Genomic DNA, 55,648 nt, shown 5'->3' with positions numbered 1-55,648 from the left:
CTGCCGACCAACGAGCGCCTGGAGTTCCTCGGGGACTCCGTCCTCGGCCTCGTGGTCACGGACACGCTGTACCGCACCCACCCCGACCTGCCCGAAGGCCAGCTGGCCAAGTTGCGGGCCGCGGTGGTCAACTCTCGTGCGCTGGCGGAGGTCGGCCGCGGGCTCGACCTGGGCTCCTTCATCCGGCTCGGCCGCGGTGAAGAGGGCACGGGCGGCCGGGACAAGGCGTCCATCCTCGCCGACACCCTCGAAGCGGTGATCGGCGCGGTCTATCTCGACCAGGGTCTGGACGCGGCGGGCGAACTCGTCCACCGGCTCTTCGACCCGCTGATCGAGAAGTCCTCCAACCTCGGTGCCGGCCTGGACTGGAAGACCAGTCTCCAGGAGCTCACCGCGACCGAAGGACTCGGTGTCCCCGAGTACCAGGTCTCGGAGACCGGCCCCGACCACGAGAAGACCTTCACTGCTGCCGCCCGCGTCGGAGGCGTCTCGTACGGCACCGGCACCGGCCGCAGCAAGAAGGAGGCGGAGCAGCAGGCCGCCGAGTCCGCCTGGCGGTCCATCCGGGCTGCGGCGGACGAGCGCGCCAAGGCTGCCGCGGAGGCCGCCGCGAAGGCCGTCGAGGCCGACGCGGATGCCGACGAGGCGTCCGCCTCCGCCTGACCGAACAGAGCAGTACACCGAGCGCCCGTCCCGCCCCGGGGCGGGCGCTCGGCTCATACACCGGCTTGTCACGGGGGATGCGATGCCCGAGTTGCCCGAGGTAGAGGTCGTACGCCGAGGTCTGGAGCGGTGGGTCGCCCACCGTGCCGTCGCCGAGGCCGAGGTGCTGCACCCGCGTGCCGTACGCCGTCACCTCGCCGGTGCCGACGACTTCACGCACCGCCTCAAGGGCCATCGCATCGGCGTGCCCAGCAGGCGCGGCAAGTATCTGTGGCTGCCCCTGGAGGACACCAACCAGTCGGTGCTGGCGCACCTCGGCATGAGCGGCCAACTCCTGGTCCAGCCGCACGAGTCACCCGACGAGAAGCACCTCAGGATCCGGGTGCGGTTCGCGGACGGCCTCGGCACCGAGCTCCGCTTCGTCGACCAACGCACCTTCGGCGGACTGTCGTTGCACGACAACACCGAGGACGGTCTGCCCGACGTCATCGCGCACATCGCCCGCGACCCGCTGGACCCGCTCTTCGACGACGAGGCCTTCCACCAGAACCTCCGTCGCAAGCGCAGCACCATCAAACGGGCCCTGCTGGACCAGTCGTTGATCAGCGGCGTCGGCAACATCTATGCGGACGAGGCGCTTTGGCGCGCCCGCATCCACTACGAGCGCCCGACCGCCGGCTTCACGCGCCCGCGCACGGCCGAACTCCTGGGCCACGTGCGGGATGTGATGAACGCGGCCCTGGCGGTCGGCGGCACCAGCTTCGACAGCCTGTACGTCAACGTCAACGGGGAGTCCGGCTACTTCGACCGCTCGCTCGACGCGTACGGCCGTGAGGGCCTGCCCTGCAAGCGGTGCGGTACGCCGATGCGCCGGCGGCCGTGGATGAACCGGTCGAGCTACTTCTGCCCGAAGTGTCAGAGGGCGCCGCGCGTCTCGTCGTAGCGCCGGCGTGCGTCGAGCACGTCGTCCATCCGGCCCTCCAGGAAGCGGATGAGGCCGAGCAGCCGCGTGGCCAGCTGCTGACCGAGCGGCGTCAGTTCGTAGTCCACGCGGGGCGGGTTGGTCGGCTGGGCCTCGCGGTGCACCAGGCCGTCGCGCTCCAGCGCGTGCAGGGTCTGGGACAGCATCTTCTCGCTCACGCCGTCGACGCGACGGCGCAGCTCGTTGAAGCGCAGCGAGCCCTCGTGCAGCGCGCCGAGCGTGAGCGCGCCCCAGCGGCCGGTGATGTGCTCCAGCGTGCCCCGCGACGGGCAGGCCTTGGCGAACACGTCGAAAGCCAGGTCCTGGCCCCGCTCCGGCGTGCGCTCCTGCGTGATGTCCATGATTCAAGCGTACTCGAACGCAGCGCTAACCGGTAGGTTGCACTAACCAGAAGTTAGTGCTTTCCTTTTCTCATCGTCAGTGACCTGCGCATCCCAGGAGAACGCATCGTGACCAGCCCTGTCGTTTCCATCGCCTACCACTCCGGCTTCGGCCACACCGCCGTCCTCGCCGAGGCCGTCCGCGCCGGTGCGCAGGAGGCCGGGGCCGAGGTGCATCTGATCAACGTCGCCGAGATCACCGAGGAGGAGTGGGCCGTCCTCGACCGCTCCGACGCGATCGTCTTCGGCTCACCGACCTACATGGGCACCGCCTCCGGCCCGTTCCACGTCTTCGCCGAGGCCACCTCCAAGCGCTGGTTCGGGCAGGACTGGAAGGACAAGCTGGCCGCCGGCTTCACCAACTCCGGCTCCAAGAGCGGCGACAAGCTGCACACCCTGCAGTTCTTCCAGATCCTCGCCGCACAGCACGGCATGCACTGGATCAACCTCGGTCTGCACCCGGGCTGGAACAACAGTGAGGGCTCCGAGCACGACCTCAACCGCCTCGGCGTGTTCGCGGGTGCCGCCGCGCAGACCAACGTCGACGAGGGCCCGGACGCCGTCCACAAGGCGGACGTGGCGACCGCCGAGCACCTCGGGCGCCGGCTGGCCGAGACGGCGAAGGTGTTCGCGCACGGCCGCGCCGCCCTCGCCGCGTAGACAGCCGCGCGGACATCGGGACATGCGGAGGGGCTCCCACCCGGTCATCGGATGGGAGCCCCTCGTCGTCTGTGCCGCGTCGTCCGTGCCGCGTCGTGCGTGCCGCTAGTAGCCGAAGTCCTGGGTCCACCAGGGGCCGCCGGCCCCGAAGTGGACGCCGACGCCCAGCGTCTTGAAGTCGCAGTTCAGGATGTTCGCCCGGTGGCCCTCGCTGTTCATCCAGGCCTCCATCACCGCCGCGGCGTCGGCCTGGCCCCGGGCGATGTTCTCGCCGCCCAGGTTGCTGATGCCGGCCGCCTCGGCCCGGTCCCAGGGGGTGTTGCCGCTGGGGTCGGTGTGGTCGAAGAAGCCCTGGTCGGCCATGGCGTCGCTGAAGTCCTCGGCGAGCTTGCCCAGTGCGCTGTTCGCGGAGACCGCGCTGCAGCCCGCCTTCGCCCGCTCCTCGTTGACGAGCTTGAGCACCTCGGCCTCGGCCTGCGCCTCCGCGGAGATGGTGATGCCCGGGGCCGTGCTGCTCTGCGGCGCCTTGGTGGCCGTCTTCGAGGGTTTCGCCTCCGGCTCCTCGGTGGGCTTCTTCGTCGGCTTCTCGGTCGGTTCCTCGGTGGGTGCCGTCGTCGAGGGCGACGCGGAGACGGGCGGCGTCGGCGAGGCCGCGCGGTCGCCGCCGCGGCTGGCCGCCTCGTCGTCCCGGCCGGCGTCGGCGCTGCCGGAGGTGCCGCCCTGCTCGGTGGCCGAGTTGGTCGGGGTGTCCGCGGCCTGCACCTTGTCGCCGCCGCTGCCGCCGCCGATCTTGTAGTTGTCGAGGCCCGGCACCACACCGGTGGCGACCGCGACGGTGCCGATGGCGACCGCCGCGGAGACCCCGAGCAGACCGGTCTTCACCGGCGTCACGACCCGCTTCTTACGACGCCGGCGCGAGCCCCCGCGCCGCGGCCCGTCGGCCGGCGAGAAACCCTCGCTCGGGAGCATGACGGTGCTCATGGTCCCCGTGGCCTGGGCGTACTCGTCGTCGGTCGCGTAGAGGTAGGCGTCGCTGCGGGAGTGCGCCTCGGGGTTCAGATAGGGCGCGATGCCGATCGTGGGGTACTCGCCGCTGTGCGGGCCCCGGGCGTCGGCCTCGAAGTCGTAGGAGAACTGGCGGTCGATGCCGTACGCGTGCTGGTCGATGTCGTACGCGTCCTGCTGGTCGAAGCCGTACGAGTGCTGCGGGTCGTAGCCGCTCGTGTACGAGCCGTCTGTCTGTGTGACCCCCGTGGCGCGGCCCGTGGCGGCGCGGCCGGCGGCGGAGCGTCGGTGGCGTCCCATGTGTCCTGGCCTTCCTCGTCCTTTGCGGCCGACTCGTCCCCGGCGGTCGGACCGAACTCACAAAACCCACACGATCGAGTGAGTTTCGTATGAGATTCATTGGCAGGGGACGGTACCGCATGGCGCCAGGGGAGGGAGCGCCCAGAGAGACTTTGGTTGGTTAGGTTGCACCCATGAGCGAGGATGTGCGACTGGTCGCCTGGGTGCGTGGACGCGTCCAAGGTGTGGGTTTCCGCTGGTTCACGCGGGCCAAGGCCCTGGAGCTCGGCGGGCTGAGTGGTTTTGCTCTCAATTTGGGCGACGGACGGGTCCAGGTGGTCGCCGAGGGCCCGCGCGAGCGCTGCGAAGGGCTCCTCGCCTGGCTTCTGGGTGACGACACGCCCGGCCGCGTGGACGGTGTCACCGAGATCTGGGACACACCCCGTGGGGGTTACGACGGCTTCGCCATCCGTTGAACCGGTTCTGTAAACCACGCCTGGTGGCAGCGGAGGAACATGCCGACGGCAGCTGCCCGAGGCGGAAAGACGCTGGTGGTTGCCAAGAAGGGGTTCTCGTGGGAGGCTCCGCACTTAAGAATGATCGCTACGCCCCGAGGGCCCCGCAGGAGTCGCTGCGCCGCCGTTTCCCGGCCGCGCGCCACCGGGTTGCCCGCCAATACGGGGCGTGATCGTGTTGACCGTCAAACTTTTTGGTGAGACTCTGAAAGCACCCCGCGCACCTTAGCTGTTTGGCATGGTTGAACGGCAGCAGCAACTCAACAGTGTCAAGCATCGCGGGTGCGAATCCCTCACGACCCACACCGCTTCGGTCGGTCACTCAGTGTGGAGGACCATCCATCATGGCAAAGGCGCTTCTCGGTTACGTCGGCGGCTCCGACCCGCGACTCATTGCCGAGATGCGACGGCTCCAGCAGCGCGTACAGGACCTCGAATCCGAGCTCGTACGGATCCAGGCCGAGAACGACGCGCTCGCGGCTGCCGCTTCTCAGGACTCGCTTCTGGAGAGCATCGACGCACACCAGGCGGAGCCTGCGCTCACCTGATCACTGCATCGCACCACGACAAGCAGTGGTTGGGCTGTCCGTGTCAACCGCTAAGTTGTCAGAGTTGCAAGGGACGCTTCGGCGTCCCTTCTTTCTTTCCCCCGCACTCCCCTCACCTTCTTTAACGTCTGATGTGCCCTGCACGTTCATGGGTGAAACCGCGGGCAACCGCACGTTCATGGAGTGAGACAACCGCGGAAGGTAGAGTCCGGCGGCGTGCACCTCAAGGCCCTGACCCTCCGCGGGTTCAAGTCGTTCGCCTCGGCGACCACGCTCCGGTTCGAGCCGGGCATCACGTGCGTCGTGGGACCGAACGGCTCGGGCAAGTCCAATGTCGTCGACGCCCTCAGCTGGGTCATGGGCGAGCAGGGTGCCAAGTCGCTGCGCGGCGGCAAGATGGAGGACGTCATCTTCGCCGGCACCACCGGGCGCCCGCCGCTGGGCCGCGCCGAGGTGTCCCTGACCATCGACAACTCCGACGGGGCGCTGCCCATCGAGTACGCCGAGGTCACCATCACGCGGATCATGTTCCGCAACGGCGGCAGCGAGTACCAGATCAACGGCGACACCTGCCGTCTCCTCGACATCCAGGACCTGCTCTCCGACTCCGGCATCGGCCGCGAGATGCACGTCATCGTCGGCCAGGGCCAGCTCGACTCCGTCCTGCACGCCGACCCGATGGGCCGCCGAGCCTTCATCGAAGAGGCCGCGGGCGTCCTCAAGCACCGCAAGCGCAAGGAGAAGGCGCTGCGCAAGCTGGACGCGATGCAGGCCAACCTCGCGCGCGTGCAGGACCTCACGGACGAACTCCGCAGGCAGCTCAAGCCCCTCGGCCGCCAGGCGGCGGTCGCGCGCAGGGCGGCTGTGATCCAGGCGGATCTCCGGGACGCGCGGCTGCGGCTGCTGGCCGACGATCTCGTACGTCTGCGCGAGGCGCTGAAGGCCGAGGTCGCGGACGAGGCGGCGCTCAAGGAGCGCAAGGAGACCGCCGAGCAGGAGCTGAAGAAGGCGCTCCAGCGCGAGGCGCTCCTGGAGGACGAGGTACGGCAGCTCACCCCCCGCCTCCAGCGCGCCCAGCAGACCTGGTACGAGCTCTCCCAGCTCGCCGAACGGGTGCGCGGCACGATCTCGCTCGCCGACGCGCGCGTGAAGAGCGCGACCTCCGCCCCGCCCGAGGAACGGCGGGGCCGCGACCCCGAGGACATGGAGCGCGAGGCCGCCCGCATCCGCGAGCAGGAGGCCGAGCTGGAGGCTGCCCTGGAGGCGGCCGAGCGGGCCCTCGAGGACACGGTCGCCCACCGCGCCGAGCTGGAACGCGCGTTGACCGACGAGGAACGGCGCCTGAAGGACGTGGCCCGCGCCATCGCCGACCGCCGCGAGGGCCTGGCCCGCCTCAACGGGCAGGTCAACGCGGCCCGTTCCCGTGCCGCCTCGGCCCAGGCCGAGATCGACCGCCTGGCCGCCGCGCGGGACGAGGCCCAGGCACGGGCGGTCGCCGCGCAGGAGGAGTACGAGACGCTCAAGGCCGAGGTCGACGGCCTCGACGCGGGTGACGCGGAACTCGCCGAGCGGCATGACGCGGCGAAGGCCGCGCTGGCCGAGGCGGAGGCCGCGCTGACGGCCGCGCGGGAGGCGGCGACGGCGGCGGAGCGCAAGCGCGCGGCGACGCAGGCCCGGCATGAGGCGCTGGCGCTGGGACTGCGGCGAAAGGACGGGACGGGCATACTGCTGGGCGCGAAGGACCGCCTCACCGGTCTGCTGGGCCCGGCGGCCGAGCTGCTGAGCGTGACGCCGGGCTACGAGGTGGCACTGGCGGCGGCGTTCGGCGCGGCGGCGGACGCACTGGCGGTCACCTCCCCGTCAGCGGCGGCAGACGCCATCCGACTGCTGCGCAAGCAGGACGGTGGACGTGCGTCACTTCTGCTGGCAGGCGCTCCGGAAACGCCCCTGAGGGGCGCGGGGAACTGCGCGACCAGCCACGAAGCACCCGCAGACGCCTCTCCACCTCACGCGGCATCATTCGTCCGCGGCCCCTCCGACCTCATGCCGGCCGTACGACGCCTACTGGCCGGCATCGTCGTCGTCAGCACCCTCGAAGACGCCGAGGACCTCGTCTACGCTCACCCCCACCTCACCGCCGTCACCGCCGAAGGCGACCTCCTCGGCGCCCACTTCGCCCACGGCGGCTCCGCGGGCGCGCCGAGCCTCCTCGAAGTACAGGCGTCCGTCGACGAGGCAGCCGCGGAGCTGGAGGAACTGGCCGTCCAGTGCGAGGCCCTCACCGAGGCGCAGCACGCCGCGGCGGAACGGCGCAGGGAATGCGCCGCCCTCGTCGAGGAGCTCGCGGAGCGCCGCCGCGCCGCCGACCGGGAGAAGTCGTCCGTCGCCCAGCAGCTCGGCCGGCTCGCCGGCCAGGCGAAGGGCGCCGCGGGGGAGGCCGAGCGGTCGACCGCGGCCGCGGCCCGCGCGCAGGACGCACTCGACAAGGCCCACCAGGACGTCGAGGAACTCGCCGAACGGCTCGCCGTCGCGGAGGAGATGCCCGTCGAGGAGGAACCGGACACCGCCGTACGGGACCGGCTCGCCGCCGACGGGGCCAATGCCCGCCAGACCGAGATGGAGGCCCGGCTCCAGGTCCGTACGCACGAGGAGCGCGTGAAGGGCCTCGCCGGCCGTGCCGATTCCCTCGACCGCGCCGCCCGCGCGGAGCGCGACGCACGCGCGCGTGCCGAGCAGCGGCGGGCACGCCTGCGCCACGAGGCGGCCGTCGCCGAGGCCGTGGCGTCCGGCGCCCGGCAGTTGCTGACGCACGTCGAGGTGTCGCTCGCGCGCGCGGACGCCGAGCGGACCGCCGCCGACGCCGCCAAGGCCCTGCGCGAGCAGGAGCTGACCGCCGCCCGCGCCGCCGGCCGCGACCTCAAGGCCGAGCTGGACAAGCTCACGGACTCCGTCCACCGCGGTGAGGTCCTCGGCGCCGAGAAGCGGATGCGGATCGAGCAGCTGGAGACCAAGGCGCTGGAGGAGCTGGGCGTCGAACCCGCCGGCCTGGTCTCCGAGTACGGCCCCCATCAGCTCGTACCGCCTTCTCCGCCCGCCGAGGGGGAGGAGCTGCCGGAGGACCCCGAGCATCCGCGCAACCAGCCCAGGCAGTTCCACCGGGCGGAGCAGGAGCGGCGGCTCAAGGCGGCCGAGCGGGCCTACCAGCAGCTCGGCAAGGTCAATCCGCTGGCGCTGGAGGAGTTCGCGGCGCTGGAGGAGCGGCACCAGTTCCTCAGCGAGCAGCTGGAGGACCTGCGGAAGACCCGCGCCGACCTGCTGCAGGTGGTGAAGGAGGTCGACGAGCGCGTCGAGCAGGTCTTCACCGAGGCCTACCGGGACACGGCCCGGGAGTTCGAGGGTGTCTTCAGCCGGCTCTTCCCGGGCGGTGAGGGGCGGCTGATCCTGACCGATCCCGACAACATGCTCACCACGGGCGTGGACGTCGAGGCGCGTCCGCCGGGCAAGAAGGTCAAGCGGCTGAGCCTGCTGTCCGGTGGCGAACGGTCCCTCACGGCCGTAGCGTTGCTGGTGTCGATCTTCAAGGCCCGGCCGAGTCCGTTCTATGTCATGGACGAGGTCGAGGCCGCGCTGGACGACACCAATCTTCAGCGGCTGATCCGGATCATGCAGGAGCTGCAAGAGGCCTCGCAGCTCATCGTGATCACGCACCAGAAGCGGACTATGGAGGTCGCCGACGCGCTGTACGGCGTCTCCATGCAGGGCGACGGCGTCTCGAAGGTCATCAGCCAGCGGCTGCGCTGATCCCGTCTACCCGCTCTTCACTTCTTCAATCCTTGAACTCATCTTTCACAGTGGTGCCTGTTTTCTCACATCGCTTTCGCTGTTGACTTCACAACTTGAAGGCATAAGGTCTGCATCGTTGTTCTTGCCTTCAGGCAGCGTTGCCGATGGCCTTAGGAGTTGAACGTGACCAGCACTGCGCCACCCACGTCAGGAGCCAGGACGGCTCATCCCGATCATCTCGGGCATGTCATCTTCATCGCGGCGGCCGCCGCGATGGGCGGGTTCCTCTTCGGGTACGACAGCTCCGTGATCAACGGCGCCGTCGAGGCCATCCGGGACCGGTACGACATCGGTTCGGCGGCGCTGGCGCAGGTCATCGCCATCGCCCTGATCGGCTGTGCCATCGGTGCCGCCACCGCGGGCCGGATCGCCGACCGCATCGGCCGTATCCGCTGCATGCAGATCTCCGCCGTGCTGTTCACGGTGAGTGCCGTCGGTTCGGCGCTGCCCTTCGCGCTGTGGGACCTCGCCTTCTGGCGCATCGTCGGCGGTTTCGCCATCGGTATGGCCTCCGTGATCGGCCCCGCCTACATCGCCGAGGTCGCCCCGCCGGCCTACCGCGGCCGTCTCGGTTCCTTCCAGCAGGCGGCGATCGTCATCGGCATCGCCATCTCGCAGCTGGTCAACTGGGGTCTGCTCAACGCGGCCGGCGGCGACCAGCGCGGCAAGCTGATGGGCCTGGAGGCCTGGCAGGTCATGCTCGGCGTCATGGTGATCCCGGCCGTCCTCTACGGCCTGCTCTCCTTCGCCATCCCCGAGTCCCCGCGCTTCCTGATCTCCGTCGGCAAGCACGAGCGTGCCCGCGAGATCCTCAAGGAGGTCGAGGGCGAGAACGTCGACCTCGACGCCCGCGTGGCCGAGATCGAGCACGGCATGCACAGCGAGCACAAGTCCACCTTCAAGGACCTGCTCGGCGGCGGCTTCTTCTTCAAGCCGATCGTCTGGGTCGGCATCGGCCTGTCGGTCTTCCAGCAGTTCGTCGGCATCAACGTCGCGTTCTACTACTCCTCGACGCTGTGGCAGTCGGTCGGCGTCGACCCGACGGACTCGTTCTTCTACTCCTTCACGACGTCGATCATCAACATCGTCGGCACCGTGATCGCGATGATCTTCGTCGACCGCGTCGGCCGTAAGCCGCTGGCCCTCATCGGCTCGGTCGGCATGGCCATCGGCCTCGGGCTGGAGGCCTGGGCGTTCAGCTTCGACCTGGTCGACGGCAAGCTGCCCGCGGCCCAGGGCTGGACCGCCCTCATCGCGGCGCACGTCTTCGTCCTCTTCTTCGCCCTCTCCTGGGGCGTGGTCGTCTGGGTCTTCCTCGGCGAGATGTTCCCCAACCGCATCCGCGCCGCCGCCCTGGGCGTCGCCGCCTCCGCGCAGTGGATCGCCAACTGGGCCATCACCGCGAGCTTCCCGTCGCTGGCCGACTGGAACCTCTCCGCGACCTACGTGATCTACACGGTCTTCGCCGCGCTCTCCATCCCGTTCGTCCTCAAGTACGTCAAGGAGACGAAGGGCAAGGCCCTGGAGGAGATGGGCTGAGCAGCCCCTACGAACTCGGGGAGAAGGGCTCAAACCCCGCTGCCCCTCTCCCCGTAACCCGCACCGCCGCTTCGGCTCGGCCACTGCCCGAGCCGGGGCGGCGGTGTCGCGTCCGGGCGGTCAGCCGCCGAGCCTCGGCAGGACGTCCTCGCAGAACAGTCGCAGACTCCGCCACCCCTCCGCGAGCGGCATCCCCCCGGCCAGCGGATGCAGTACGAGGTTGTCGAGGCCCTGCGCCACGCACTCGTCCGGCGTCAGAATCCGGTACACACCCTCGGCGCGCAGTTCCTCGACGCTCGTGGCCCCCGACTTCACCGCGGACCGGATGTCCCCGGACTGCCAGGAGGCGTACGTCCGGGCCTCGTGCAGGAAGTGCTCCCCGTGCGTGGCCCACACCTCGTCCGGGTCCTCCGCGAGGTGCAGCAGGGGGGTCTCGGCGGCCGGCATCATCGTCCAGCCCTCCGTGCCGTACTCGACGAGCCGCTCCTTGTAGTACGCCTCCAGCTCCGGCAGATGCGCGCTGGGGAAGAAGGGCAGACCGAGGCGGGCGGCCCGGCGGGCGGCGGCCCGCGAGGAGCCGCCGACCAGGAGGAGCGGGTGCGGGTCGGTGTACGGGCGCGGTGTGACGCGTACCGTACGGCCGCGGTACTCGAATTCCTCGCCGGTCCAGGCCTTGAGCAGCGTCTCCAGCAGTTCGTCCTGGAGCCTGCCGCGCCGCTTCCACTCCACGTCGAACAGTGCGTACTCCTCGGGCCGGTAACCGATCCCGGCGACCGTCACCAGGCGGCCCCCGCTCAGCAGGTCAAGGACCGCGATCTCCTCGGCCAGCCGCAGGGGGTCGTGGAGCGGGCCGATGATCGCCGAGACGGTGACCGCGATGCGGCGGGTGGCTCCGAAGACGGCTGCCGCGAAGGCGAAGGGGGAGGGCAGCCAGTTGTTCGCGACGCCGTGGTGCTCCTCCGTCTGCACGGTGGTGATGCCGTGCTCGTCGGCGTACGCGGCCATCTCCAGGGCGGCCTGGTAGCGGGCGCGCAGGGAGGAGGGAGTGGCGGCGGGCTCGACGAGGTTGAAGCGGACGACGGAGACGGGCATGGGGGTCTCCCTTCACCGGGCGGGTGTGGAGGGGGACGTTAGCTGACGGTGTGTCAGACATCCAGAGCGGTGTCGCAGGACTCCATGACTGATACTGGTCGGGTTATGGAAACCGTCATCCTTGCTGTAGTCATCGCCGTGGTCGTGCTCGGTGTGCTCGGCGGGCTCGTCGTCGGCAGCCGACGCAAGAAGCCGCTGCCCCCGCCGCCTCCCGCAGCGCCCGACATCACCGCCCCTCCGGCCGAGCCGCACATCGGCGACGAGGCCGAGACGCCCCGCGACGAACCGCGCCGGACGATAGAGGAGGTGGACCTGCCCGACGGCTCGACCGGAGTCGCCGTCGGGGAACCGCCCGTCGTCGAAGAGCTCCCGCCGACCGAGATCGAGGTCCCGGAGCCCACCGCCGGCCGCCTGGTGCGGCTGCGCGCCCGTCTCTCCCGCTCGCAGAACGCGCTCGGCAAGGGTCTGCTGACCCTGCTGTCCCGCGAGCACCTCGACGACGACACCTGGGAGGAGATCGAGGACACCCTCCTCACCGCCGACGTCGGCGTCGCCCCCACCCAGGAGCTGGTCGAGGGCCTGCGCGAGCGCGTGAAGGTGCTCGGCACCCGGACCCCGGAGGAGCTGCGCGGGCTGCTGCGCGAGGAGCTCCTGAAGCTGGTCGGCACCGACTTCGACCGCACGGTGAAGACCGAGCCCGAGACCAGCAAGCCCGGCATCGTGATGGTCGTCGGTGTCAACGGCACCGGCAAGACCACGACCACCGGCAAGCTCGCCCGGGTGCTCGTGGCCGACGGCCGTTCGGTCGTCCTCGGTGCCGCCGACACCTTCCGTGCCGCCGCCGCCGATCAGCTGCAGACCTGGGGTGAGCGGGTCGGTGCCCACACCGTGCGCGGCCCCGAGGGCGGCGACCCCGCCTCCATCGCGTTCGACGCGGTGAAGGAGGGCAAGGAGATCGGTGCGGATGTCGTGCTGATCGACACCGCCGGACGCCTCCACACCAAGACCGGCCTCATGGACGAGCTCGGCAAGGTCAAGCGGGTCGTGGAGAAGCAGGCGCCGCTCGATGAGGTCCTGCTGGTGCTGGATGCGACCACCGGGCAGAACGGTCTGGTGCAGGCCCGTGTGTTCGCCGAGGTCGTCGACATCACGGGCATCGTTCTCACCAAGCTCGACGGCACGGCCAAGGGCGGCATCGTCGTCGCGGTCCAGCGGGAGCTGGGGGTGCCGGTGAAGCTGGTGGGTCTGGGCGAGGGTGCCGATGACTTGGCGCCGTTCGAGCCGGAAGCGTTCGTGGATGCATTGATCGGAGACTGAGTGGCCGCTGGGCCGTTGGTTGTCTGCGGCGCCGTCGTGGCTGGTCGCGCAGTTCCCCGCGCCCCTAGGGGCGCTACCGAACCGCGAATCAAGAAGTGCCCCGCCCCCAAGGTGCAGTTGGGAGCGGGGCACTTCGCTCTGTACGGCTAGGCGCGGGACCGATGTGCCACGTACGCCAGCGTCCCCAGCAGCAGCCTCGCCGCCGGTGGCTTCGTCGCCGAGTCCAGGGCGGGCGGACGTAGCCAGTGAACCGGCCCCAGGCCGCCCCGGTCGGACGGGGGAGCCGTGATGTGGGTGCCCGGGCCCAGGCCGCGCAGGTCCAGGGAGGTGGGGTCGTCCCAGCCCATGCGGTAGAGGAGTTCCGGGAGTTCGGCGGCGGCGCCGGGGGCGACGAAGAAGTGGGCGCGGCCTTCGGGGGTGGTGGTCACCGGGCCGAGGGGGAGGCCCATGCGCTCCAGGCGGACCAGGGCGCGGCGCCCGGCCGGCTCGGCCACCTCGATCACGTCGAAGGCCCGGCCGACCGGCAGCATCACCGAGGCGCCCGGGAACTCGGCCCAGGCGCTGGTCACCTCGTCCAGTGTCGCGCCCGCCGGCACCTCGGGTGCGAAGTCGAGCGGATGCGCGCCCGGTGCCCGGCAGTCGGAGTGGCCGCAGGAACACGCGCCCGCGGCGGCCCGGGCGCCCGGGACCACGTCCCAGCCCCACAGGCCGGTGAACTCGGCCACGGCGGTGCACTCCGACGAGCGGCCGCGGCGACGCGAAGAGGACCGGATGTCGCGGATCCCCCGACTGCTGCCGATCGTGAAGCCCATGCCCCCTCCAACGGGTCCGGCGCACCGGTGGTTACGAGACGCGCACGGAAAGTGACCTGAGCGGTGTCGCACCCGTCCACTCGGCGCCCGGTTGTGCCCCGGGTGGTGCGCCCGGTGATGCGCGCCCCCGTGTGCACCGCTCCGCCCACTCCCGGCTGTCCTATGTCAAGTGAATCGCGTACGGACGACTGTGAGTTCATTCGAAGGGGTGGCGAATGGTGGCGTTTCCGGGATCGCCATGGCTGGACGGGTGATCGTAGGATTACTTTGAGTGCACGAGTCCTGGGGGCACATGCACTCGTGGGTATGCCGGAGGCAACTCGGTACCCCGTTCGAAGGGTGACAACCGTCGGACAGGAAGCCGTATTTACCGGCATTCTGATAGGGCTTGGCGCACTCAGCGACAAGTGGTCTCAGGGATGGGGGCGTTCCAGTGAGCGGCAACGGCGGAAGCGGAACGGGCGCCGGCAGCGCGGCGAACGGCGACAAGCGCCCCAATGAGCTGCTCACCTCGTGGTTCGTGCGCAGCGGCTGGTCGAAGGGCGAGCTCGCCCGCCAAGTCAACCGCCGGGCCCGCCAGTTGGGCGCCAACCACATCTCCACCGACACCTCGCGCGTGCGCCGCTGGCTGGACGGCGAGAACCCCCGTGAACCGATCCCGCGGATCCTGTCGGAGCTGTTCTCCGAGCGGTTCGGCTGCGTCGTCTCGGTCGAGGACCTGGGCCTGCGCGCCGCCCGCCAGTCACCCTCCGCGACCGGGGTCGACCTGCCCTGGACGGGCCCGCAGACCGTGGCCCTGCTCAGCGAGTTCTCGCGCAGCGACCTCATGCTGGCGCGGCGCGGCTTCCTCGGGACCTCGCTGGCCCTCTCCGCGGGCCCGTCCCTCATCGAGCCCATGCAGCGCTGGCTCGTCCCCGCCCCGTCCACCGCGCACCACGAGCCCGAGCCGTCCGCCGCCGCCCGCCGCGGCGGCCGCCTCTCCAAGCCCGAGCTGGACCTGCTGGAGTCCACCACCGTGATGTTCCGGCAGTGGGACGCCCAGTGCGGCGGCGGCCTGCGCCGCAAGGCCGTCGTCGGCCAGCTGCACGAGGTGACCGACCTCCTCCAGGAACCCCAGCCCGAGACCACCACCCGCAAGCTGTTCAAGGTCGCCGCCGAGCTGGCCGAGCTCGCGGGCTGGATGTCGTACGACGTGGGACTCCAGCCCACCGCGCAGAAGTACTTCGTCCTCGCGCTGCACGCCGCCAAGGAAGCGGGCGACAAACCGCTGGGCTCGTACATCCTCTCCAGCATGAGCCGCCAGATGATCCACCTCGGCCGGCCCGACGACGCCCTGGAGCTGGTCCACCTCGCGCAGTACGGCAGCCGGGACTGCGCGAGCCCGCGGACCCAGTCGATGCTGTATGCGATGGAGGCCCGCGCCTACGCCAACATGGGGCAGCCCGGCAAGTGCAAGCGTGCCGTCCGGATGGCCGAGGACACCTTCGCCGACGCCGACGACTGGGACGAGCCGGACCCCGACTGGATCCGCTTCTTCTCCGAGGCCGAGCTGTACGGCGAGAACTCCCACTCCTACCGTGACCTCGCCTACGTCGCCGGCCGCAGCCCGACGTACGCCTCCCTGGCCGAGCCGCTGATGCAGCGGGCGGTGGAGCTTTTCGCCAAGGATCAGGAGCACCAGCGGTCGTACGCACTCAACCTGATCGGCATGGCCACCGTGCACCTGCTCCAGCGTGAGCCCGAGCGGAGCACCGTGCTGGCCCAGGAGGCCATGGTCATCGCCAAGAAGGTCCGCTCCGAGCGTGTGAACACTCGTATCCGAAAGACGGTCGACACGGCCGTACGCGATTTCGGTGATCTGGCCGAGGTCGTGGATCTCACGGACAAGCTCGCCATCGAGCTGCCCGAGACGGCCGAGGCCGTCTGACATCCGCAGGAAATCCATGAACCCCGGCCGCGGCCGGCCCTCCCGAACTGCCCGACTCGGCTCCCCCATGCCAGGTCATCGGAAGGCCGTCCGCGGCCGGTTTCTTTCCTTCGATGAAGGTTGCGCCACGATAACGATCCACTCGGCGAACATCCGGCAGTTCATCGACGCGTAACACGCCATGCGCCTTCGTCACGGCGGCGAAACAACGAGGGGCTTCCACCGAAACCGCGCTGCGCCAATCTCATGGCGCATAACCGGCCCACCCCTCAATCCGCTCAGGCTTCGCCCGCACGGGGCCGTACCAACGACGAGGAGACGCCGATGGCACCAGCCATCACGCTCGCCGCAGACAAGCTGTCGGTGGCCAACACAGGTTTCATGCTCATCTGTTCCGCCCTGGTGTTGATCATGACCCCGGGCCTCGCCTTCTTCTACGGGGGCATGGTCCGCGTCAAGAGCACCCTGAACATGCTGATGATGAGCTTCATCAGCATGGGGATCGTCACCATCCTGTGGGTGCTGTACGGCTTCTCCATGGCGTTCGGGACGGACCACGGCTCGCTGATCGGCTGGGAGAACGACTTCTTCGGCTGGACGGGCATCGACAAGGGCGACATCTGGTCCGGGTACACGATCCCGGTCTTCGCCTTCGCCGTCTTCCAGATGATGTTCGCCATCATCACGCCGGCCCTGATAAGCGGCGCGATCGCCGACCGTGTGAAGTTCTCCGCCTGGTCGCTGTTCGTCGTCCTGTGGGCCACGGTCGTCTACTTCCCGGTCGCCCACTGGGTCTGGGGCACCGGCGGCTGGGCCTTCGAGCTCGGAGTGATCGACTTCGCCGGTGGTACGGCGGTCCACATCAACGCGGGTGCCGCGGCACTCGGCGTGATCCTGGTCATCGGCAAGCGCGTCGGCTTCAAGAAGGACCCGATGCGCCCGCACAGCCTGCCGCTGGTCATGCTCGGCGCGGGCCTCCTGTGGTTCGGCTGGTTCGGCTTCAACGCCGGTTCGTGGCTCGGCAACGACGACGGCGTCGGCTCCCTGATGTTCGTCAACACGCAGATCGCCACCGCCGCCGCCATGCTGGCCTGGCTCGCCTACGAGAAGATCCGCCACGGCGCGTTCACCACCCTCGGTGCCGCCTCCGGCGCGGTCGCCGGTCTGGTCGCCATCACCCCGTCCGGTGGTGCGGTCACCCCGATCGGCGCGATCGCGGTCGGCGCCATCGCCGGTGTCGCCTGCGCCGCGGCTGTCGGCCTGAAGTACAAGTTCGGCTACGACGACTCGCTGGACGTCGTCGGTGTCCACATGGTCGGCGGTGTCATCGGCTCCCTGCTGATCGGCTTCTTCGCCAGCGGCAAGGGCCAGTCGGACGTCGAGGGCCTCTTCTACGGCGGCGGCCTGGACCAGTTCTGGAAGCAGTGCGCCGGTGTCTTCGCGGTCCTCGCCTACTCCCTGATCGCCTCCGCGATCCTCGCCTTCCTCCTCGACAAGACCATCGGTATGCGGGTCACCGAGGACGAGGAAGTCTCGGGCATCGACCAGGCCGAGCACGCCGAGACCGCATACGACTTCAGCGGCGCCGGCGGCGGTTCCGCCAAGCCCGCAGTCGCCGCCCCGGCCGCCGAGAGCAAGAAGGTGGACGCATGAAGCTCATCACCGCAGTCGTCAAGCCCCACCGGCTCGACGAGATCAAGGAAGCCCTCCAGGCCTTCGGGGTCCACGGCCTGACGGTCACCGAGGCGAGCGGCTACGGTCGTCAGCGGGGCCACACCGAGGTCTACCGCGGTGCCGAGTACACCGTCGACCTGGTCCCGAAGATCCGTATCGAGGTCCTGGCCGAGGACGACGACGCCGAGCAGCTGATCGACGTCATCGTCAAGGCCGCCCGCACCGGCAAGATCGGTGACGGCAAGGTCTGGTCCCTGCCGGTCGAGACGGCCGTACGGGTCCGGACCGGCGAGCGCGGCCCCGACGCGCTCTGACGGAAAAAGAACAGGAGCTGCTGGGTGTCGAGTACGGACGTGCGCAAGGAAACAGAGGACTCCGGACCCAGCGGCTACGCGGCGGCCCGGCTGCGTCTCCTCAGCGAGGGGGCGCAGTCCGGGCCGCCGCGCCGTTCGGCCCTCTCCGAACTGACGGATGACTGGCTGAGCGGACTCTTCACGGCGGGCGCCGAGGGGATGCGCGGAGTCTCCCTCGTCGCCGTCGGCGGCTACGGCCGCGGCGAGCTCTCCCCCCGCAGCGACCTGGACCTGCTCCTGCTGCACGACGGCAGCGACTCCGGCGCGGTCGCCGCCCTGGCCGACCGCATCTGGTACCCCGTCTGGGACCTGGGCCTGGCCCTCGACCACTCCGTGCGGACCCCGGTGGAGGCCCGCAAGACCGCCGGCGAGGACCTGAAGGTCCAGCTCGGCCTCCTCGACGCCCGGCATCTCGCTGGCGACCTGGGCCTGACCGCAGGACTGCGCACCGCGGTCCTCGCCGACTGGCGCAACCAGGCCCCCAAGCGCCTCCCCGAACTCCAGGAACTCTGCGCCGAACGTGCCGAACGCCAGGGTGAGTTGCAGTACCTGCTCGAACCCGACCTCAAGGAGGCCCGCGGCGGCCTCCGCGACGCCACCGCGCTGCGCGCCGTCGCCGCCTCCTGGCTGGCCGACGCCCCGCGCGAGGGCCTCGACGACGCCCGGCGCCGGCTCCTCGACGTCCGCGACGCCCTGCACCTCGCCACCGGGCGCGCCACCGACCGGCTCGCGCTCCAGGAGCAGGACCAGGTGGCCGCCGAGCTCGGCCTCCTCGACGCGGACACACTGCTGCGGCAGGTGTACGAGGCGGCGCGCGTCGTGTCGTACGCCAGTGACGTCACCTGGCGCGAGGTGGGGCGCGTGCTGCGATCGCGTGCCGTGCGGCCGCGGCTGCGCGCCATGCTCGGCGGCGGGAAGCCCGTCGCGGAGCGGTCGCCGCTGGCCGAGGGCGTGGTCGAGATGGACGGCGAGGTGGTGCTCGCCCGCGCCGCGCGCCCCGAGCGCGACCCCGTCCTGCCGCTGCGCGCCGCCGCGGCAGCCGCGCAGGCCGGACTGCCGCTCTCGCTGCACGCCGTACGGCGCATGGCCGCCCACGCGCGCCCCCTGTCCACGCCCTGGCCCGCCGAGGCCCGCGAACAGCTCGTGACCCTGCTCGGTTCCGGCGCCCCGACCATCGACGTCTGGGAGGCACTGGAGGCGGAGGGCCTGATCACGCGGCTGCTGCCCGACTGGGAGCGGGTGCGCTGCCGGCCGCAGCGCAACGCCGTGCACATCTGGACCGTCGACCGGCACCTCATCGAGACGGCCGTACGGGCCTCGGAGTTCACCCGCCGCGTCCACCGCCCCGACCTGCTGCTGGTCGCCGCGCTGCTGCACGACATCGGCAAGGGCTGGCCCGGCGACCACTCGGTGGCCGGCGAGATCATCGCGAAGGACGTCGCCGCGCGCATCGGCTTCGACCGCGAGGACGTCGCCGTACTCGCCACCCTGGTACGGCACCACCTCCTCCTCATCGACACCGCCACCCGGCGTGACCTGGAGGACCCCGAGACGGTCCGGTCGGTCGCGGAGGCGGTCGGCACGCCGTCGACGCTGGAACTGCTGCACGCCCTGACCGAGGCGGACGCGCTGGCCACCGGCCCGGCGGCCTGGTCGTCCTGGCGGGGTTCCCTCGTCACCGACCTGGTGAAGCGGGTCGCGGCCGTGCTCGCCGGGGACGACCCGGCCGAGCCCGAGGCCGCCGCGCCCACCGCGGAGCAGGAGCGGCTGGCGATCGAGGCGGTCGCGACCGGCAGCCCGGTGCTGTCGCTGCGGGCCCAGACGGAACCGCCGACGGGGGAGGAGCCGTCCGGCGATCCCGAGCCGCTCGGCGTGGAACTGCTCATCGCGGTGCCCGACCAGCCGGGTGTCCTCCCGGCGGTGGCGGGCGTCCTGGCCATGCACCGCCTCACCGTCCGGACCGCGGAACTGACGGCGCTGGACCTGCCGGACGGGGTCGAGGGCTCGGTGCTGCTGCTGAACTGGCGGGTCGCGGCGGAGTACGGCTCGCTGCCGCAGGCCGCGCGGCTGCGGGCGGATCTGGTGCGGGCACTGGACGGGTCGCTGGACATCGCGGGCCGCCTCGCCGAGCGGGACGCGGCCTACCCGCGCCGCCGGGGTGTCGTCGCCCCGCCGCCGCGGGTGACGGTCGCCCCGGCCGCGTCCCGGCTGGCCACGGTCATCGAGGTGCGCGCCCAGGACGCCCCGGGGCTGCTGTTCCGGATCGGGCGGGCGCTGGAGGACGCGAGCGTACGGGTGCGCAGCGCGCATGTGTCGACGCTGGGCGCCAACGCCGTCGACGCCTTCTACGTCACCGGTCCCGAGGGCGCCCCGCTGCCGGGCGACGAGGTGGCCTCGGTGACGCGGAAGCTGGAGGAGACGTTGCGGGGCTGACGGGGGATCCCGGCGACCTGCCGCGCCGGGATACCCTGGAAGACGCTCATACTGCCCCCGACTCCGAGGACCGACGCCGCCGTGTTCGATACTCTCTCCGACCGCCTCTCAGCGACCTTCAAGAATCTGCGCGGCAAGGGGCGTCTGAGCGAGGCGGACATCGACGCCACCGCGCGCGAGATCCGTATCGCGCTGCTCGAAGCGGACGTGGCCCTGCCGGTCGTCCGGACGTTCATCAAGAACGTCAAGGAGCGTGCGCTCGGCGCCGAGGTCTCCCGGGCGCTGAACCCGGCCCAGCAGGTCCTGAAGATCGTCAACGAGGAGCTCGTCACGATCCTCGGTGGCGAGACCCGCCGCCTGCGCTTCGCCAAGCAGCCGCCGACCGTCATCATGCTGGCCGGTCTCCAGGGTGCCGGTAAGACCACTCTCGCGGGCAAGCTGGGCCACTGGCTGAAGGAGCAGGGCCACTCGCCGCTGCTGGTCGCCGCCGACCTCCAGCGCCCCAACGCCGTGAACCAGCTGAGCGTCGTCGCCGACCGCGCCGGCGTCGCCGTGTACGCGCCGGAGCCGGGCAACGGCGTCGGTGACCCGGTCAAGGTCGCCAAGGACTCCATCGACTTCGCCAAGTCCAAGGTCCACGACATCGTCATCGTCGACACCGCGGGCCGCCTCGGTATCGACCAGGAGATGATGCAGCAGGCCGCGGACATCCGGGACGCGGTCTCTCCCGACGAGATCCTCTTCGTCGTCGACGCGATGATCGGTCAGGACGCGGTCAACACCGCCGAGGCCTTCCGCGACGGCGTCGGCTTCGACGGCGTGGTGCTCTCCAAGCTCGACGGTGACGCCCGCGGTGGTGCCGCCCTGTCGATCCGGCAGATCACCGGCAAGCCGATCATGTTCGCCTCCAACGGCGAGAAGCTCGACGACTTCGACGCCTTCCACCCTGACCGGATGGCCTCCCGCATCCTCGACATGGGTGACCTGCTCACCCTGATCGAGCAGGCGGAGAAGACGTTCAGCCAGGAAGAGGCCGAGAAGATGGCCTCCAAGCTGGCGTCCAAGAAGGGCCAGGACTTCACCCTGGACGACTTCCTGGCCCAGATGGAGCAGGTCAGGAAGATGGGCAGCATCAGCAAGCTGCTCGGGATGCTGCCCGGCATGGGGCAGATCAAGGACCAGATCAACAACCTCGACGAGCGGGACGTCGACCGCACCGCCGCGATCATCAAGTCGATGACGCCGGGCGAGCGCCAGGACCCGACGATCATCAACGGCTCCCGGCGCGCCCGTATCGCCAAGGGTTCCGGCGTCGAGGTCAGCGCGGTCAAGGGCCTGGTCGAGCGGTTCTTCGAAGCCCGCAAGATGATGTCCCGCATGGCCCAGGGCGGCGGGATGCCGGGCATGCCGGGCATCCCGGGCATGGGCGGCGGCCCCGGCCGCGCCAAGAAGCAGCCCAAGAAGGCCAAGGGCAAGCAGCGCTCCGGCAACCCGATGAAGCGCAAGCAGCAGGAGCAGGAGGAGGCCGCGCGCCGCGCCGCCGCCGCGCAGGGCGGCAACGCCTTCGGCGTCCCGGGCCAGCAGGCCCCGCAGGACTTCGAGCTGCCGGACGAGTTCAAGAAGTTCATGGGCTGACGGTTCTCTCTTCGACGTCCCCGGGGGCGCTCCTCTTCGGAGGGGTGCCCCCGGCGTCGTCAGCGCACATGCTGGCGCGGCTTTCCTGTCGTAACGTCCGGATATGACCAACCCTGCGCCGCCCCGCAAGTCGCCGGACCAGCCCTGGCGTACCGAGGGCACCCCGGAGGAGCCGCAGAAGCCGTCCCCCGGTGGACGCAGGCCGCGTGGCGGCTGGTGGAGTCTCGTCGTCACCGCGCTGGTCGTGTTCCTGGTCGCCAACCTCGTGCTGTCCTTCTTCAACGAGGGTGACGAGCCGACGATCTCGTACACCGAGTTCAGCAAGCAGGTCGACGCCGGCAACGTCAGCAAGATCTACGCCAAGGGCGACGCGATCCAGGGCCAGCTCAAGAAGGAGCAGGACAACCCCGAGGGCGACGGCAAGTACACCAAGTTCAACACCGAGCGGCCGACCTTCGCGGACGACCAGCTCTGGGAGGACCTGACCAAGCACAACGTCACGGTCACCGCCGAACCGGTCGTCCAGCACCGCAGCTTCCTGGCCAACCTGCTGATCTCGCTGGCGCCGATGCTGCTGCTGATCGTGCTGTGGATCTTCATCGCGCGGCGGATGAGCGCGGGCATGGGGGGCGCGGGCGGCATGCTCGGCCGCAAGGCGCCCCCGAAGCCGGTCGAGCTGGAGTCGGGGGAGAAGCGCACGACCTTCGCGGACGTGGCCGGCATCGACGAGGTAGAGGGCGAGCTCAACGACGTCGTCGACTTCCTGAAGAACCCCGAGGCCTATCGGCGCATGGGCGCCAAGATGCCGCGCGGTGTGCTGCTCGCGGGGCCGCCCGGCACCGGCAAGACACTGCTCGCGCGGGCGGTCGCAGGTGAGGCGGGGGTGCCGTTCTTCTCGGCGTCCGCCTCCGAGTTCATCGAGATGATCGTCGGCGTCGGCGCCTCACGCGTGCGGGAGCTGTTCGCGGAGGCCCGCAAGGTGGCCCCGTCGATCATCTTCATCGACGAGATCGACACCATCGGCCGGGCCCGCGGCGGCGGCTCCGGCATGGGCGGCCACGACGAGCGCGAGCAGACCCTCAACCAGATCCTCACCGAGATGGACGGCTTCTCCGGCTCGGAGGGCGTGATCGTCATCGCGGCGACCAACCGCGCCGACGTCCTGGACCCCGCCCTGACCCGCCCCGGCCGCTTCGACCGGGTGGTCATGGTCTCGCCCCCCGACCGCGGCGGCCGTGAGGCGATCCTGGAGATCCACACCCGGGACATCCCGATGGCCGACACCGTCGACCTCGCCCAGGTCGCCCGCACGACCCCGGGCATGACCGGCGCCGAACTGGCCAACCTCGCCAACGAAGCCACCCTCCTCGCCGTCAAGCGCAAGCAGGAGCAGGTGACCCAGACCGACCTCTCGGAGGCACTGGAGAAGGTCCAACTGGGCGCCGAACGCCCGCTGGTGATGCCCGAGGAGGAACGCCGCCGCACGGCGTACCACGAGAGCGGACACGCCCTCCTCGGCATGCTGCAACCGGGCGCCGACCCCGTCCGCAAGATCACCATCGTGCCGCGCGGCAGGGCGCTGGGGGTGACCCTGTCGACGCCGGACGCCGACAAGTACGCGTACACCGAGGAGTACCTGCGCGGCCGGATCATCGGCGCGCTCGGCGGCATGGCGGCCGAGCAGGTCGTCTACGGCGTGATCACGACCGGCGCCGAGAACGACCTGGAACAGGTCACCAGCATCGCGCGCGGCATGGTGGCCCGGTGGGGCATGAGCGAACGGGTGGGCCGGCTGTCCGCGCTCCCCAACGACGCCCAGCAGGCCTACGGGCTGGCCGCAGCCCCGCAGACCCTCGACGTCATCGATGCCGAGATGCACCGGATCGTCGACGAGTGCTACGACGAGGCCTGCCGCAAACTCCGCGACCACCGCGGCCGGTTGGACGCGCTCGCCGAGGCGCTCCTGGAGAACGAGACCCTGGAGGAGGCGGACGCGTACCGCATCGCGGGGATCACCCGGCTGACCAAGGACGAGGCCTAGGCGTCCACGCGGGTCCAGCCGCGCGGCTTCCGCCCGTCGCAGCGCCTGGTTCAGGCCATGTTGGTCACGGCACGCGCGCGATGAGATACCGGAACACGTTCGGCATCCACACCGTCCGGTCCCGCCGCTGGTACGGATGGAGCGCCTCCGCCACCTCCTTGTCGACCTGCGCCTGGTCGGTCGCGGAGATCGCCGCGTCGAAGAGACCGGTCGACAGCAGGCCCCTGACCGCGCTGTCCAGGTCGGCGTACCCGAACGGGCAGGCCACCCGCCCGGAACCGTCCGGCTTCAGCCCCGCCCGCTGGGCGACCTCCTCCAGGTCGTCGCGAAGAGCGGGGCGCCAACTGCCCGCGCTGCGCAGCGGATCCGCCAGCTTCGTGGCCACCCGCAGCACGGACGACGTGGTGCAGCGTTCCGGCGGACCCCAGCCGGCGAGCACCACGGGCGCCCCGCGCTCGGCGAGCGGGGTCGCTGCCTGCAACAGCTCGCCGAGCCCCTCCGAGTCGCCTGCGAGACATCCGATGGGCTCGAAAGCGGTCACCAGGGTGTACGCGGGCGTCTCCGCGTCGGCCGCGTCCTGTGGTGTGCCGTCGACCAACCGGGTGGCCCCGCGTGGGCCCGTGCCCCGCGCCTCGGGAAGCAGCCGCTCCCGGGCCAGGGCCAGCCGTTCGGGGCGGGAGGCGTCGACGCCGGTGACCGCGGCCCCTCTGGAGGCGGCCATCAGAAGGGCGAGCCCGCTGCCGCAGCCGAGGCCGAGCAGCCGGGTGCCGTGTCCTACATCGAGTCGCTCGTAGACGGCCTCGTAGAGCGGGACGAGCATCCGCTCCTGGATCTCGGACCAGTCACGCGCGCGTGCCCCCGGGTCCACGCGGGGTGTCTCCGCCGCGTGAGCCAGGTGCTGCCGCACGAGCGTAGGTGTCATCAAAGCGCCCCAATCCGCCGAGAGTTGCCCTTGTGTCCGTTTCCGTGGCCCCCGTGACGTGCGCTCGCTCTTCCCCCGCAATGCCAGCAAACTCCGCGTCCGTCCCGGCGTCCAGGGGTCGTGGGGCCCGGCTTCCGGGTTGAACGTGCCAGTGGCGAGATTTCACATGCCGGCAACCTGGGCCCGTACGATCCCGTCATGAAAAGGCACCAGCCAGGCCGGCCGAGCGCGCGGTGACCGTACGGTGTCTGGTCGCCGAGGGCGGGTCGGTGCCGGACGCCGAGGGGGAGCCGGGTAACGTCGCGGGCGTCGCACGCGCTTACTGAGGTAGCGCCCTTCCGGCGGAAGAGCGACCGAAACGCCTCTTGCGCATCCGAGGACCCCACTCGTCGCGACGCGCGGACATCGCCTACGCGGCGGTGCGTATATCGGACTACGTACCGCCTTGGTAGGAGCTGTGAGGCTTCTCCGCAGATCAGCGCACCCGCCCTCGTCAGGACGCATCAGCGGCAACTGACGGGTACGTGCAAATTATTTGGGATGGCCCGGAATCGGAACACTGGGGCACTCAGGCTCGTTGTCATTACGTGAGCACGACACAGACACCACCTGTTCTCGCCGCCGAGCTGGCACAGGCGTGGGCCGACATTCAGCGGTACCACCCCGAGCTGCCCGACCTCGCCGCGCCAGAGTCCCTGATCGGAGAGTCGTCGTCCGCGTGCGGGCACGAGCTCTCCTTCGAGCGACTGCTCCATGAGGCAGTCCATGGGATCGCCGCAGCCCGCGGCGTCCGTGACACCTCCCGCGCCGGCCGCTACCACAACCGCAGATTCCTCGCGATCGCCGAGGAACTGGGCCTGGACCACCCCGAGGAACCGCACCCGAGCAGCGGCTTCTCGCTGGTCACTCTCAACCCCGAGGCGAAGCGCCGCTACCGGCCGACGATCGACCGCCTCCAGCGCGCTCTGAAGGCGCACACGGCGGCCACCTCCGCCGACACCTCCCGCACCTTCCGCGGCCCGGCCGCCCGGCACGGCTCCTCGGGGGGTGGCGTGCGGGTGAAGGCGGTCTGCGACTGCGGGCGCAACGTCCGGGTCGTCCCGTCGGTGCTGGCGCAGGCCCCGATCGTGTGCGGCGGCTGCGGCAAGCCGTTCCGCATCCCGGAGGTCGCCGGGGCGGCCTAGCCACGCGCGGTGCCGGCGTCTCGTGGGTGCCGGAACCGGTGTCGTGGCGTTGCCTGTGACGGGCACCCGGACCGCCGGGTGCCCGTCAGGCATGCCCCGAGGTGGCCTCGGTCCAACCCGACCTGCGGGGTGTGGCACAATGGCTAGCTGTACTCGACAGTCGCACAGGACCCCTCTCTCCTCCGGCTGACGCGTCCATCGGGCACTCGGGTACCGCAACCCCACGCGGCAATCTCGCCGTGCCCAACCACGTCAAAACCAGGAGAATCCACTCCCGTGGCAGTCAAGATCAAGCTGAAGCGTCTGGGCAAGATCCGTTCGCCTCACTACCGCATCGTCGTCGCCGACTCCCGCACCCGTCGTGACGGCCGTGCGATCGAGGAGATCGGTCTGTACCACCCGGTGCAGAACCCGTCGCGCATCGAGGTCGACGCCGAGCGCGTCGCCTACTGGCTGGGTGTCGGCGCGCAGCCGACCGAGCCCGTGCTCGCCATCCTGAAGAAGACCGGCGACTGGCAGAAGTTCAAGGGCGAGCCCGCCCCGGCTCCGCTGCTCGTCGCCGAGCCCAAGAAGGCGCGCCCCTCGTTCGAGGCCCTGGGCGGCGACGACGAGGGCAAGGGTGAGGCCATCACCCAGAAGAAGAAGGCTGAGAAGAAGGACGAGGCCGCGGCCGAGTCCGAGTCGACCGAGGCCTGAGCATGCTCGAGGAGGCTCTCGAGCACCTCGTGAAGGGCATCGTCGACAACCCTGACGATGTGCAGGTCGCATCCCGCAACCTGCGCCGCGGACGCGTGCTCGAGGTCCGGGTCCACCCCGACGACCTCGGCAAGGTGATCGGCCGCAACGGCCGCACCGCGCGCGCTCTGCGCACCGTCGTGGGCGCCATCGGCGGTCGCGGCGTCCGCGTCGACCTCGTCGACGTGGACCACGTCCGCTGACGCCAAACGCAGCACCGGCTCGGGCCGGGGAGGGCCTTCGGGCCGTCCCCGGCCCGTAGTCGTACGTACGATCAGGAGATCTTCGAAAAGTGCAGCTCGTAGTCGCTCGCATCGGCCGTGCTCACGGCATCAAGGGCGAGGTCACCGTGGAGGTCCGCACCGACGAGCCGGAGCTCCGGCTCGCCCCCGGTGCCGTCCTGCTCACGGACCCCGCCGCCACCGGCCCCCTCACCATCGAGACCGGCCGGGTGCACAGCGGCCGGCTCCTCCTGCGCTTCGAGGGCGTCAAGGACCGCACCGCGGCCGAGGCCCTGCGCAACACCCTCCTGATCGCCGAGGTCGACCCGGAGGAGCTGCCGGAGGACGAGGACGAGTACTACGACCACCAGCTGATCGACCTGGACGTGGTCACCGCCGACGGCGTGGAGGTCGGCCGGATCACCGAGATCTCGCACCTGCCCTCGCAGGACCTGTTCATCGTGGAGCGTCCCGACGGCAGCGAGGTGATGATCCCCTTCGTCGAGGAGATCGTCACGGAGATCGACCTGGAGGAGCAGAAGGCGGTCATCACCCCGCCGCCCGGGCTGATCGACGACCAGGCCGAGATCGCCTCGTCCAGGGAAGACAGCGCATGAGACTCGACGTCGTCACGATCTTCCCCGAGTACCTCGAACCCCTGAACGTCTCCCTCGTGGGCAAGGCACGCGCGCGTGGGCAGCTCAACGTCCAGGTGCACGATCTGCGCGAGTGGACCTACGACCGCCACAACACCGTCGACGACACCCCGTACGGCGGCGGCCCCGGCATGGTCATGAAGACCGAGCCCTGGGGGGACGCGCTGGACACGGTGCTGGCCGACGGCTACGAGACCGGCTCGCACGCGCCCGCCCTCATCGTCCCCACGCCCAGCGGACGCCCCTTCACCCAGGAACTCGCCGTCGAGCTCTCCGAGCGGCCCTGGCTGGTCTTCACGCCGGCCCGCTACGAGGGCATCGACCGCCGGGTCATCGACGAGTACGCCACCCGGATGCCCGTCTACGAGGTCTCCATCGGCGACTACGTCCTCGCCGGCGGTGAGGCGGCCGTCCTGGTGATCACCGAGGCCGTGGCGCGCCTGCTGCCCGGCGTCCTCGGCAACGCCGAGTCGCACCGGGACGACTCCTTCGCGCCCGGCGCGATGGCGAACCTCCTGGAAGGCCCCGTCTACACCAAGCCGCCCGCCTGGCGCGGCCGGGAGATCCCGGAGACGCTGCTCAGCGGCCACCACGGCAAGATCGCCCGCTGGCGGCGCGACGAGGCACTCAAGCGCACCACCGCCAACCGGCCCGACCTGATCGAGCGCTGCGACCCCAAGGCCTTCGACAAGAAGGACCGCGAGATGCTCTCCATCCTGGGCTGGGCACCGGACCCGGCGGGGGAGCCGTACGGCCGATTTTGGCGTCGGGTCGACGACGTGGAAGAATAGGTCGCTGTTGTGCGTCGTCCGGCGTGCGCCCCTGCCACAGGGGGACACGACGCCCGCCCCGACACGGACAGCATCCTCAGGAAACACCTATCTCCCGCCTATGACCTGTGGCATGGGCGAAGAAAGCAGACGAAATGTCTCACCTGCTCGACTCCGTCGACAGCGCGTCGCTGCGCAGCGACATCCCGGCCTTCCGCCCGGGTGACACCGTCAACGTCCACGTCCGCGTCATCGAGGGCAACCGCTCCCGTGTGCAGCAGTTCAAGGGCGTAGTCATCCGTCGCCAGGGCGCCGGTGTCCGCGAGACCTTCACGGTCCGCAAGGTCTCGTTCTCCGTCGGCGTCGAGCGCACCTTCCCGGTGCACACCCCGATCGTCGAGAAGATCGAGCTCGTCACCCGCGGTGACGTCCGTCGCGCGAAGCTGTACTACCTGCGTGAGCTGCGCGGCAAGGCCGCGAAGATCAAGGAGAAGCGCGAGAGCTGATCTCGCGTTCGGGGCTCCACAGAGGGGCCGGATAGCATCTGGCCCCGATGGACACCGAAGCACAGCAGACGGAGCGCGACCGCTCCTCCCGCCCTTCCGACTCCGAGGAGACCTCGGACACAGGGGGTCAGGAGGAACGGTCGCGTTTCGCGTTGCCGTCACGGATCACCGAGTGGCTCCCCGGCGGCCGGATCACCCTCGGCGCGCTGATCTGCCTGGTGTTTTTGCTCCTCCTCAACGCTTTCGTGGTGCAACCCTTCCAGATTCCCAGCGGATCCATGGAAAACGGATTGAGGATCGGGGACCGGGTTCTCGTAAATAAGTTGGCGTACCGTTTCGGTGCCGCACCGCGGCGCGGAGATGTGGTCGTGTTCGACGGATCCGGGTATTTCGGGGATGCGGACTACATCAAGCGCGTTGTCGGTGTGGGGGGAGACCACGTGGTCTGCTGCGACAAGAAGGGGAGGATCGAGGTGAACGGCCGGTCGGTCGACGAGTCGACGTTCCTGTACCCCGGTGACAGCTCGTCGACGGTTCCCTTCGACGTCGTCGTGCCCGACGGCACCCTCTTCGTCCTCGGCGACCACCGCAGCCGCTCCAGCGACTCCCGCGACCATCTGGGCTCGCCCGGCGGCGGCATGATCCCGGTCGACGACGTCATCGGACGCGCCGACTGGATCGTATGGCCGATCGCGCACTGGACCCGGCTCACGCCTTCCGACGCCTACGCGCGCGTGCCCGCCGCGGGCGGTGCGCATGGGTAACCGCGGCAAACCGCGCGGGGTGTCCGGCAGCGCCGCCGACAACCTGCTGCCCACCGGCGTCCGGCGCGCCGCCAGCCCCGCGGGCGGTCGTACGCGCGCGGAGCGCCGCCAGCTCCAGCGCAAGGTCAAGCGGCGCCGCCGGCGCTCCGCGGTCAAGGAGATACCGCTCCTCGTCGGTGTCGCCGTCCTCATAGCCCTGGTGCTGAAGACCTTCCTGGTGCAGGCCTTCGTGATCCCGTCGGGCTCCATGGAGCAGACGATCCGGATCGGCGACCGGGTCCTGGTCGACAAGTTCACCCCGTGGTTCGGCTCCAAGCCGCAGCGCGGGGACGTCGTCGTCTTCAAGGACCCCGGCGGCTGGCTCAAGGACGAGCAGACGACGGTGAAGAAGCAGGACCCCGTCGTCGTCAAGCAGATCAAGGAAGGGCTCACCTTCATCGGTCTGCTGCCGTCCGACAACGAGAAGGACCTCATCAAGCGCGTCGTCGGCGTCGGCGGCGACCGGGTCAAGTGCTGTGACGCGCAGGGGCGGGTGACCGTCAACGGCGTCCCGCTCACCGAGGGCGACTACCTCTATCCCGGCAACGCGCCCTCCACGCAGCAGTTCGACATCACCGTCCCCCAGGGGCGGCTGTGGGTGATGGGCGACCACCGGGCCAACTCCGCGGACTCCCGCGTGCATCAGGACACCGACTACGGCGGCACGGTCTCCGAGGACTCGGTCGTGGGCCGGGCGATGGTCATCGCCTGGCCCCTGGGGCACTGGACCACCTTGAAGGAACCGAAAACCTACGCTTCCGTGTCCGACTCGGCGACCGGGTCGACCGCTGCTCCCTCGCTGTCGCATAGGGTTGCCTCCGACGATCCGAATGGACCTGTCCAACTCCCGAGCCCTGCGGAACTCCCGCTCGTTATGGGAGTGGTGGGCCTGCACCGTGTCATGGGCAGGCGGCGGCACAGAGTAAGGAGTTGGCGTGGGGGATGTGGCGGTTGGCGCACGGTCCGGACACGACGGCGAGGAGCACCGCGGACGCCCCGTGGACGCGGCCGACCCGGCCGCGGACAGCGTCGTGACCTCGAACGACGGCTCCGGTGGAGACGGGGACGGGACCAGGACCGACGAGGGCCAGGAGGAGTCGAAGCCCGCGCCGAAGAAGCCACGTTCCTTCTGGAAGGAACTGCCGATCCTGATCGGTATCGCGCTCGTGCTGGCGCTGCTGATCAAGACGTTTCTGGTGCAGGCGTTCTCGATCCCGTCCGACTCGATGCAGAACACCCTCCAGCAGGGTGACCGGGTCCTCGTCGACAAGCTGACACCGTGGTTCGGCTCCGAGCCCGAGCGCGGTGAGGTCGTCGTCTTCCACGACCCGACCCAGTGGCTGGCGGGCGAACCGACCGCCGAGCCGAACGCCGTCCAGACGTTCCTCAGCTGGATCGGTCTGATGCCGTCCGCCGAGGAGAAGGACCTCATCAAGCGGGTCATCGGCGTCGGCGGCGACACCGTCGAGTGCAAGGGCACCGGCCCGGTGAAGGTCAACGGCAAGGCGCTGAGCGAGAGCGACTACGTCTACGCCGGCAACACCCCCTGCACGGTCGACGACATGGGCGGCCAGTTCAAGGTGAAGGTGCCCAAGGGCTTCATCTGGGTCATGGGCGACCACCGCCAGAACTCGCGCGACTCGCGTTACAACCAGGACGACAAGTACCACGGCATGGTCCCGGTCGACGAGGTCGTCGGACGGGCCATCGTGAAGGCCTGGCCGATCAACCGCTGGGGCACCCTGCCGGTCCCGGACACCTTCGACCAGGACGGCCTGAACACCCAGTCCTCGGCGTCCACCGCGCTGACGGTGGCCCCGCAGGGGCTGGCGCTCGCGGGCGCGGTGCCGGTGGTGCTGTGGCGGCGGCGCCGGATCGCGCCGGTGGAGACGCGCTGAAGCCGCTCGCAGAGGCTGACGGGTTGGCCTGGGCAAACCTTTACGGAGCCGGTGATCTCGGTCCCCGAAGGGGGCTGACCGGTTCCGGTACCGCCGGGTAGGGTGCGGACCCATGGGTGGCGAGAGCACGACACGTACGGCCCCGCGCAGCGGTGGCACCGACACGGGCCCGGTGGGCAGCCGGACCGGACAGCGACTGTCCGGGCTGGCCGTCGCGCTGGGCCTGGTGCTGTTCCTGGGCGGGTTCGCCTGGGGAGCGGTGGTCTACCGGCCCTACACCGTGCCCACGAGCTCGATGGCGCCCACCATCGACGCCGGTGACCGGGTGCTGGCGCAGCGCATCGACGGCGGCGACATCCGCCGGGGTGACGTGGTCGTCTTCACCGACAAGACCTGGGTGAGCAACGCCCCAGTGGTCAAGCGCGTGGTCGCGGTCGGCGGGGACACCGTCTCCTGCTGCACGAAGGGCAAGCTCACCGTCAACGGCAAGCAGATCGACGAACCGTATCTGCCCAAGGACAGCCTGGCCGAGTGGAAGAACATCCCCGAGGTGACCGTCCCCAAGGGCCGGCTGTTCCTGCTCGGTGACGAGCGGCAGGGCTCCCTGGACTCCTCCGCGCACCTCACGGACGCGGCGAGCGGCACGGTCGCGGTGAGCGCCGTGACCGCCCGCGTCGACGCCGTGGTCTGGCCCATGGACGGCATGCTGAAGGAGCCGAGCGGCTTCAAGGAGCTCGGTGCCCTGTCCTCGCCGGGACCGCTGCGGACGATCACCGCCCTGATCATCGGCGGCGCGGTGCTCGTGCTCGGCGGTGGCGCCTACGGGCCGATCGCCAAGCGGCTGGGCAAGCGGCGCGCCGCGCAGAGCCGGACGGAGCCCGTGGGTGCGCGCTGAGGCCGCGGCGGACACCTACGAGGGCGGACTGCGCAAGGTCGCCAGAGTGGTGCTGCTCGACCCCGACGACCGCATCCTGCTCCTGCACGGCCATGAGCCGGACGATCCGAGCGACGACTGGTGGTTCACTCCTGGTGGCGGAGTCGAGGGCGAGGAGACTCGTGAAGAGGCCGCTCTCAGGGAACTCGCCGAGGAGACCGGAATCACCGAGGTCGAGCTCGGGCCGGTGCTGTGGCGCCGGATGTGCTCCTTCCCGTTCGCGGGGCGCCGCTGGGACCAGGACGAGTGGTACTTCCTGGCCCGGACGACCCAGACGGCGACGGCGGCGACGGCGCTCACCGATCTGGAACGGCGCAGCGTCGCCGGAGCGCGCTGGTGGACGTGTCAGGAACTGACCCGGGCACATGAGACGGTGTATCCGACCAGACTCGCCGAGCTGCTCCGCAGGCTGCTCGACGAAGGTCCCCCGGCCGGGCCCGTGACCCTTGACACCGAAATCGTCTAGGGGCTGACGGGACTGGCGCACAATGGGGGGATCGCACGGCTGAAGGGGAACATGCCATGAGCGCCGAGGACCTCGAGAAGTACGAGACCGAGATGGAGCTGAAGCTCTATCGGGAGTACCGCGATGTCGTCGGTCTGTTCAAGTACGTGATCGAGACCGAGCGGCGCTTCTATCTCACCAACGACTACGAGATGCAGGTGCACTCGGTCCAGGGTGAGGTGTTCTTCGAGGTCTCGATGGCCGACGCGTGGGTCTGGGACATGTACCGGCCGGCTCGGTTCGTGAAGCAGGTGCGCGTGCTCACGTTCAAGGACGTGAACATCGAGGAGCTCAACAAGAGCGATCTGGAGCTGCCGGGCGGGTGAGGTCGGTAGTGGGGCCGCTCGTGTGGGTGGCTGAGTTTTCCACAACCGCCGGGTCGTCCACCAAGATCAACAAGGGTGGCTCGGCTGCGTGATCGTTGGCGCCGGAGGTGGTGCCGACATGAACGCACGCAGTGCACTCGGCAAGTACGGCGAGACGCTGGCCGCGCGGCGGCTGGCGGAGGCCGGGATGACCGTCCTGGAGCGCAACTGGCGCTGTGGCAGGACCGGCGAGATCGACATCGTGGCGCGGGACGGAGAGGTCCTGGTCGTCTGCGAGGTCAAGACACGGCGGGCGGGTGCCTTCGAGCACCCGATGGCCGCGGTGACCCCCGAGAAGGCGGAGCGCCTGCGGGGCCTCGCCGAATGCTGGATCCACGCGCATGGCGGGGCGCCACCGGGTGGCGTCCGCATCGACCTGGTCGGCGTACTCCTGCCGGAGCGCGGCGCGCCCGTCGTCGAGCATGCGCGGGGGGTGGCCTGAGATGGGGTTCGCGCGGACGTGCTCGGTGGCCCTGGTGGGCGTCGAGGGCGTGGTGGTGGAGGTCCAGGCGGATCTTGAGCCCGGGGTCGCGGCGTTCACGCTGGTGGGACTGCCGGACAAGAGCCTGACGGAGAGCAAGGACCGGGTGCGGGCCGCGGTGGTCAACTCGGGCGCGGCGTGGCCGGCGAAGAAGCTGACGGTGGGGTTGAGTCCGGCGTCGGTGCCGAAGAGCGGGAGCGGGTTCGATCTCGCCGTCGCCGCGGCGGTGCTGGGGGCGGCCGAGCGGATCGATCCCAGGGTGCTGGCGGACATCGTCATGATCGGGGAGCTGGGGCTGGATGGGCGGGTGCGGCCGGTGCGCGGAGTGCTGCCCGCCGTGCTCGCCGCGGCGGACGCGGGATACGAACAGGTGGTCGTGCCTGAGTGCGCCGTGCCGGAGGCCTCGCTGGTGCCGGGTGTCTCGGTGCTGGGGGTACGCAGCCTGCGCCAGCTCATCGCGGTTCTCACCGACGAGCCGGTGCCCGACGAAGAGCCCGTCCCGGGGGAGATCCGCCCCGACCCTTTCCTCGCCGGTCTGGCCCTCCCGGGCACCGGCTTGGGGACGGGCATCGTCTCCGCTGGGCATCAGCCCGACCTGGCGGACGTGGCCGGGCAGCATCTGGCCCGGTCGGCGCTGGAGGTGGCCGCCGCGGGGAGGCATCACGTCTTCTTCAAGGGACCGCCGGGAGCCGGTAAGACCATGCTGGCCGAGCGACTGCCCGGACTCCTGCCCGAGCTGAGTCGGCAGGAGTCCTTGGAGGTGACCGCCGTCCATTCAGTGGCCGGTGTACTGCCACCTGGCCACCCGCTCGTCGACAGATCGCCCTACTGTGCGCCGCACCATTCCGCGACCATGGCCTCACTGGTCGGGGGAGGGAACGGGTTTCCGCGGCCGGGAGCCGTCTCCCTGGCTCACCACGGAGTTCTTTTCCTCGATGAAGCCGCAGAGTTCCACAGCAGCGTCCTGGACTCCCTGCGGCAGCCGCTGGAATCGGGTCATGTCGTGGTTGCCCGCGCCGCAGGCATGCTGCGGATGCCGGCCAAGTTCCTGATGGTCCTGGCGGCCAATCCGTGCCCCTGTGGCCGACACGGACGCGGAGACGACATCTGTGAGTGCAGGCCGTCCTCGATCAAGCGCTACCGAGCCCGTCTGTCCGGACCCTTGATGGACCGCGTGGACCTGCGGGTGACCGTGGAGCCGGTGGCCCGGGCCGAACTCCTCCGGCTCCACTCCGGGGCCGAGACGACAGCCACCGTCGCCGAGCGCGTGAAGGCCGCTCGGGAACGCGCGGCCAGGCGCTACGAAGGCACACCGTGGCGTACGAACAGTGAGGTCCCGGGTCATGAACTGCGCACCCGGTGGCATGTGCAGTCCGGAGCCCTGCGCAAGGCCGAGGAGGACCTGGACCGGGGGCTGCTGTCGGCTCGTGGCCTGGACAGGGTGCTGCGCGTCGCTTGGACGGTGGCCGACCTGGGCGGCCGTGACCGGCCCTCGGCGAACGACGTGAACTGGGCCCTCGAACTGCGCACCGGTGTCCGGCGCGGCGCCGTCCTGGAAGGGATCGGCAGGTGATGGACGGCGAAGTGCTCGCCCGGGTCTTCCTCGCCCGGGTCATCGAACCCGGTGACGAGGTCGCCGGGCGGTGGGTGCGGGAGTTCGGGGTGGGGGAGGTGGCTCGGAGGCTGCGGAACGGGCGGGAGGTGTTGCCCGGGGTGAGCGGGAAGCGGTGGGGCGGGCTGGTGGCTCGGGCCGGGGAGGCCGATCCACGGCGGGATCTCACGGTCGCCGCCGAGGCCGGGGTGCGGTTCGTGTGCCCGGGGGACGGCGAGTGGCCTGGACAGCTGGACGATCTGGGGGATGCCCGGCCGCTCGGGCTGTGGGTGCGGGGGCGGCCCAGTCTGCGGATGTGGGCCCTGCGGTCCGTCGCCGTGGTGGGGGCCCGCGCTTGTACCGAGTACGGCGCCCACATGGCGGCCACCCTCGCCGCCGGGCTCGCCGAGCGCGGGTGGGTGGTGGTGTCCGGCGGCGCGTACGGCGTCGACGGGGCCGCCCACAGAGGGGCGCTGGGCGCCGGCGGCGCCACCGTCGCCGTGCTGGCCTGCGGCGTCGACCGGCCCTATCCGCGCGGGCACACCGAGTTGATCACCAGGATCGCGGAACAGGGGCTGGTGGTGGGGGAGTTGCCGCCGGGCGACCATCCGACTCCCAGCAGGTTCGTGCTGCGCAACCGCGTCATCGCCGCGCTGACCAGAGGGACCGTCGTCGTCGAAGCCGCGTACCGCAGCGGCTCGCTCGTCACCGCGCGTGCCGCGCAACGGCTCGGGCGGCACACCATGGGCGTGCCCGGGCCGGCCACCAGCGGTCTCTCCGCCGGGGTGCACGAACTGCTGCGCGGCGACGCCGAACTCGTCACCGACGCCGAGGAAGTCGTCGAGGTGGTCGGTGAGATGGGAGAGCTCGCGCCGGAGCGGCGAGGACCCGTGCTGCCGCGCGACCTGCTGGAACCGGGGGCGCGCAGAGTCCTCGACGCGCTGCCCGCACGCCGTGCGGCGACCGCTGCCGAGGTCGGGCGCGGCGCGCAGACGACTCAGGACGAGGCGGTCGCGAGACTGTACGAGCTCCGATCACTTGGTTACGTCGAACGACACGGCGACGGCTGGAAGTTGACACGCCAGGCGATGATCTCCGTCCGTGGTGGTCGCGGTCCGAGTTGACCGAGCGTGTTCGGCCGTCCGGGGGAACCCCTACAGCCTTGGGAATTCCCGCAGTTGGAGTTTCCCCGTGGTCACGCTGAGTCGTCGGCGTGACTCGGCGGGGCGTCGAGAGGAACGTATCTGCGCACGGCTCGGGGCCGCTCCTTCGCACACCGCGACACTCCAGTCACGCTACGCTCACGGGGATTCCGGCACGGAACGGCGACTCGACCACAGATCCACCTCAGAGACGGCAGATCCACCTCAGAGATTCCAGATCAGCATCAGACCGACAGGTCACCCAGCCATCCCCACTTCACGGCAGAACGGCACAAGGCGACGAATGCCCCAGCACACCTCCGGGTCCGACCGGGCGGCGGTCCCCCCAGCCGCCCGGGACGGTGGCAGCGTGCGGCCCCCCGCTCCCTCGACGCTCGACGAGCTGTGGCGGTCGTACAAGGCGACGGGGGACGAACGGCTGCGGGAGCAGCTGATCCTGCACTACTCGCCGCTCGTGAAGTACGTGGCGGGCCGGGTGAGCGTGGGGCTGCCGCCCAACGTGGAGCAGGCCGACTTCGTCTCTTCCGGCGTCTTCGGGCTCATCGACGCGATCGAGAAGTTCGACGTCGACCGGGAGATCAAGTTCGAGACGTACGCGATCACCCGGATCCGGGGCGCGATGATCGACGAGCTGCGGGCGCTGGACTGGATCCCGCGGTCGGTGCGGCAGAAGGCGCGGAACGTCGAGCGGGCGTACGCGACGCTGGAGGCGCGGCTGCGGCGGACGCCCAGCGAGGGTGAGGTGGCGGCCGAGATGGGGATCGCCGTGGACGAACTCCACGCGGTCTTCAGTCAGTTGTCGCTGGCCAACGTGGTCGCGCTGGAGGAGCTGCTGCATGTCGGGGGTGAGGGCGGCGACCGCCTGAGTCTGATGGACACGCTGGAGGACACCGCCGCCGACAACCCGGTGGAGGTGGCCGAGGACCGGGAGCTGCGGCGGTTCCTGGCGCGGGCGATCAACACGCTGCCCGAGCGGGAGAAGACCGTGGTCACGCTCTACTACTACGAGGGTCTGACCCTCGCGGAGATCGGGAACGTGCTGGGTGTGACCGAGAGCCGGGTCAGCCAGATCCACACCAAGTCGGTGCTGCAACTGCGGGCGAAACTGGCGAGCTTCGGTCGGTGACCTGGGCGGACGAACCGTCGTGGTGGTGAGTGACTCCCGTCCGGGGCGGTGCGTCCGTACAGTGGTGGACGTGCCAAGGATTCGAGCGGCCTCCGTGGCCGAGCACCGGTCGATGCAGCGAGCCGCCCTGCTGGACGCGGCTCGGTCGTTGCTGTCCGAGGGTGGGACGGAGGCACTGACCTTCCCGGCTCTCGCCGAGCGGACGGGGCTGGCGCGGTCGTCCGTGTACGAGTACTTCCGGTCGCGGGCCGCGGTCGTCGAGGAGCTGTGCGCGGTCGACTTCCCGGTCTGGGCGGCGGAGGTCGCCGCGGCGATGGGCGCGGCGGAGGGGGCCGAGGCCAAGGTCGAGGCGTATGTGCGGCGGCAGCTGGCGTTGGTGGGGGACCGGCGGCATCGGGCCGTGGTCGCCATTTCCGCGAGTGAGCTCGATGCGGGGGCTCGGGAGAAGATCCGGGCCGCGCACGGGGAGCTGGTCGCGATGATCGGCGAGGCACTGGAGGAGATGGGGCACTCGGAGCCTCGGCTTGCGGCGATGTTGCTGCAGGGGGTTGTGGATGCGGCTGTGCGGCGGATCGAGCTGGGGGCGGCGGAGGATCCTGCGGCGATCACTGAGGCTGCGGTGACGATGGCTCTGCGGGGGGTTCGGGGCTGAGGTTGGTGGGGCTTGCTGCGGGGGTTCGCGGCTGAGGCCGGCGAGGGCTGCGGCGGGGGCGTGGTCGCTGGCCGCGCTTGCGGGGTGCCCCTGCGCCCACCCGTTCCGCCCCAGCGGCACGACTGCCCGCAGCTGGGGTGGGGGCTAGGGAAGAGGGACTCCCAGCACCGGCAGCAGTCTTGACGGGGGCCTGCGCAATAGCCACGGCGGCAGCAGGGACAGCGGGTCGAGGTAGGTCTCCCCGCTGCGCAGACCCCAGTGGACGCACGTGGCCGTGCAGTGGGAGCCCGTCGGCTCCACCGTGGCCACCACTTCGCCCGGTGTCACCTCCTCGCCCTTTCTCACTGTCGCCCGTACCGGTTCATACGTCGTTCGCAGGCCTGTGCCGGTGAGGGTGATCGAGAGCACGCCCTTTCCGGCCACGCGGCCCGCGAAGGTGACCCGGCCGGCGGCCACCGCCCGTACGGGTGTGCCCGGGGATGCTGCCAGGTCGACGCCTCGGTGGCCTCGGGCGTACGGGGTGGGCGGGGGTTCCCAGGTGCGGAGGACGGGTGGGCGTACGCCTACCGGCCAGGTGCGGGCGATGGCCGGGACCGTGGTGGGAGGGGGTTGGGGTGGGGCCGGGGGTGGGGGCGAAGGCGCCAGGTAGGGGATCAGGAGTGCGGGCAGGAGGGCGCTGTGCAGGTGTCGCATGGCTGAAACCCTGCCCGAGCAGGGCTGATCATGACCGGGAGCTGTGGAGTACCGCCCGGTTGTGGACAGCGGCGTCACCCGGTACCCCGCGGGTCCCGTACACTTCTTCTGGCGATCCGGGTCACCGGGTCGACTTCGCACGCCCCGACATCGGGCTCTCGTGGCCATCGATGTCAGCGCCTTTCGGTCCCGTACGCAGCTGCGTACGTGGCACGGCGCGTGCCGGGCGTCAGGACATAACCGAGAAACCAAGGAGAACGGCCATGGCCGTCGTCACGATGCGGGAGCTGCTGGAGAGCGGCGTCCACTTCGGTCACCAGACCCGTCGCTGGAACCCGAAGATGAAGCGCTTCATCTTCACCGAGCGCAACGGCATCTACATCATCGACCTGCTCCAGTCGCTGTCGTACATCGACCGCGCCTACGAGTTCGTCAAGGAGACCGTCGCCCACGGCGGCACGGTCATGTTCGTCGGCACGAAGAAGCAGGCGCAGGAGGCCATCGCCGAGCAGGCCACCCGCGTCGGCATGCCCTACGTCAACCAGCGCTGGCTGGGCGGCATGCTCACCAACTTCTCGACCGTCTACAAGCGTCTGCAGCGCCTCAAGGAGCTCGAGCAGATCGACTTCGAGGACGTCGCCGCTTCCGGTCTGACCAAGAAGGAGCTTCTCGTGCTCTCGCGCGAGAAGGCCAAGCTGGAGAAGACCCTCGGTGGTATCCGCGAGATGCAGAAGGTGCCCAGCGCCGTCTGGATCGTGGACACCAAGAAGGAGCACATCGCGGTCGGCGAGGCCCGGAAGCTCAACATCCCGGTCGTCGCCATCCTCGACACCAACTGCGACCCCGACGAGGTCGACTACAAGATCCCGGGCAACGACGACGCGATCCGCTCCGTCACCCTGCTCACCCGCGTGATCGCCGACGCCGTCGCCGAGGGCCTCATCGCCCGCTCCGGCGTCGCCACCGGCGACAAGGGTGACAAGGGTGCGGGCGAGCCGCTCGCCGCGTGGGAGCGCGACCTGCTCGAGGGCGAGAAGAAGGCCGAGGAGGCCCCGGCCGCCGAGGCTCCCGCCGCTGAGGCTGAGGCGCCTGCCGCCGAGGCCCCCGCTGCCGAGGCCGAGGCTCCGGCCGCCGAGGCCGAGCAGGCCTGACCCCTCACCCCTTCGGGTCTTCTGACGGCGGGGGCCCACCAGCCCCCGCCGTCGGCCCGTAGATCTTCAGACTTCGAGAGAGATTCCAGGAATCATGGCGAACTACACCGCCGCCGACGTCAAGAAGCTCCGTGAGCTCACCGGCGCCGGCATGATGGACTGCAAGAAGGCGCTGGACGAGGCCGAGGGCAACGTCGACAAGGCCGTCGAGGCGCTTCGCATCAAGGGCCAGAAGGGCGTCGCCAAGCGCGAGGGCCGCTCCGCCGAGAACGGCGCCGTGGTCTCCCTCATCGCCGACGACAACACCTCCGGTGTCCTGGTCGAGCTGAAGTGCGAGACGGACTTCGTCGCCAAGGGCGAGAAGTTCCAGGCCGTCGCCAACCAGATCGCGCAGCACGTCGCCGCCACCTCCCCGGCCGACATCGACGCCCTGCTCGCCTCCGAGATCGAGGCCGGCAAGACCGTCCAGGCGTTCGTGGACGAGGCCAACGCCAACCTCGGCGAGAAGATCGTCCTGGACCGCTTCGCGCAGTTCGCCGACGGCTTCGTCTTCGCCTACATGCACCGCACCATGCCCGACCTGCCCCCGCAGATCGGTGTCCTGGTCGAGCTGGACAAGGCCGACGCCGAGCTGGCCAAGGGTGTCGCCCAGCACATCGCCGCCTTCGCGCCGAAGTACCTCTCCAAGGAGGACGTGCCGGCCGAGGTCGTCGAGTCCGAGCGCCGCGTCGCCGAGGAGACCACCCGCGCCGAGGGCAAGCCCGAGGCCGCCCTGCCGAAGATCGTCGAGGGTCGCCTCAACGGCTTCTTCAAGGACGCCACGCTGCTCGGCCAGCCGTACGCGCTGGACAACAAGAAGTCCGTCCAGAAGGTTCTGGACGAGGCCGGTGTCACCCTGAAGCGCTTCACGCGTATCAAGGTCGGCATCTGAGTCCGTACCGCGTTCGACGCCCGACCCCGATAGGGTCGTAGGCAGTCGTCCGGTACGCCGTCACGCGCGCGCGTGGCGGACGACAGCAGATCTGACGAGGAGGCCATTGCCGCGCATGGGATGCGAACCAGTTCCCATCGGCAATGGCCTTCTTCGTATGTGCGACCCCTTGAAAGAGGCGAGATTCCGATGACCACCAAGGCCCAGAAGAGCGACGACGGCAAAGTGAGCGGCCGGTTTCTGCTGAAGCTGTCCGGAGAGGCCTTCTCCGGTGGCGGGGGCCTGGGCGTGGACCCGGACGTGGTGCACAAGATCGCCCGCGAGATCGCGGCCGTCGTGCGCGACGGCGCGGAGATCGCGGTCGTCATCGGCGGCGGCAACTTCTTCCGCGGCGCCGAACTCCAGCAGCGCGGCATGGACCGCGCCCGCTCCGACTACATGGGCATGCTCGGCACCGTGATGAACTGCCTCGCCCTCCAGGACTTCCTGGAGAAGGAGGGCATCGACTCCCGCGTGCAGACCGCCATCACCATGGGCCAGGTCGCCGAGCCGTACATCCCGCTGCGCGCCGTGCGCCACCTGGAGAAGGGCCGTGTGGTCATCTTCGGCGCCGGTATGGGCATGCCGTACTTCTCCACCGACACCACCGCCGCCCAGCGCGCCCTGGAGATCGACGCCGAGGCGCTCCTCATGGGCAAGAACGGCGTGGACGGGGTCTACGACTCCGACCCCAAGAAAAACCCCGACGCGGTCAAGTTCGACTCGCTCGGCTACGGCGAGGTCATCACCCGCGACCTCAAGGTCGCCGACGCCACCGCCATCACGCTGTGCCGCGACAACAAGCTCCCGATCCTCGTCTTCGAGCTTCTGACGGAGGGCAATATCGCCCGCGCCGTCAAGGGTGAGAAGATCGGCACGCTTGTGGGTGACCAGGGCAGCCGGGACTGACCCCCGTTGGACACCGTCCCTGACCGGGGGATGGACAATGTCCTGCCGGTCGGGAACCGTGCAGGAAGAAGACGCGACGCAGCCGGCCGCCGCCTCCACGCAACGGAACAGCAGCCGGGCCTACTCAAGACACGCAGGAGCAAGTGGTGATCGAAGAGACCCTCCTCGAGGCCGAGGAGAAGATGGAGAAGGCCGTCGTGGTCGCCAAGGAGGACTTCGCCGCGATCCGCACCGGCCGTGCGCACCCGGCGATGTTCAACAAGATCGTGGCCGACTACTACGGCGCGCCGACGCCGATCAACCAGCTGGCTTCGTTCTCCGTGCCGGAGCCGCGCATGGCGGTGGTGACCCCGTTCGACAAGACGGCCCTGCGCAACATCGAGCAGGCCATCCGTGACTCGGACCTGGGCGTCAACCCGAGCAACGACGGCAACATCATCCGGGTGGTGTTCCCCGAGCTCACCGAGGAGCGCCGCCGCGACTACATCAAGGTCGCCAAGGGCAAGGCGGAGGACTCGCGCGTGTCCATCCGCTCGGTCCGCCGCAAGGCCAAGGACGCGATCGACAAGCTCGTCAAGGACGGCGAGATCGGCGAGGACGAGGGCCGCCGTGCGGAGAAGGAGCTCGACGACGCGACGCACAAGTACGTCGCCCAGGTGGACGAGCTTCTGAAGCACAAGGAAGCGGAGCTCCTCGAAGTCTGATGAACGACTCTTCCTGGGGCTCTCCGCCTGGGGCCGGGCCACACGCCGGGTACTGGGGGCCCACCGACCAGGGGCCTGTCCAGGGGGCCGCCCCGGCGGGTCCCGCGTACGATGCGCCTGAGGCGCAGCAGACTCGCCCCATGCCCATCGTGCCCGACGTACCCGCGTATGGCGGAGACCAGGATGACGACCGGGGGGCCGCTCGGCTGAGTGGCCCCTTGTTCCGGGACGAGACGTTCCGGGACGGGACGTTCCGCGACCAGACCACGTCGGCGCAGCCCCGAGCGGCGGCGCCGCAGACGCAGAATCCGGAGCCCATGCCCGACGCCCCGCAGCCGGCTTCCGCGCCGCAGAAGAAGAGCGCGGGGCGTGACCTGGGCGCGGCCATAGGGGTCGGCGTCGGGCTCGGTGTGGTCATCGTCGCCTCGCTCTTCGTCGTCAAGGCCGTCTTCGTCGGCGTGATAGCGGTCGCCGTGGTCGTCGGCCTGTGGGAGCTGACCTCGCGGCTGGAGGAGCGCAAGGGCATCAGGGCGCCCCTCGTGCCGCTGGCGGTCGGCGGTGCGGCCATGGTCGTCGCCGGATACGTCCGGGACGCCGAGGGCGCGTGGGTGGCGATGGCGCTCACCGCGCTGGCGGTGCTGGTCTGGCGGATGACCGAACCGCCGGAGGGCTATCTGAAGGACGTCACCGCGGGCGTCTTCGCGGCCTTCTACGTCCCGTTCCTGGCCACGTTCGTCGCGATGATGCTCACCGCCGACGACGGGCCGCAGCGGGTGCTGACGTTCCTGCTCCTCACGGTCGTCAGCGACACCGGGGCGTACGCCGTCGGCTGGCGCTTCGGCAAGCACAAGCTCGCGCCGCGCATCAGCCCCGGCAAGACCCGTGAGGGCCTGCTGGGCGCGGTGTCCTTCGCGATGGTGGCGGGCGCGCTGTGCATGCAGTTCCTGATCGACGACGGCACCTGGTGGCAGGGGCTGCTGCTGGGCCTCGCGGTGGCGGCGAGCGCGACGCTCGGTGACCTCGGCGAGTCGATGATCAAGCGCGACCTCGGCATCAAGGACATGGGCACGCTGCTGCCGGGGCACGGGGGCATCATGGACCGGCTGGACTCGCTGTTGCCGACCGCGCCCGTGGTGTGGTTGCTGCTGGTGCTGTTCGTGGGCTCGGGCTGATCGTCGTTCGGATGTCTGGGCGGATGTCTGGAGAAGCCCCCGCTGAGGCGGGGGCTTCTGCTGTTCTCGGGGGCGGTCCGGTGGGACGATTTCCCTGTAAGCCCTCGAAGGGGATCGCCCTGGAAGGAGGGCGTCATGCCCGCCATCCGTGAAGTGATCGACGTCGACCGCAGTCCCGAAGACGTCTACGCGTACATCACCGACCCCTCCCATCTGCCGGAATGGCAGCTGAGCGCCGTCAAGGCGGAGCCGCTCGAGGAGGGGCCGATCCATGCCGGCTCCCGGGTCCGGGTCACCCGGCGGATCGGGAACCGCCAGGTCCCGATGACCGTCGAGTTCGACGAGCTCGACCCTCCGCACAGCTGGGACCTGCACGGGATCTCCGGGCCCGTCCGGCCCCGTACCCACGGTGAGATCGAACCGCTCGACGACGGGCGGAGGTCCCGCGTGACGATAGAGATCGACTTCGAGGGACACGGGCTCGGCAGGGCGCTGGTCCCCCTCGTGGTCCGCCCGCAGGTCCGCAAGGAACTCCCGCGGGACGAGCAGCTGCTCAAGGAGTGCCTGGAGCGGCCGACCGGCTAGGACCGCGCGGACGGCGCGGTCAGGAAGTCCTCCAGCAGCGGCAGCACCACAGGCGGCCGCCGCAGGACCGTCATGTGCGTGGTGCCGGGCAGCACGGCCAGCCGGGCGTCGGGGATCAGGCGCTGCATCTCGGCCGCGTGCTCGACGTGCACGAAGTCGCGGTCGCCGATCAGCAGCAGCGTGGGCGCCGTCAGACCGCGCAGGTCGTCCGCGGTCCACGGCAGCGGCGCCTGGGCGGCCGCCGAGACCTTGCCGAGGAAGTCCTGGAAGCGCTCGGGATACGGGGCGACGGCGGCGTACGCGTCGGCCATGTCCTGGAAGTCGGCCTGCGTCGGCAGCAGCGGGGAGCTGTAGTCGGGGGTGCGGATCTCCTCCCGTACGCCGTCCTGGCTGTACTGGGCGGAGACCACGACCAGCCGGCCGACGCGGTCGGGATGCCGTACCGCGATCTCCAGCGCGGTCAGCCCGCCGAGGCTGTAGCCGAGGAGGTCGGCCTGCGGGACGCCGAGCTCGTCGAGCAGGGCCACGACGTCGGAGGCGAGGTGCGGGACGGTCAGGGCGCGGTCCGTGTCGGCCGTGTGGCCGTGCCCCTGGAGCTCCGGGGCGATGACCTGGCGCTCCGCCGCCAAGGCGGGCAGTACGGCGCCGAAGGACAGCCCGATGGTGGTGACGCCGCCGTGCAGCAGCACCAGCGGGCGGCGGTCGGCGTGGGCGGCGCCGTGGATCTCGTAGTACATCTCCAGGCCGTTGACCTTGGCGTACGGCATTGTCATCACTTCCGGTGGCTGGCGGACGGGAACGTCGGGAACGTACGGCAGGAAGACCCGTCCCGCGTGGGGAAATCATCGGTCACCCTCGGTGACGGGCGGGGGCAGGAGTCACTCCGTTCGATCTGCGACACTGGTACAGCCATGCCTAAGCCCGGAGAACTCACTTTCGTCGCCCCGCGCGGAGCCAAGAAGCCGCCGCGGCACCTTGCCGATCTCACTCCTGCCGAGCGCAAGGATGTCGTGGCCGAGATCGGTGAGAAGCCGTTTCGTGCCAAGCAGCTCTCGCAGCACTACTTCGCGCGGTACGCGCACGACCCGGAGCAGTGGACGGACATTCCGGCCGGCGCTCGCGGCAAGCTGCAGGAGGCGCTGCTTCCTGTGCTGATGACCGTCGTCCGGCATCTGTCGACCGACCAGGGGACCACACGCAAGACGCTGTGGCGGCTGTTCGACGGGACGCTCGTCGAGTCGGTGCTGATGCGGTATCCGGACCGGGTCACGATGTGCATCTCGTCGCAGGCCGGGTGCGGGATGAACTGCCCCTTCTGCGCCACCGGGCAGGCGGGGCTGGACCGGAACCTGTCCACCGCCGAGATCGTCCATCAGATCGTCGACGGGATGCGCGCGCTCCGGGACGGGGAGGTGCCCGGTGGGCCCGCGCGGCTCTCCAACATCGTCTTCATGGGCATGGGCGAGCCCCTCGCCAACTACAAGCGGGTCGTGCAGTCGATCCGTGCGCTGACCGATCCGGCTCCGGACGGGCTCGGGCTGTCGCAGCGGGGTATCACCGTCTCGACGGTCGGGCTGGTGCCGGCCATTCACCGGTTCGCCGACGAAGGGTTCAAGTGCCGGCTCGCCATCTCGCTGCACGCTCCCGATGACGAGCTGCGCGACACCCTCGTCCCCGTGAACACGCGCTGGAAGGTGCGCGAGGTGCTCGACGCCGGGTTCGAGTACGTCGAGAAGTCCGGGCGGCGGCTGTCGATCGAGTACGCGCTCATCCGGGACATCAACGACCAGGCATGGCGTGGGGACCGGCTCGGGCGGCTGCTGCGCGGCAAGCCCGTGCACGTCAATCTCATCCCGCTCAACCCGACCCCGGGCTCGAAGTGGACCGCCTCGCGGCCCGAGGACGAGAAGGCCTTCGTCGAGGCCATCGCCGCGCACGGCGTGCCGGTGACCGTCCGGGACACCCGGGGCCAGGAGATCGACGGGGCCTGCGGTCAGCTCGCGGCCGGCGAACGGTAGTCTGACCGTCGCAAGAACACCTTCGTATACCTAACTTCATATATCTATCCGACAGGGGAGCGCCACAGCGCTGAGAGTGCGGCCGTCGGGCCGCAGACCCTCTGAACCTCGCCCAGGTCATTCTGGGTAGGAAGTTCGGTCATCACCGTGAGTAGCAAGAAGTACTGTGCTGTCGTCGTCGGCCTCGGCCTGGTCGCGCTGTCCGCGTGCGGGTCGTCCGACGAGGGCGGCTCCCAGAGCGAGTCCAAGACCGTCACGCTCGTCAGCCACAACTCGTGGGCCGTCTCCAAGAGCGTCCTCGCCGCCTTCGAGAAGGAGTCCGGCTACAAGGTCAAGGTCCTGGAGGACGGCGACGCCGGGCAGGCCGTCAACAAGGCGATCCTGACCAAGGACAACCCACAGGGCGACGTCTTCTTCGGCGTCGACAACACCCTGCTGTCCCGGGCGCTCGACAACGGACTGTTCCAGTCGTACGAGGCCAAGGGCGCCGACACCATCAAGCCCGGCTACCGGGTCGACGGGGACAAGGTCACGCCCATCGACACCGGCGACATCTGCCTCAACTACGACAAGGCCTGGTTCAGCAAGCACAAGCTCCAGCCGCCCACGTCGTACGACGATCTGGTCAAGCCCGCCTACAAGGACCTCCTCGTCACCGAGAACGCCTCCACCTCCTCGCCGGGGCTCGGGTTCCTGCTCGGTACCGCCGCCAAGTACGGCGACGACGGCTGGGAGGCGTACTGGACCAAGCTCAAGGCCAACGGCGTCAAGGTCGTCGACGGCTGGGAGCAGGCCTACAACGAGGAGTTCTCCGGGTCCGCCGGCGGCAAGAAGGCGAAGGCCGACCGGCCGCTCGTCGTCTCGTACGCCTCCTCGCCGCCCGCCGAGGTCATCTACGCCGACCCGAAGCCCTCGACCGCGCCGACCGGTGTCGTCGACGGCACCTGCTTCCGGCAGGTCGAGTACGCGGGACTGCTGAGCAACGCGAAGAACAGCACGGGCGGCAAGGCCCTCATCGACTTCCTCCTGACCAAGAAGTTCCAGGAGGACATGCCGCTCAACATGTTCGTCTACCCGGTGGTGGAGGGCGCCGCCGTGCCCGCCGAGTTCACGAAGTACGGTCCCGCCGCCAAGGACCCCGAGACCATGGACCCGGCGAAGATCGCCGACAACCGTGACGACTGGGTCAAGTCGTGGACCTCGCTCGTACTGAAGTAACCCCGCGTTTCCGGGGCAGCGTGACGCGGCTCGGCCTCATGGCCGTGCCCGTCGCGTTCTTCGGGCTCTTCTTCGCCTGGCCCGTCGCCGCGATCGTCGCGCGCGGGCTCAAGGCGGACGGGACCTGGCAGTTCGGGCGGATCACGGACGTGCTCGCGCAGTCCGACATCCGGCACGTGCTGTGGTTCACCACCTGGCAGGCGCTCGCCTCGACCGCGCTGACGCTCGCGGTCGCGCTGCCGGGCGCGTATGTGTTCGCGCGCTACGACTTCCCCGGCAAGCAGATCCTGCGGGCCGTCGTCACGGTCCCGTTCGTGCTGCCGACGGTGGTCGTCGGTACGGCGTTCCTCGCACTGGTCGGGCGCGGTGGGCTGCTCGACGAGCTGTGGGGCGTACGGCTCGACACCACCGTGTGGGCGATCCTGCTCGCCCACGTCTTCTTCAACTACGCCGTCGTCGTACGGACGGTGGGCGGGCTGTGGGGGCAACTCGACCCGCGGCAGGAGGAGGCCGCGCGGATGCTGGGCGCGTCCTCGTGGCGGGCCTGGCGGAAGGTCACGCTGCCCGCTCTCGCGCCGGCCGTGGCCGCGGCCGCCCTCATGGTCTTCCTCTTCACCTTCACCTCCTTCGGGGTGGTGCAGATCCTCGGCGGGCCGACCTTCTCGACACTGGAAGTGGAGATCTACCGGCAGACCTCGGAGATCTTCGACCTCGGTACGGCCGCTGTGCTGACTCTGGTGCAGTTCGTGGCCGTGGGCGCGATCCTCGCCGTGCACGCGTGGACCGTACGGCGCCGGGAGAGCGTGCTGCGCCTCGTCGCGCCCGAGACGACCGCCCGCCGGCCGCGCGGGGCCGGGCAGTGGGCGCTCCTCGCCGGGGTGCTGGCCACGATCACCGTCCTGCTGGTGCTGCCGCTCGCGGTGCTCGTGCAACGCTCCCTCGACGCACCGGACTTCGGCTACTACCGGGCGCTGACCTCGGCCGACGGGGGCGTGTTCCTGGTGCCGCCGATCGAGGCGATCGGGAACTCCCTTCAGTACGCCGTCGCCGCCACCGCCATCGCGGTGCTGATCGGGGGGCTCGCCGCGGCGGCGCTCACGCGACGGGACGCGGGGCGGTTCGTACGGGGCTTCGACGCGCTGCTGATGCTGCCGCTCGGGGTGTCCGCGGTGACCGTGGGGTTCGGGTTCCTGATCGCCCTCGACGAGCCCCCGCTGGATCTGCGGGCCTCCTGGATCCTGGTGCCGCTCGCGCAGGCGCTGGTCGGGGTGCCCTTCGTCGTACGGACCATGCTGCCGGTGCTGCGGGCGGTGGACCAGCGGCTGCGGGAGGCGGCGGCCGTGCTCGGGGCGTCACCCTGGCGGGTGTGGCGGGAGGTCGATCTGCCGCTGGTGCGGCGGGCGTTGCTGATCGCGGCGGGCTTCGCCTTCGCCGTGTCGCTGGGGGAGTTCGGGGCGACCGTGTTCATCGCGCGGCCCGACAACCCGACGCTGCCGGTCGCGGTGGCGCGGCTGCTGGGGCGGGCCGGCGACCTCAACTACGGGCAGGCGATGGCCCTTTCGACGATTCTGATGGTGGTGTGCGCGGTGGCGCTGCTGGTCCTGGAGCGGCTGCGGACCGATCGGACGGGTGAGTTCTGATGCTGCTGGCGCTGGAGGACGCGACGGTTCGCCTCGGCGGGCGGGCCGTCCTGGACGGGGTCGACCTGTCGGTCGCCGAGCACGAGATCGTGTGTGTGCTCGGGCCGAGCGGGAGCGGCAAGTCGACGCTGCTGCGGGTGGTGGCCGGGCTGCAACACCTCGACGCCGGTCGGGTGTCGCTGGACGGGCGCGATCAGGTGGGGGTGGCCGCGCACAAGCGCGGGGTCGGGCTGATGTTCCAGGACCATCAGCTGTTCCCGCAGCGGGACGTGGGCGCGAACGTGGCGTTCGGGCTGCGGATGCACGGGGTCCCGAAGGCGGAACAGGGCGAGCGGGTGGGCGAGTTGCTCGACCTCGTCGGGCTGCCCGGAGCCGCCGGGCGGGCCGTCGCGGGGCTCTCCGGAGGTGAGCAGCAGCGGGTGGCGCTGGCGCGGGCGCTCGCGCCCCGGCCGCGGCTGCTGATGCTGGACGAGCCGCTCGGGCAGTTGGACCGTTCGCTGCGGGAGCGGCTCGTCGTCGAACTGCGGGAGCTGTTCGGGCGGTTGGGGACGACCGTGCTGGCGGTCACGCACGACCAGGGGGAGGCGTTCGCGCTCGCCGACCGGGTGGTGGTGATGCGGGACGGGCGGATCGCTCAGTCCGGTACACCGCTCGAGGTGTGGCAGCGGCCCGCCGACGAGTTCGTGGCGCGGTTCCTCGGGTTCGAGAACGTCGTCGAGGGCACGGTGGCCGGGGAGGCCGCCGACACGCCGTGGGGCAAGGTGCCGGTGCCCGAGGGGGCTCCCCAGGGGGCGCGGAGCCTGCTGGTGCGGCCCGCGGGGGTGCGGCTCGTGGACGCCGGGTTGCGCTGTTGCGTCGTCGCGCGCACCTTCAAGGGCACGCATGTCGCCGTACGGCTGCGGCCGGAGGGGGACGCGCCGGTGCTGGAGGCGGCGTGTGCGCTGCGGGCGGCGCCGGAGGTGGGGGACACGGTCGGGGTGGAGTTCGACGCGGCCGAAATCGTCGTACTGGGCTGATCGGCGGGCATATGAGGCGTCCGAGGACCGGTCGGCAGGCCTGATGTCCAGGGTGACATGGGTGTGGCCCGTCCCCTGACGGAGGACGGGCCACGCCGGTGTGCGTGCCGGGCTTATCGGCTGCTGCTCGCTCCACGGCGACGCAGGCCGAAGAAGACCGCGCCGCCGCCGATGGCGACCAGGGCGATCGCGATGCCCGCGATCATGCCCGTGTTGGAGTTGGCGCCGGTCTCGGCGAGGTTGGACTCACCGGCCGCGGGGGTCGGGGCGTTGCTCGACGTGTCCGCGGGGGCGGTGCTGCTCTCGGAGGCCGACGGGGCGGGGCTGTCGGACTCCTCCTCGGCCGGGGTGGACTCCGACGGCGACGGGGTGGCCGTCGGGGTCGGGGACTCCTCCTCGGTCTTGCAGGCCGTGGCCGGGGTCGTCAGGTTCGGGCTGATGTCGTCACCCTTGATGTAGGGCAGGGCGACCACGTGGACGCGGTACTCCGCGTTGGGCTGCCAGGCCTCGTCGAAGGTGATGGTGGTGCCCTCCTTGGAGCCCTTCACCGTCTTCTCGCCGACCATGCGGACGTCGGCGTTGTTCTCCACCAGGTACACGGAGACGGTGGCCTCGACGCCGGACTTGTCGACGTCGGTGACGGTGATGACACCCTTGTCGCCGTCGCACTTGGCTTCGGCGGAGAATTCCTTGATGTTGCACGCCAGCGCGTTGCCGGCGGCACCGAGCGCGAGCGCGGCGGTTGCGGTGGCGACACCGAGGACGCGCACGGAACGGGCGACGGTACGGCGAGATATGGACAGAACTGCCACGTTTGTCCTTACGGGAGGCGCAATTGCGGGGGGTGGGCGGAGTGGTGACGGAACATCACGGGATGCGACAACACCAATCCCAGGAGGCTCACAGGTTTATAAGTGTGGCGTAAGTAGTGTCAACGTGTAAGCGCATCCAGGACGTTGGCTTTACCTGCTTATTAACCAGCGAGACGTTTCAACGCCGCCGGAGCCTCCTCGATTCGGTCAACCAGGGCGATTCGCGACTCCATCGAGCGTTCCCGCGCAAGTGCCGTCAGCAGGGGCCAGGTCGGCAGCCGCTCGGTCCAGTGCGCCCGGTCGACGAGCACCATCGGCGTCGGTTCCCCGCGTGACTCGTAGTAGTTGGGCGTCGCGTTGTCGAAGATCTCCTGTACGGTCCCGGCGGCGCCCGGCAGGAACACGACGCCCGCGTTCGAGCGGGCCAGCAGGCCGTCCTCGCGGGTGGCGTTGGCGAAGTACTTGGCGATGTGCGACGCGAACGGGTTCGGCGGCTCGTGGCCGTAGAACCAGGTCGGGATGCCGACGGACGTACCGCCCTTCGGCCAGCGCGCCTGCACCTCGAAGGCGGCGGCGGCCCAGTCGGTGACCGACGGGGTGAACCCGGGTGCCTCCGCGAGGAGTCGGAGCGCCTCGGTGAGCATGTCGTCGTCGTACGGGGCGGCGTACGCGCCGAGGTTCGCCGCCTCCATCGCGCCGGGGCCGCCGCCGGTGGCGACGGTGAGGCCGGACCGGGTCAGCTCCCGGCCGAGCCGGGCGGCACCGGCGTACGCCTGAGTGCCCCGGGCCATCGCGTGACCGCCCATGACGCCCACCACCCGTGTCCCGCGCAGGAGTTCGTCGAGGGCGTCGGAGACGGCGTCGTCGTGGATCGAGCGGAGCATCGAGGCGAATATGTCGCCGTCCGCCTTGGTCCGCTGGAACCAGGCGTACGCGCGGGCGTCCGGCGTCTCCTCGTATCCCTTGGCGAGACCGTCGAACAACTCGTCGGGGGAGTAGAGCAGACCGCGGTACGGGTTGAACGGCAGGTTCGGGACAGGCGGGAAGACCATCGCTCCGTCCGCGCGGACCTTGGCCGCCGCGTCCTCCCGCATGGGGCAGCCGAGGAAGACCGCGCCCGTGGTGTCCGTGGCAAGCAACTGCCTTGTGCGGTCCGTCAGATCGACGGCCTGGACACGGAAGCCGGCGAGGGTGCCGCGGGCCGAGACCGTCGCGTCGAAGTCGTCGAGGGTCTCGATCTCACGGTCGTCGTGGTGGGCCGCATGGGCGGGCATCGTCTGCACCCGCCCATGCTAGACACGGCGTTCGAAAAGGGTGGTTCAGCCCTGGACCGCGGCCGGGTCCATCCACACGATCTCCCAGGTGTGGCCGTCCAGGTCGTCGAAGGCGCGGCCGTACATGAAGCCCATGTCCTGGATCTTCGGCGAGGCGGTGCCGCCCGCGGCGACGGCCTTGTCCACCAGCTCGTCCACCTTCTCGCGGCTCTCGGCGCTCAGACAGACCAGCACCTCGCTGGTCTTCGTGGCGTCCGCAATCTCCTTGTCGGTGAAGGTGGCGTAGAAGGGCTTGGTGAGCAGCATGGTGACGATGGTGTCGCTGATCACGACCGACGCCGCGTTCTCGTCGCTGAACTGGGGGTTGATCGAGTAGCCGAGCTCCGTGAAGAACTTCTTGGAGGCGTCCAGGTCGTTCACGGGCAGGTTGATGAAGATCATCTGCTGGTAGGACGTCGCGCTCATCGTGGTCTCTCCCATCGGGGTGTGTGCTGTTCGGTGGGTAGACCGGGGGCGGATCAGGAACTCATCGGCGCCCGGAGATCTTTTCGTACGAGTTTTTTCAGCCGAGTTCCTCAGCGCGTGAGGGGGAGTGCCGCCAGCTCCGCCACGATCAGGGTGAGCGGGCCGAACAGGGCCAGGACCGCGCCCGCGCGCAACGCGGCCGCGCTGCGGAGCATCGTCGTGGGGGCGCCGAGGCGCAGGAGAGCGGCGGTGGTGTCGGCGCGGGCGTGCTTCGCCTCCACGGCCGCGGTGGCGAGGGTGGCGAGGGTGCAGCCGGTGACCAGGAGCAGGCCGAGGGTGGTGAGGGGGCCGATCTCCGGGGTGGTCGCCGCCGTGTCGTGGAGCGTCGTCATGGCGTACGTGCCGGAGGCGACCGCGCAGACCACGCCGAGGGGGCGGCCGATGCGGGTGGCTTCTGCCATGAGGATGCGGCCGGCGAGGAGGCGGAGGGCGCCGGGGTGGGCGGACTGGAGGAGGCGGCCGCAGAGGTGGGTGAGGCCGGGGCCGGCCAGCGCGAGGCCGACTGCGGTGAGGAGCCAGCCGATGAGTGTGGCGGGGGCGGCGCCGGTGAGGCCGCCTGGGAGGGGGGTGGTGTGTTGCTTGCCTGCGTATGCCTCTACGGCCAGGCCGGCGGCCAGTACTGCGATGCCCCAGGGGAGGCCCTTTGGTGCCTCTTGAGGGGGTGGGGGGAGGGTGGCGAGTTGGCTTTCCGTCGTGGGGGTTGCTGTAGGGGGCGTCTCGCTTGCCCGCGCCTGCGGGGTGCCTCCCCCAGAGGGGGGACCCCCAGCGCCCACCCGTGCCGCCCCAGCGGCACGACTGCCCGCAGACGGCGCGGCACGACTGCCGGCAGACGGCGGGGCGTCACTGCCCGCAGACGGCGGGCGGTGAAGGTGTGCGCCGAAGCGGCCGTAGGCGCCGAACGTCTCCCGGGCCGCCGCCGCTCCCCGTGCGCCGAACCTCCCGTACGACCTCCCCGTCCCCTTCGGTCGGTCGTCCCTCGGGCGCATCGCCAAGGCCACCGTCACGGATGCGAGTGTCGGGACCAGGCCCAGCAGGGTCAGGGCCGCCGGCAACGGCAGGGGCTGCTCCGGGGCCAGGAAGTCCGCTCCTGCGCCGTCGAAGGGCATGCCCGTCAGGTCGCCTCGGAGGTGGAGGAAGAAGAGGAGGGCCACCATCGAGCCCAGGAGGCAGGACAGGGCCGTCGTCGCCGCCGAGACCGCCATCAGGCGGGCCGGGCCCAGGCCGATCGCCGCCAGGCCGGGGCGGGGGCGGGTGCCGGGGTCGGTGCGGGCCACGGCGAGGGCGAAGTAGACCGTGGTGGCCAGCGGAGTCAGGCACCAGGCCAGGCGGAGGAGGGAGCCTCGTGGGTCGTCCTGGTGGGCCATCGCGTAGCCGAGGGTGCAGAGGAGGAGGAAGCCTGTGCCCGCCGCGGCGGTCGCGACCAGCAGGCGGCGGAGGTGGACGGCCGGGTGGGCGCCGCGGGTCAGACGGAGAGCGAGCACGCGGCCCCCTGGCCTGCCGGTTGCGTTTCCTGGACCGGGGGAAGGTGGACCGTGTTCACCCGGCGGCCGTCCAGCAGCGAGACCGTGCGGTCGGCGAGCGCCGCCGTCTCCGCGTCATGGGTCGCCAGGACCACCGTGATGCCGTGCGAGCGGGCCGCGGTGGTGAGGGTGCGCAGGACGTGGGCGCGGTCCGCGCGGTGGAGGGGGGCCGTCGGTTCGTCCGCGAACAGGACCGTCGGGGCGGGGGCCAGAGCCCTGGCGATGCAGGCGCGCTGGCGTTCCGGCTGGGTCAGTTCGTGGGGGCGGTTGCGGGATCTGTCACCGATGTCGAGGCGCTCCAGCCACTCCAGCGCGGCCACCTTGGCCCGGCGGCGGCTGGTGCCGCGCAGCATCAGGGGGAGGGCGGCGTTCTCCCAGACGTTGAGCTCGGGGACCAGGACCGGGGCCGGGTCGATCCAGCCGAAGCGGTCGCGGCGCAGCCTCTCACGGGTCATCGGACCCATCGTGTGCACGGGCACGCTGTTGAACCAGACCTCGCCGCGCTGCGCCGGGACCAGCCCCGACAGGCAGCTGAGCAGCGTCGTCTTGCCGCTGCCGCGCGGGCCGCTCACGGCGAGGATCTCGCCCTCGCGGACGCCGAGCGATACGCCGCCGAGCGCGGGCGAGCCGTCGGGGTGCGTGAAGTGCAGGGCGCGGGCCCAGAGCACGTCGTTGTCGGGCGGGGCCTCCATGGGCGTACACCTCGTATCTGATCCGTTTTCCCTGCCGTTGATCCCCCGAGCGGGGGAACGAAGACAGGGCCGATCGGTTACCAGGCACGCTAGGGAGCGGGTGCGGAAACCCCGGACAGCACGCGGCCCGGGGTGCACCCTTGTCACTCGGACGGGTGCACCCCGGGCCGCGGCCGGATGGCTTTACAGCTTGGTCCACGCCTCCGTGAGCGTGGCGCGCAGGATCTGCTCGATCTCGTCGAAGGTCTCCTGGTTGGAGATCAGCGGCGGGGCGAGCTGGACGACCGGGTCACCGCGGTCGTCGGCGCGGCAGTACAGGCCGTTGTCGAAGAGGGCCTTCGACAGGAAGCCGTAGAGCACGCGCTCGGTCTCCTCGTCGTTGAAGGACTCCTTGGTGGCCTTGTCCTTCACCAGCTCGATGCCGTAGAAGAAGCCGTTGCCGCGGACGTCGCCGACGATCGGCAGGTCGTGCAGCTTCTCCAGGGTCGAGCGGAACGCGCCCTCGTTGTCGAGGACGTGCTGGTTGAGGTTCTCGCGCT

Annotated in this window: 53 protein-coding genes, 1 pseudogene and 1 riboswitch (2 of these 55 cut by a window edge); of the genes and pseudogenes, 41 read left to right on the top strand and 13 right to left on the bottom strand. The window is 70.3% G+C overall.

Annotated features, from left to right (window positions below):
• Positions 1 to 663 carry the 3' portion of a ribonuclease III gene (gene rnc / locus ACFUO4_RS35405; protein ID WP_373559695.1) on the top strand. The gene continues 153 nt to the left of window position 1, outside the view, so the window shows 663 of its 816 coding nt (coding positions 154-816); the start codon falls outside the window, past its left edge; its stop codon occupies positions 661 to 663.
• 82 nt (positions 664 to 745) lie between these two features.
• A complete protein-coding gene (mutM, locus tag ACFUO4_RS35400; protein ID WP_079310404.1) occupies positions 746 to 1,606 on the top strand; it encodes a bifunctional DNA-formamidopyrimidine glycosylase/DNA-(apurinic or apyrimidinic site) lyase in 861 nt (286 codons plus the stop codon).
• On the opposite strand, the gene ACFUO4_RS35395 is transcribed toward mutM, so the two are convergent.
• Positions 1,579 to 1,986 carry a winged helix-turn-helix transcriptional regulator gene (locus tag ACFUO4_RS35395; RefSeq protein WP_383492584.1) on the bottom strand — a complete coding sequence of 136 codons (408 nt, stop codon included), beginning with the start codon at positions 1,984 to 1,986 and terminating at the stop codon, positions 1,579 to 1,581. The genes mutM and ACFUO4_RS35395 overlap by 28 nt on opposite strands.
• A gap of 108 nt (positions 1,987 to 2,094) precedes the next feature.
• Between ACFUO4_RS35395 and ACFUO4_RS35390 the strand changes: the two genes are divergently transcribed.
• Positions 2,095 to 2,685 carry a flavodoxin family protein gene (locus ACFUO4_RS35390; RefSeq protein ID WP_079310402.1) on the top strand — a complete coding sequence of 197 codons (591 nt, stop codon included), beginning with the start codon at positions 2,095 to 2,097 and terminating at the stop codon, positions 2,683 to 2,685.
• 105 nt (positions 2,686 to 2,790) lie between these two features.
• Here ACFUO4_RS35390 and ACFUO4_RS35385 read toward each other — a convergent pair whose 3' ends face one another.
• Positions 2,791 to 3,990 (bottom strand): CAP domain-containing protein, encoded by a 1,200-nt coding sequence (locus ACFUO4_RS35385; RefSeq protein WP_383492581.1) that lies wholly within the window; start codon positions 3,988 to 3,990, stop codon positions 2,791 to 2,793.
• Positions 3,991 to 4,163: 173 nt separating this feature from the next.
• On the opposite strand from ACFUO4_RS35385, the gene ACFUO4_RS35380 reads away from it, so the two are divergent.
• The 4 genes from ACFUO4_RS35380 (at position 4,164) to ACFUO4_RS35365 (ending at position 10,414) form a co-directional block, all read left to right on the top strand.
• Complete coding sequence (locus tag ACFUO4_RS35380; protein WP_059198050.1) at positions 4,164 to 4,445, top strand: acylphosphatase; 282 nt, start codon at positions 4,164 to 4,166, stop codon at positions 4,443 to 4,445.
• Positions 4,446 to 4,828: 383 nt separating this feature from the next.
• Positions 4,829 to 5,032: a hypothetical protein gene (locus tag ACFUO4_RS35375; protein WP_059198049.1), complete on the top strand. Its 204-nt coding sequence runs from the start codon at positions 4,829 to 4,831 to the stop codon at positions 5,030 to 5,032.
• Positions 5,033 to 5,248: 216 nt separating this feature from the next.
• Complete coding sequence (gene smc / locus ACFUO4_RS35370) at positions 5,249 to 8,833, top strand: chromosome segregation protein SMC (protein WP_383492577.1); 3,585 nt, start codon at positions 5,249 to 5,251, stop codon at positions 8,831 to 8,833.
• Positions 8,834 to 8,998: 165 nt separating this feature from the next.
• Positions 8,999 to 10,414 (top strand): sugar porter family MFS transporter, encoded by a 1,416-nt coding sequence (locus ACFUO4_RS35365; protein WP_383492574.1) that lies wholly within the window; start codon positions 8,999 to 9,001, stop codon positions 10,412 to 10,414.
• Between the two features lie 120 nt (positions 10,415 to 10,534).
• Here the strand turns inward: ACFUO4_RS35365 and ACFUO4_RS35360 are convergent, their stop codons facing one another.
• A complete protein-coding gene (locus ACFUO4_RS35360) occupies positions 10,535 to 11,506 on the bottom strand; it encodes an LLM class flavin-dependent oxidoreductase (RefSeq protein ID WP_383492571.1) in 972 nt (323 codons plus the stop codon).
• 105 nt (positions 11,507 to 11,611) lie between these two features.
• On the opposite strand from ACFUO4_RS35360, the gene ftsY reads away from it, so the two are divergent.
• A complete protein-coding gene (gene ftsY / locus ACFUO4_RS35355; protein WP_383492568.1) occupies positions 11,612 to 12,823 on the top strand; it encodes a signal recognition particle-docking protein FtsY in 1,212 nt (403 codons plus the stop codon).
• A 146-nt stretch (positions 12,824 to 12,969) separates the two neighbouring features.
• Here ftsY and ACFUO4_RS35350 read toward each other — a convergent pair whose 3' ends face one another.
• Positions 12,970 to 13,635, bottom strand: a complete 666-nt coding sequence (locus ACFUO4_RS35350) for a bifunctional DNA primase/polymerase (protein WP_383492565.1) — start codon at positions 13,633 to 13,635, stop codon at positions 12,970 to 12,972.
• Positions 13,636 to 14,068: 433 nt separating this feature from the next.
• On the opposite strand from ACFUO4_RS35350, the gene ACFUO4_RS35345 reads away from it, so the two are divergent.
• The 6 genes from ACFUO4_RS35345 to ftsH all read left to right on the top strand — a co-directional run bounded on the left by ACFUO4_RS35345 (position 14,069) and on the right by ftsH (position 23,698).
• Positions 14,069 to 15,562, top strand: a complete 1,494-nt coding sequence (locus ACFUO4_RS35345; protein WP_383492562.1) for a hypothetical protein — start codon at positions 14,069 to 14,071, stop codon at positions 15,560 to 15,562.
• A 324-nt stretch (positions 15,563 to 15,886) separates the two neighbouring features.
• A complete protein-coding gene (locus tag ACFUO4_RS35340) occupies positions 15,887 to 17,215 on the top strand; it encodes an ammonium transporter (protein ID WP_079310395.1) in 1,329 nt (442 codons plus the stop codon).
• On the top strand, positions 17,212 to 17,550 hold the full coding sequence (locus ACFUO4_RS35335) for a P-II family nitrogen regulator (RefSeq protein WP_003997576.1): 339 nt from the start codon (positions 17,212 to 17,214) through the stop codon (positions 17,548 to 17,550). Before ACFUO4_RS35340 ends, ACFUO4_RS35335 begins: the two co-directional genes overlap by 4 nt.
• Positions 17,551 to 17,574: 24 nt before the next feature.
• On the top strand, positions 17,575 to 20,022 hold the full coding sequence (locus tag ACFUO4_RS35330) for a [protein-PII] uridylyltransferase (RefSeq protein WP_383492559.1): 2,448 nt from the start codon (positions 17,575 to 17,577) through the stop codon (positions 20,020 to 20,022).
• Positions 20,023 to 20,103: 81 nt separating this feature from the next.
• Entirely contained in the window at positions 20,104 to 21,657 is a 1,554-nt protein-coding gene (gene ffh / locus ACFUO4_RS35325; RefSeq protein ID WP_383492556.1) for a signal recognition particle protein, read from the top strand.
• Positions 21,658 to 21,760: 103 nt separating this feature from the next.
• Positions 21,761 to 23,698 (top strand): ATP-dependent zinc metalloprotease FtsH, encoded by a 1,938-nt coding sequence (gene ftsH, locus ACFUO4_RS35320; protein ID WP_383492553.1) that lies wholly within the window; start codon positions 21,761 to 21,763, stop codon positions 23,696 to 23,698.
• A gap of 64 nt (positions 23,699 to 23,762) precedes the next feature.
• Here the strand turns inward: ftsH and ACFUO4_RS35315 are convergent, their stop codons facing one another.
• A complete protein-coding gene (locus tag ACFUO4_RS35315) occupies positions 23,763 to 24,620 on the bottom strand; it encodes an SAM-dependent methyltransferase (RefSeq protein ID WP_383492550.1) in 858 nt (285 codons plus the stop codon).
• A gap of 587 nt (positions 24,621 to 25,207) precedes the next feature.
• On the opposite strand from ACFUO4_RS35315, the gene ACFUO4_RS35310 reads away from it, so the two are divergent.
• From ACFUO4_RS35310 to ACFUO4_RS35230, 17 genes and pseudogenes are all read left to right on the top strand, one after another.
• Complete coding sequence (locus tag ACFUO4_RS35310) at positions 25,208 to 25,804, top strand: hypothetical protein (protein ID WP_383492547.1); 597 nt, start codon at positions 25,208 to 25,210, stop codon at positions 25,802 to 25,804.
• 276 nt (positions 25,805 to 26,080) lie between these two features.
• On the top strand, positions 26,081 to 26,500 hold the full coding sequence (rpsP, locus tag ACFUO4_RS35305; RefSeq protein WP_059198036.1) for a 30S ribosomal protein S16: 420 nt from the start codon (positions 26,081 to 26,083) through the stop codon (positions 26,498 to 26,500).
• A 2-nt stretch (positions 26,501 to 26,502) separates the two neighbouring features.
• Entirely contained in the window at positions 26,503 to 26,742 is a 240-nt protein-coding gene (locus ACFUO4_RS35300) for an RNA-binding protein (RefSeq protein WP_003973401.1), read from the top strand.
• 89 nt (positions 26,743 to 26,831) lie between these two features.
• Entirely contained in the window at positions 26,832 to 27,377 is a 546-nt protein-coding gene (rimM, locus tag ACFUO4_RS35295) for a ribosome maturation factor RimM (RefSeq protein ID WP_126274588.1), read from the top strand.
• Positions 27,374 to 28,207, top strand: a complete 834-nt coding sequence (gene trmD, locus ACFUO4_RS35290) for a tRNA (guanosine(37)-N1)-methyltransferase TrmD (protein WP_383492543.1) — start codon at positions 27,374 to 27,376, stop codon at positions 28,205 to 28,207. The genes rimM and trmD overlap by 4 nt, the downstream gene beginning before the upstream one ends.
• Before the next feature lie 134 nt (positions 28,208 to 28,341).
• The gene (gene rplS, locus ACFUO4_RS35285; protein WP_079309735.1) at positions 28,342 to 28,692 is read left to right on the top strand and encodes a 50S ribosomal protein L19; all 351 of its coding nucleotides are present in this window, start codon (positions 28,342 to 28,344) and stop codon (positions 28,690 to 28,692) included.
• Between the two features lie 47 nt (positions 28,693 to 28,739).
• Entirely contained in the window at positions 28,740 to 29,456 is a 717-nt protein-coding gene (gene lepB / locus ACFUO4_RS35280) for a signal peptidase I (protein ID WP_383492540.1), read from the top strand.
• Positions 29,449 to 30,534: pseudogene (gene lepB, locus ACFUO4_RS35275) on the top strand (signal peptidase I); the annotation flags it as partial. The gene lepB (ACFUO4_RS35280) and the pseudogene lepB (ACFUO4_RS35275), both read left to right, overlap by 8 nt.
• Positions 30,431 to 31,393 carry a signal peptidase I gene (lepB, locus tag ACFUO4_RS35270; protein WP_383492537.1) on the top strand — a complete coding sequence of 321 codons (963 nt, stop codon included), beginning with the start codon at positions 30,431 to 30,433 and terminating at the stop codon, positions 31,391 to 31,393. The pseudogene lepB (ACFUO4_RS35275) and the gene lepB (ACFUO4_RS35270), both read left to right, overlap by 104 nt.
• A 112-nt stretch (positions 31,394 to 31,505) precedes the next feature.
• Entirely contained in the window at positions 31,506 to 32,288 is a 783-nt protein-coding gene (gene lepB / locus ACFUO4_RS35265; RefSeq protein WP_383492534.1) for a signal peptidase I, read from the top strand.
• The gene (locus ACFUO4_RS35260; protein WP_079309730.1) at positions 32,278 to 32,793 is read left to right on the top strand and encodes an NUDIX hydrolase; all 516 of its coding nucleotides are present in this window, start codon (positions 32,278 to 32,280) and stop codon (positions 32,791 to 32,793) included. Before lepB (ACFUO4_RS35265) ends, ACFUO4_RS35260 begins: the two co-directional genes overlap by 11 nt.
• A gap of 56 nt (positions 32,794 to 32,849) precedes the next feature.
• Positions 32,850 to 33,158: a DUF2469 domain-containing protein gene (locus ACFUO4_RS35255; protein WP_003965949.1), complete on the top strand. Its 309-nt coding sequence runs from the start codon at positions 32,850 to 32,852 to the stop codon at positions 33,156 to 33,158.
• 118 nt (positions 33,159 to 33,276) lie between these two features.
• On the top strand, positions 33,277 to 33,639 hold the full coding sequence (locus ACFUO4_RS35250; protein ID WP_079309729.1) for a YraN family protein: 363 nt from the start codon (positions 33,277 to 33,279) through the stop codon (positions 33,637 to 33,639).
• A 1-nt stretch (position 33,640) separates the two neighbouring features.
• Positions 33,641 to 35,251, top strand: coding sequence for a YifB family Mg chelatase-like AAA ATPase (locus ACFUO4_RS35245; protein WP_383492530.1), 1,611 nt, complete (start codon positions 33,641 to 33,643; stop codon positions 35,249 to 35,251).
• Positions 35,251 to 36,393, top strand: a complete 1,143-nt coding sequence (dprA, locus tag ACFUO4_RS35240) for a DNA-processing protein DprA (RefSeq protein ID WP_383492528.1) — start codon at positions 35,251 to 35,253, stop codon at positions 36,391 to 36,393. Before ACFUO4_RS35245 ends, dprA begins: the two co-directional genes overlap by 1 nt.
• 322 nt (positions 36,394 to 36,715) lie before the next feature.
• The gene (gene whiG / locus ACFUO4_RS35235; RefSeq protein WP_079309727.1) at positions 36,716 to 37,558 is read left to right on the top strand and encodes an RNA polymerase sigma factor WhiG; all 843 of its coding nucleotides are present in this window, start codon (positions 36,716 to 36,718) and stop codon (positions 37,556 to 37,558) included.
• Between the two features lie 94 nt (positions 37,559 to 37,652).
• The gene (locus ACFUO4_RS35230; protein WP_383492891.1) at positions 37,653 to 38,210 is read left to right on the top strand and encodes a helix-turn-helix domain-containing protein; all 558 of its coding nucleotides are present in this window, start codon (positions 37,653 to 37,655) and stop codon (positions 38,208 to 38,210) included.
• A gap of 144 nt (positions 38,211 to 38,354) precedes the next feature.
• Here the strand turns inward: ACFUO4_RS35230 and ACFUO4_RS35225 are convergent, their stop codons facing one another.
• A complete protein-coding gene (locus tag ACFUO4_RS35225; RefSeq protein ID WP_383492524.1) occupies positions 38,355 to 38,903 on the bottom strand; it encodes a M23 family metallopeptidase in 549 nt (182 codons plus the stop codon).
• 263 nt (positions 38,904 to 39,166) lie between these two features.
• On the opposite strand from ACFUO4_RS35225, the gene rpsB reads away from it, so the two are divergent.
• The 6 genes from rpsB to ACFUO4_RS35195 all read left to right on the top strand — a co-directional run bounded on the left by rpsB (position 39,167) and on the right by ACFUO4_RS35195 (position 44,394).
• On the top strand, positions 39,167 to 40,054 hold the full coding sequence (rpsB, locus tag ACFUO4_RS35220) for a 30S ribosomal protein S2 (RefSeq protein ID WP_079309726.1): 888 nt from the start codon (positions 39,167 to 39,169) through the stop codon (positions 40,052 to 40,054).
• Between the two features lie 94 nt (positions 40,055 to 40,148).
• Positions 40,149 to 40,985, top strand: coding sequence for a translation elongation factor Ts (gene tsf, locus ACFUO4_RS35215; RefSeq protein ID WP_079309725.1), 837 nt, complete (start codon positions 40,149 to 40,151; stop codon positions 40,983 to 40,985).
• Between the two features lie 189 nt (positions 40,986 to 41,174).
• Positions 41,175 to 41,933 carry a UMP kinase gene (gene pyrH, locus ACFUO4_RS35210; RefSeq protein WP_079309724.1) on the top strand — a complete coding sequence of 253 codons (759 nt, stop codon included), beginning with the start codon at positions 41,175 to 41,177 and terminating at the stop codon, positions 41,931 to 41,933.
• Between the two features lie 146 nt (positions 41,934 to 42,079).
• Positions 42,080 to 42,637, top strand: coding sequence for a ribosome recycling factor (frr, locus tag ACFUO4_RS35205; RefSeq protein ID WP_059198018.1), 558 nt, complete (start codon positions 42,080 to 42,082; stop codon positions 42,635 to 42,637).
• The gene (locus ACFUO4_RS35200; protein ID WP_079309723.1) at positions 42,637 to 43,809 is read left to right on the top strand and encodes a phosphatidate cytidylyltransferase; all 1,173 of its coding nucleotides are present in this window, start codon (positions 42,637 to 42,639) and stop codon (positions 43,807 to 43,809) included. Before frr ends, ACFUO4_RS35200 begins: the two co-directional genes overlap by 1 nt.
• Positions 43,810 to 43,944: 135 nt before the next feature.
• Positions 43,945 to 44,394 (top strand): SRPBCC family protein, encoded by a 450-nt coding sequence (locus ACFUO4_RS35195; RefSeq protein ID WP_079309722.1) that lies wholly within the window; start codon positions 43,945 to 43,947, stop codon positions 44,392 to 44,394.
• Here ACFUO4_RS35195 and ACFUO4_RS35190 read toward each other — a convergent pair.
• A complete protein-coding gene (locus ACFUO4_RS35190) occupies positions 44,391 to 45,161 on the bottom strand; it encodes an alpha/beta fold hydrolase (RefSeq protein ID WP_383492518.1) in 771 nt (256 codons plus the stop codon). The two genes, ACFUO4_RS35195 and ACFUO4_RS35190, sit on opposite strands and share 4 nt — an antisense overlap.
• A gap of 144 nt (positions 45,162 to 45,305) precedes the next feature.
• Between ACFUO4_RS35190 and rlmN the strand changes: the two genes are divergently transcribed.
• From rlmN to ACFUO4_RS35170, 4 genes are all read left to right on the top strand, one after another.
• Positions 45,306 to 46,412, top strand: coding sequence for a 23S rRNA (adenine(2503)-C(2))-methyltransferase RlmN (rlmN, locus tag ACFUO4_RS35185; protein WP_383492515.1), 1,107 nt, complete (start codon positions 45,306 to 45,308; stop codon positions 46,410 to 46,412).
• Between the two features lie 43 nt (positions 46,413 to 46,455).
• Positions 46,456 to 46,563, top strand: a riboswitch (TPP riboswitch).
• Positions 46,560 to 47,630 (top strand): thiamine ABC transporter substrate binding subunit, encoded by a 1,071-nt coding sequence (locus ACFUO4_RS35180; RefSeq protein WP_383492512.1) that lies wholly within the window; start codon positions 46,560 to 46,562, stop codon positions 47,628 to 47,630. It overlaps the preceding riboswitch by 4 nt.
• 38 nt (positions 47,631 to 47,668) lie before the next feature.
• A complete protein-coding gene (locus ACFUO4_RS35175; protein WP_383492509.1) occupies positions 47,669 to 49,270 on the top strand; it encodes an ABC transporter permease in 1,602 nt (533 codons plus the stop codon).
• The gene (locus tag ACFUO4_RS35170) at positions 49,270 to 50,286 is read left to right on the top strand and encodes an ABC transporter ATP-binding protein (protein WP_383492506.1); all 1,017 of its coding nucleotides are present in this window, start codon (positions 49,270 to 49,272) and stop codon (positions 50,284 to 50,286) included. Before ACFUO4_RS35175 ends, ACFUO4_RS35170 begins: the two co-directional genes overlap by 1 nt.
• A gap of 113 nt (positions 50,287 to 50,399) precedes the next feature.
• Here ACFUO4_RS35170 and ACFUO4_RS35165 read toward each other — a convergent pair whose 3' ends face one another.
• The 6 genes from ACFUO4_RS35165 to ACFUO4_RS35140 all read right to left on the bottom strand — a co-directional run.
• Positions 50,400 to 51,098 (bottom strand): LAETG motif-containing sortase-dependent surface protein, encoded by a 699-nt coding sequence (locus tag ACFUO4_RS35165; protein ID WP_079309718.1) that lies wholly within the window; start codon positions 51,096 to 51,098, stop codon positions 50,400 to 50,402.
• Positions 51,099 to 51,259: 161 nt separating this feature from the next.
• A complete protein-coding gene (locus tag ACFUO4_RS35160; protein ID WP_383492503.1) occupies positions 51,260 to 52,381 on the bottom strand; it encodes an LOG family protein in 1,122 nt (373 codons plus the stop codon).
• Between the two features lie 36 nt (positions 52,382 to 52,417).
• A complete protein-coding gene (locus tag ACFUO4_RS35155) occupies positions 52,418 to 52,837 on the bottom strand; it encodes a VOC family protein (RefSeq protein ID WP_383492500.1) in 420 nt (139 codons plus the stop codon).
• A gap of 110 nt (positions 52,838 to 52,947) precedes the next feature.
• Positions 52,948 to 54,378 carry a hypothetical protein gene (locus ACFUO4_RS35150; RefSeq protein ID WP_383492497.1) on the bottom strand — a complete coding sequence of 477 codons (1,431 nt, stop codon included), beginning with the start codon at positions 54,376 to 54,378 and terminating at the stop codon, positions 52,948 to 52,950.
• A complete protein-coding gene (locus ACFUO4_RS35145) occupies positions 54,360 to 55,109 on the bottom strand; it encodes an ABC transporter ATP-binding protein (RefSeq protein WP_059198006.1) in 750 nt (249 codons plus the stop codon). The genes ACFUO4_RS35150 and ACFUO4_RS35145 overlap by 19 nt, the downstream gene beginning before the upstream one ends.
• Positions 55,110 to 55,292: 183 nt before the next feature.
• Positions 55,293 to 55,648 carry the end of an aspartate aminotransferase family protein gene (locus ACFUO4_RS35140; RefSeq protein WP_383492494.1) on the bottom strand. The gene runs 1,009 nt beyond the window's last position, so the window shows 356 of its 1,365 coding nt (coding positions 1,010-1,365); its start codon lies beyond the right edge, outside the window; it ends in the stop codon at positions 55,293 to 55,295.

Source organism: Streptomyces sp. NPDC057280 (genome assembly GCF_042668605.1).
Taxonomy (GTDB): domain Bacteria; phylum Actinomycetota; class Actinomycetes; order Streptomycetales; family Streptomycetaceae; genus Streptomyces.
Note: the sequence above shows the minus strand (reverse complement) of the source record. Positions and strands in the feature narration are given on the sequence as shown.

What these genes read in the sequence shown, in the direction of transcription:
- ACFUO4_RS35375 (WP_059198049.1), top strand. Translation starts at nt 4,829, where the DNA reads ATGGCAAAGGCGCTTCTCGGTTACGTCGGCGGCTCCGACCCGCGACTC.
- lepB (WP_383492540.1), top strand. Translation starts at nt 28,740, where the DNA reads ATGGACACCGAAGCACAGCAGACGGAGCGCGACCGCTCCTCCCGCCCT.
- ACFUO4_RS35395 (WP_383492584.1), bottom strand. Translation starts at nt 1,986, where the DNA reads ATGGACATCACGCAGGAGCGCACGCCGGAGCGGGGCCAGGACCTGGCT.
- rplS (WP_079309735.1), top strand. Translation starts at nt 28,342, where the DNA reads ATGTCTCACCTGCTCGACTCCGTCGACAGCGCGTCGCTGCGCAGCGAC.
- ACFUO4_RS35175 (WP_383492509.1), top strand. Translation starts at nt 47,669, where the DNA reads ATGGCCGTGCCCGTCGCGTTCTTCGGGCTCTTCTTCGCCTGGCCCGTC.
- ACFUO4_RS35200 (WP_079309723.1), top strand. Translation starts at nt 42,637, where the DNA reads ATGAACGACTCTTCCTGGGGCTCTCCGCCTGGGGCCGGGCCACACGCC.
- ACFUO4_RS35255 (WP_003965949.1), top strand. Translation starts at nt 32,850, where the DNA reads ATGAGCGCCGAGGACCTCGAGAAGTACGAGACCGAGATGGAGCTGAAG.
- ACFUO4_RS35300 (WP_003973401.1), top strand. Translation starts at nt 26,503, where the DNA reads ATGCTCGAGGAGGCTCTCGAGCACCTCGTGAAGGGCATCGTCGACAAC.
- whiG (WP_079309727.1), top strand. Translation starts at nt 36,716, where the DNA reads ATGCCCCAGCACACCTCCGGGTCCGACCGGGCGGCGGTCCCCCCAGCC.
- tsf (WP_079309725.1), top strand. Translation starts at nt 40,149, where the DNA reads ATGGCGAACTACACCGCCGCCGACGTCAAGAAGCTCCGTGAGCTCACC.
- ftsY (WP_383492568.1), top strand. Translation starts at nt 11,612, where the DNA reads ATGGAAACCGTCATCCTTGCTGTAGTCATCGCCGTGGTCGTGCTCGGT.
- ACFUO4_RS35250 (WP_079309729.1), top strand. Translation starts at nt 33,277, where the DNA reads ATGAACGCACGCAGTGCACTCGGCAAGTACGGCGAGACGCTGGCCGCG.
- ACFUO4_RS35350 (WP_383492565.1), bottom strand. Translation starts at nt 13,635, where the DNA reads ATGGGCTTCACGATCGGCAGCAGTCGGGGGATCCGCGACATCCGGTCC.
- ACFUO4_RS35385 (WP_383492581.1), bottom strand. Translation starts at nt 3,990, where the DNA reads ATGGGACGCCACCGACGCTCCGCCGCCGGCCGCGCCGCCACGGGCCGC.
- rlmN (WP_383492515.1), top strand. Translation starts at nt 45,306, where the DNA reads ATGCCTAAGCCCGGAGAACTCACTTTCGTCGCCCCGCGCGGAGCCAAG.
- trmD (WP_383492543.1), top strand. Translation starts at nt 27,374, where the DNA reads ATGAGACTCGACGTCGTCACGATCTTCCCCGAGTACCTCGAACCCCTG.
- mutM (WP_079310404.1), top strand. Translation starts at nt 746, where the DNA reads ATGCCCGAGTTGCCCGAGGTAGAGGTCGTACGCCGAGGTCTGGAGCGG.
- ACFUO4_RS35335 (WP_003997576.1), top strand. Translation starts at nt 17,212, where the DNA reads ATGAAGCTCATCACCGCAGTCGTCAAGCCCCACCGGCTCGACGAGATC.
- ACFUO4_RS35155 (WP_383492500.1), bottom strand. Translation starts at nt 52,837, where the DNA reads ATGAGCGCGACGTCCTACCAGCAGATGATCTTCATCAACCTGCCCGTG.
- ftsH (WP_383492553.1), top strand. Translation starts at nt 21,761, where the DNA reads ATGACCAACCCTGCGCCGCCCCGCAAGTCGCCGGACCAGCCCTGGCGT.
- ACFUO4_RS35340 (WP_079310395.1), top strand. Translation starts at nt 15,887, where the DNA reads ATGGCACCAGCCATCACGCTCGCCGCAGACAAGCTGTCGGTGGCCAAC.
- ACFUO4_RS35315 (WP_383492550.1), bottom strand. Translation starts at nt 24,620, where the DNA reads ATGACACCTACGCTCGTGCGGCAGCACCTGGCTCACGCGGCGGAGACA.
- ACFUO4_RS35195 (WP_079309722.1), top strand. Translation starts at nt 43,945, where the DNA reads ATGCCCGCCATCCGTGAAGTGATCGACGTCGACCGCAGTCCCGAAGAC.
- ACFUO4_RS35170 (WP_383492506.1), top strand. Translation starts at nt 49,270, where the DNA reads ATGCTGCTGGCGCTGGAGGACGCGACGGTTCGCCTCGGCGGGCGGGCC.
- ACFUO4_RS35145 (WP_059198006.1), bottom strand. Translation starts at nt 55,109, where the DNA reads ATGGAGGCCCCGCCCGACAACGACGTGCTCTGGGCCCGCGCCCTGCAC.
- ACFUO4_RS35225 (WP_383492524.1), bottom strand. Translation starts at nt 38,903, where the DNA reads ATGCGACACCTGCACAGCGCCCTCCTGCCCGCACTCCTGATCCCCTAC.
- rpsB (WP_079309726.1), top strand. Translation starts at nt 39,167, where the DNA reads ATGGCCGTCGTCACGATGCGGGAGCTGCTGGAGAGCGGCGTCCACTTC.
- ACFUO4_RS35360 (WP_383492571.1), bottom strand. Translation starts at nt 11,506, where the DNA reads ATGCCCGTCTCCGTCGTCCGCTTCAACCTCGTCGAGCCCGCCGCCACT.
- dprA (WP_383492528.1), top strand. Translation starts at nt 35,251, where the DNA reads ATGGACGGCGAAGTGCTCGCCCGGGTCTTCCTCGCCCGGGTCATCGAA.
- ACFUO4_RS35190 (WP_383492518.1), bottom strand. Translation starts at nt 45,161, where the DNA reads ATGCCGTACGCCAAGGTCAACGGCCTGGAGATGTACTACGAGATCCAC.
- ACFUO4_RS35245 (WP_383492530.1), top strand. Translation starts at nt 33,641, where the DNA reads ATGGGGTTCGCGCGGACGTGCTCGGTGGCCCTGGTGGGCGTCGAGGGC.
- pyrH (WP_079309724.1), top strand. Translation starts at nt 41,175, where the DNA reads ATGACCACCAAGGCCCAGAAGAGCGACGACGGCAAAGTGAGCGGCCGG.
- ACFUO4_RS35380 (WP_059198050.1), top strand. Translation starts at nt 4,164, where the DNA reads ATGAGCGAGGATGTGCGACTGGTCGCCTGGGTGCGTGGACGCGTCCAA.
- lepB (WP_383492534.1), top strand. Translation starts at nt 31,506, where the DNA reads ATGGGTGGCGAGAGCACGACACGTACGGCCCCGCGCAGCGGTGGCACC.